Source organism: Symbiobacterium terraclitae (assembly GCF_017874315.1).
GTDB classification, from domain to species: domain Bacteria; phylum Bacillota; class Sulfobacillia; order Symbiobacteriales; family Symbiobacteriaceae; genus Symbiobacterium; species Symbiobacterium terraclitae.
Map to the genome: position 1 here is coordinate 56690 of NZ_JAGGLG010000004.1, position 56359 is coordinate 113048.

Genomic DNA, 56359 nt, shown 5'->3' on the forward strand with positions numbered 1-56359 from the left:
CCCACCTCAACCCGGCACGCCCGCACGGGGGATGCCTTGCTCCCGCTATCGGGGGAGAACCGTCCTCGTCTACTGACCCGGCAGCCGCCGGGCGTTCGGGAGGCAGCTCCGAGGCCTTTGACGCAGGTCTCTCCAGGACGGAACTCGCACCGTGCGTTCCGCTCTCTGTGCCCGAGACGGCCTGCGCCGCGGGGGATGTCCCCCGCCCTCTTCATCACCTTGTGCCGTATGTGAGCAAGATTACGCATCCCGCATCGCGCTGTCAACTGGTCGGAACATGGAACCCCGGGGCGGTTCTCGCCCCGGGGTCGCACCGGCTACTTGGTCGCGTACAGGATGCCGATGGTGCCGGGGCCGCAGTGGCTGCCGATGACCGCGCCGGCCCGGGTCACGATGACCTCCTTCACGTCCGGCAGGATGCGCCGGACCTCCTCGACCATGTAGGGTGCGTCCTCGTGCGGCGCGTCGGGGCTCGTCACGAAGACCCGCTCCGGGCGCACCCTGCCCTTCGCCGCGTCCTCGGCGAACCGCTCCAGCATCCACTCGAGCGCCTTTCTGCGGGCGCCGCGGACCTTGGCTGCGACGATCATGCCGCCGTCGACGACGGAGATCACCGGCCGGATCTTGAGCAGGGTACCGACAAGAGCGGCCACACCGCTGCAGCGGCCACCCTTGTGCAGGTACTCCATGGTGTCGATCACGAACGCCGTGCGCACGCCGGCCTGGTAGGCCTCCAGGTCCGCGAGGATCTCCTCCATCGACTTGCCCGCGCGGACCAGGTCACAGGCGTGGAGCACCTGCAGCCCGATGCCCGTGGAGAGGTTCCGGGAGTCGAAGACCCGTACCTGGCCCTCGGGGAACTCCGATGCCGCGATCTGCGCGTTCTGGAGCGTGGCCGAGAACTTCGCGGAGATGCCGATGAAGAGCGCCTGGCTGCCGTCGGCCGTCGCCTCCGCAAAGGCCTCGCGGAAGGCGGCGGGCCCGGGGCTGGCCGTCTTGGGCAGCTTGTTCCGCTCGGCCACCATCCGAAACAGCCGGTCCGGGTTCATTTCCACCCCGTCCCGGTAGGACTCCTCGTCGAACTGGACCAGGAGGGGCACCACCCGCACGTCGTTGGCAGCCAGCAGCTCGGGGCTCAGATCGGCGGTTGAGTCCGTGATGATGCGAATTCCGGGCATAACCGATGACCTCCGTCACAGGTGCACTCTATCCTGCAGGGTGTTATTGCTTTATATTAGCACATTCAACGAGTCAAGGGACTGTCCTTTTCCGACGGGGACGGTGGCTCGCCCGAGCCTCGGCGCAAGCCGCCGGTCCCCTCCCTCAGCTCGCCCGTGCCTCGGCGGCCGCCGCCTCCTCCCGGGGCCGCAGGTTGAAGTGGCCGTAGATCCCCGCGGCCAGGTAGGCGAGGGCGAAACCCATCATCGTGACGGCCGGCCCGACCCGGTCCGCCAGGACGCCCGCGACCAGGTTCCCGGAGACCATGATCAGGGCGCTGACGGTGTTCCACGTGCCGAACACCCGGCCGCGGATGTGGTCGGGCACCAGTTCGGCCACGGCCACCTGCAGGCCGACGTTGATCGCCCCGCTGCCCAGCCCCATCAGCGTGAGGAAGGCGGTGCTGGGGATGAGGCTGCTGGCCAGCATCGCGCCGGTAGCCGTGAACCAGAAGTAGACGCAGGCGAAGCTGAACAGGTGCCGCCAGTGGACGCGGTGGCCGACGGCGCCGATGGCGAGGGAGCCGAGCATTGCCGCACCGCCGAAGGCCGCCCAGACGAAGCCCAGCTGCTCCGTCGCCACGCCCAGCGTGACGGTGAAGAAGGTGACGAACAGGACGTTCGTTCCCGAGTCGCCCAGGTTGGCGATGCCGAGGCCGATTAGCAGGTGGCGGAGCTGCGGGCTCGCCCGCACCACGGCGGCCGTCTCCCGCAGGTCGGCCGCCAGGCGGGCGAGGGGCGAGGTCCCTCCCGGCTGCGCAGCCGCACCGGCCGGGGCCGCGACCGGCAGCCGCAGGCCCGAGAGCAGCAGGGCCGAGGCGAGGTAGGTCGCGGCGTTGATGGCGAAGATGCCCTGCGGCCCGACGAGCATCAGCACCGCCGCCCCCAGGCCGTTCCCCAGCAGCATGGCAAGCCGCTGGGTCATCACGTTCAGGGACCCGGCCGTGACCAGCTGCTCCTGCTCCACGAGGCTGGGCAGCAGGGCCGAGTTGGCGGGCTGGAAGAATGCAGCCGCCACCGCCGCGGCGAAGACCAGGCCGATCACCGCCGCCGGGTGGCCGGCAAACACCAGCCCGAGCACCAGCGCGGCGCGCACCAGGTCGGCCGCCACCATCACGGCCTTGCGCGGCAGGCGGTCGGCCACCGAACCGGCCAGGGGGCCCAGGACAAGCGCAGGGACCATCTTGCTGGCCATGATCAGCGAGGTGTAGAGGCCCAGATGCGCGGGGTCCTGGCTCAGCAGCTTCACCACGGCGAGGCTGTTGAAGAAGTCGCCGATGTTGGACGTGGCCCCGGCCAGCCAGTGAAGCAGGAAGTTGCGGTTCCGGAACAGGGACAGGTAGCGCTGCACAGCCCGTCACCCCCGGCCAGACCTACGGTTTTGGCTGACCCTATCGTACCGGGGGAGCGGCCTGCCTGAGATCGTACCTGCGGGGCGCAGGGGCATCGTACCTTGGTACGACCGGGCGGCCCCGGCCGGTCTCCGGCTGATTGCCCCCTGCGGCCGTCGACGGGTCGCTGCACCCTGTCGATGGGGGCGCGGGCGGGTGGGCAGACTAGGTACGGGGGGTGTCCTTTCTGGTCAACCTGTTTTCGGCCGGCGGCGCGGCCGGCGCTCTGACCCCGGCGCTCATGGCGGTGCTGGAGCACACCGACCGGGACGTGCTCGCCGGGCTGCTGGACCTGGCGGGGCTGGATGGAGCCGGCGCCGGGGATGCGGAGTTCCGCTACCCTGCCCCCGGGGCGCCCCAGGGCGTGGGCGAGATCGCTCTGGCGCAGGGGCGGCTCTGGCTGGCCGCAGTGGCCCCGGGCGAGGAGCCGCCGGCCGCGGCCGGCGACCTGGCAGGCGACGGGGGCAGGCTCCTGGTCATCAGCGCCGGTGCCCCCGCCGGGGGTGCGTCGCCCGAGGTGCGCTGGCTCTCATGGGAGCGGCTGGACCGCTGGCTCGCCCGGATGGCCGAGCAGTACGACCCCGAGAGCAGGACCGGCTTCCTGCTGCGCCAGTTCCGCGCCTACCTGCCCGAGGCGGGGATCGCCTACTTCACGGGCTTCACGCCAGAGCTGCTGGCGGCAGCCCCGCGGGCGCTGCGCGACCTGGGCGCGTTCTACCGGCAGGCCGAGGAGTTCTTCACGCAGCTCGAGGCCAGCCTTGCGGCGGGCGGCCGGCTGCTGCGCGCGGCGCGCCCGCAGGACCTGCTGGCCGGCTTCTGCTTCCGCGATTACGCCGGCGCCGGGCAGGGGGACGGCGACTTCCTGCGCATCGCCCTGAACCTGGAACCGGCCGAGCTGCAGATCGCCTTCTGGCTTGAACCGGGCGGCGCCGCACACCAGCGACTCCGGGCGGCGCTGCAGGAGGACGGCCCTCTGCCGGCCGCGCTGCGGTCCCTGCGCCCGCAGCCCGTGCTCCGGCTCTGGTCGGCCGCAGACGAGCAGCAGATTCCGGTGGGCGAGGTCGATGCGGCCCGCCTGGGGCGGCTCGACTGGGACGCCTACACTGCTGCAGTGCAGGTGGGCCACCCCTTCGCCGACCTGTCCGGCGAGGGGCTGCTCGAGCGCGTGGCCGGGTGGGTGCAGGACCTGAGGGAGGCCCTGTCTCCGATCCTCACCGAGGTGTTGCACTGAACGAGAAGGGCGCAGGGGCCTGGCTGGCACGCCGGGCCCCTGCGCTTCTGTCACACCTCAAACTACCTTCTGCCGTAGGGGCGCAGCGCCCGGGGCTTGCCGAGAACCTCCGCCAGCAGCACGGCCCGGGCCAGCCCCTCGCGGTCCAGAAGCTGCGCGGCCAGCGGCGACGGAGCCGGCCCGGCCAGGGCAGGGGCCTCCGCGGCGCTGTCGGGGCCTTCCCGCCCAGCCGACGGCGACCGGGCCCCCAGAGGGGCGGACGCCCCGACACCCTCTCGATCATGCCACTCGCTGCTGAAGCCCTCGGACTGCACCCCCTCGGTGCGGATGCCCTCGGTCCCGAAGCCCTCACTCCGCACGCCCTCGGTCCCGAACCGTGCAGCGCGGGATCCCGCTGTGCGGACACCCTCACTGCCGATGCCCGCGGCGCGCGCTCCCCCGGTGCGGGCACCCTCGGTCCCCGGATCATGAACGGGCGGACTGGAAGGCGCGCGGGGCGTCCCCTCAGGCCAGGGGGGCACCTGCCTTCCCTCGGCGGGCCGGTGGCGCCGCCCGCCGGGAGACGCCTCCGGTGCAGGCCGGTCCGCGCGGCCGGGCGTCTGCGGCCAGCCCCGGGTCGCGCGCCCCCGCGCCCGCCGGTCGCCCTGCCCGCGCCGCTGGATCGAGGACCAGACGCCGCTCACCGCCATCAACAGAATAACGACGATCAGATCATCCAGGACGCATCACCTACTTCTGGTCCTCGCCGCCGGACTGCCCGCCCGACTTGCCGCCGCCCAGCGCCTCCCGCATCGCCGTGTCGGCCTGGATGTTCTGCATCTGCAGGTACTCCATCACGCCGATCCGGCCTTCGCGCAGCGCCTGCGCCAGGGCCCGCGGCACCTCGGCCTCCGCCTCGACCACCCTGGCCCGCATGCGCTGGGTCTCGGCCCGCATCTCCTGCTCCTCGGCCACGGCCATCGCGCGCCGCTCCTCGGCCTTGGCCTGCGCCATCACCTTCTCGGCCTCGGCCTGGTCGGCCCGCAGCCGGGCGCCGATGTTGGCGCCGACGTCCACGTCGGCGATGTCGATGGAGACGATCTCGAAGGCGGTGCCCGCGTCCAGGCCCTTGGCCAGGACGGTGCGGGAGATCGAGTCCGGGTTCTCCAACACCTGCTTGTGACTGGCCGCCGAGCCGATGGTGGTCACGATGCCCTCGCCGACGCGGGCGATGATCGTGTCCTCACCGGCGCCGCCGACGAGCCGGTTGATGTCAGCCCGCACCGTCACCCGGGCCTTGGCCTTCAGCTCGATGCCGTCCTGCGCGACGCCGGCCACCACCGGGGTCTCGATGACCTTGGGGTTGACCGACATCTGCACCGCCTCGAGCACGTCGCGCCCGGCCAGGTCGATGGCCGCCGCCCGCTCGAAGACCAGGTCAATGCCGGCCCGCTGGGCGGCGATCAGAGCGTTGACCACCCGGTCGACGTTGCCGCCGGCCAGGTAGTGCGCCTCCAGCTTGTCGATGCTGATCTCCAGCCCGGCCTTCTCCGCCTTGATCAGCGCGTTGACGATGCGATGGGGCGGCACCCGGCGCAGCTTCATGCCGATCATGTAGAAGATGCCGACCCGCACGTCCGCCGCTGCGGCCGAGATCCAGAGACCGACGGGGACGAAGCTGAAGAAGAGCACCAGGAGCAGGATCACGAGAAAGGTCGGGATGATGAAGGCGAACTCAGCCATGGGCATACCTCCTTGCACCTATTCCTGACACCTTGGCACGCAGCCTACTCGATGGACCGCACCACGATGCGGGTACCATCCACCCGGATGACCCGCACCGGCACGCCGGCGGGGACGAACTCGCCCTCCGTCACCACGTCCAGCCGCTGGTCGCCGAAGACGGCCGTACCCGCCGGGCGGAGCACGGTGACGGTTCGCCCCTCCTGCCCCACCAGCCGTGACCGGTCCGGCGACTGGGCGGACCAGTCCTTCGCCGCCTCGGAGAGGGTGAGCATGCGGCCCAGGCCGCGCCGGCTGATGGCCCGGATGGCGGCGAAGAGCACCACTGCGCTGGCGATGGCCGTCCACATCAGGTACCGCCCGGCCAACTCCGGCGACGGGGCGGCCAGGAAGATCGCCGCGCCGAAGGCGGCGATCCCCGAGAGGCCGAAGATGCCGAAACCGGGCGTGAACAGCTCCACCAGCAGCAGCACCAGGCCGCTCACGGCCAGGGCGATCTCCACCCAGCCCGCCGTGCCCACCAGGGCGTTGCCGATGAAGAACAGGGAGAGGCAGACGATCCCGACGGCGGCCGGGCCGGTGAGGCCCGGCTGCGTGAACTCGATGCCGAGGGCGATCACGCCCGCCACCAGCAGCAGAATCGCCACCCAGGGGGTGGTGAGCACCCGGCCCACCTGCTCGGAGAAGGTCCACTGCGGCTCGACCAGCTCGAACTGGTCGATGCCGGCCTTCCGGATGGCGTCGTTCAGGCTCTCGGCGACGCCGTTGGCGTAGCCGGTCTCCACCGCGTGCTGGTAGGTCAGGGTGAGCAGCACGTCCGTCTGACCGGGGATGGGATGGTCCTTGTCAACGAAAGCCCTGGCGATCGCCACGTCGCGCCTGCGGGCCTCCGCCGCCGAGGTGAAGTAGTTGACCACCACCGAGAGCGCCTTGTAGTCGGCGGTCTGGTTCGTGGCGACGGTGCGGGGCTCCGCCGCGCCGATCACCGAGCCGGGGTGCATATAGAGGTACTCGGCCGCGGTGGCGATCAGCGCCCCGGCGGAGATGGCGTCGTTCGCCACGTAGGCGATGGTCTTCTTCCGGGAGGCCAGCAGCCGGTCCTTGATGCGGGCGGCGGCGTCGACGTAGCCGCCCGGCGTGTCCAGCACCACGGCGATCCCGACGGCGGCGGGATCGGCCTCCGCCTCGTCGAAGACGCGGTCGGCGAACTGGGCCAGCCCTACATCGATAACCTGCCCCTGGTCGATCCGGAGTACGTATACCTTCTGGCCGCCGTCTGCCGCCAGGGCAGCCGGCGCCGCGGCCAGGGCCAGGAAGAGGGCCAGGAGCAGGGCGGCGACGGGAAGGCGCGCGAGTCGCTGGCGCATGGGAAGTCACCTCCAGGTCTGCGACCGGGGGGCTCCCCCGCGCCCCGGTCGCTCAGCGTGATGGCTCCACGGGCGGCTCGGCCGGCTCCACCTGCACCAGATTGGTGTGGAAGGAGGCGCCTCCCCCCATGTCGGCCGGCTGGTCCAGCGTCAGCACATTGATGCCGACGCCGTCGGGCATGAAGCGGGACCACCAGATGGTGGGCGAGATCGCCACCCCGGGCTGCGACCAGTCGCCCACCCGGGCCTGCAGCCGCACGGAGCCGCGGTCGTTGAAGACCCTGACCCAGTCGCCCGAGCGGATGGACCGGGCCTCGGCGTCCACGGGGTTCAGGTAGATCGTGGGCGCCCCCTCCCGCTCCATCATGCGGGGCAGGTTGGCGAAGGTGCTGTTCAGGAAGTGGTGCGCCGCCGGGGTGATCAGGGCGATGGGGTAGCGGGCGGCCAGCTCGGGCGAGCCGTCGACGGACTCGGCCGGCGGCGTGTACTCCACCACGGGGTCCAGCCCGGCGGCCGCCAGGGCCTCCGAGTAGAACTCCAGCCTGCCGGACGGGGTGCCGAAGCCGCCCTCGGCGAAGGGCGCCGCCGGCCGGTTGACCTTGATGCTCCGCTCCTCCCTCAGCCGCTCCAGCGTGATCCCCTCGAGGTAGGGGCTGCCGCTGGAGAGCGCCTGGCGGATCAGGTCCTCGTCGCTGTCGCTGAAGCAGGGCTCGGTGAAGCCCATGGCCCGGGCCAGCCGGCGGAAGAGCTCGGTGTTGGGAACCGCCTCCCCGAGGGGCTCGATGACCGGCTCGTTCAGCTGCACGTACAGGTGCCAGTAGGACGTCATCAGGTCCGTGTGCTCGAACTGGGTCGTGGCCGGCAGCACGATGTCCGCCCACTTGCAAGTATCGGTGAAGAGCTGCTCGTGTACCACGGTGAACAGGTCTTCACGGGATAGACCTGCCAGCACCCGCGATTGGTTCGGCGCGACGCTCGCGGGGTTCGAGTTGTAAACCATGATCGCTTTGATGGGCGGGTCCTGCAGCTCGGTGAGCGCCTTGCCCAGCTCGATCATGTTGACGGTGCGCGGGGCCGGCGTCGGCATGAGGTCGGGCCGCTCCAGGGCGTCGGAGTTGAGGCCGTAAGAGCCGGAGTTGGAAAGCAGGAAGCCGCCGCCCCGGTCCCGCCAGTGGCCGGTGAGGCCCGGGATCATGCAGATGGCGCGCACGGTGGAGCCGCCGTTGGTGTGCCGCTGCAGGCCGTAGCCCACCCGCAGCACCGCCGGGCGGCTCTCCCACCAGAGCCGGGCGAGGCGGACGATGTCGTCCGCGGCGATGCCGGTCACGGCCGCGGCGCGCTCCGGCGGCCACTCCGCCACCTTCCGGGCCAGGTGGTCGAAACCGGTGGTGTACCGCTCGATGTAGTCCCGGTCGAGCCAGTCCTCCCGCACCAGCACGTGCATGATCCCCAGCGCCAGGGCCGCGTCGGTGCCCGGGCGGGGCGAGACGTGCCAGTCCGCCTCCCGCGCCGCCTTGTAGCGGTAGGGGTCGATGACGACCAGCGTGGCCCCGCGGCGCCGGGCCTCCTGGATGATCGGCCACTGGTGCGGGTTGGAGGAGATGACGTTGACGCCCCAGACCACGATGAGCTTGGCGTGGACCATATCCTCCGGGTCGGGCCCCATGCGGACGCCCAGCACGGACTTCACCGCCGCCGAGCCCGCGGCCGAGCAGATGGTCCGCTGCAGCCGGGTCGCCCCGACCCGGTGGAAGAAGCGCCGGTCCATGGAGCCGTACTGCAGCGTGCCGATGGTGCCGGCGTAGGAGTAGGGCAGGATCGCCTCCGCCCCGTACTCGGCGATGATAGCCCGGAACCGGGCGGCGATGGTCGTAAGGGCCTCGTCCCAGGAGATGCGCTCGAACTGCCCGGCGCCCTTCGGCCCCACCCGCTTCATCGGGTAGAGTACCCGGTCGGGGCTGTAGACCCGCTCCTCGTAGTGGTTGGTCTTGACGCACAGGTACCCCCGGGTCACCGGGTGGTCCGGGTCGCCCATCACGCGCACGGCCCGCCCGTCCTTCACGTGGACCAGCATCGAGCACGTGTCCCAGCAGTCGTGGGGGCAGACGGCCCGCTTCACCACGACGTCCTCCGACCCGTTCCGGCTCTCAGGCTTGGTTCCCCTCATCGCAGGTCCTCCTCCCCCGTGAAGTCACGAAACACGCAGCGTTGCGGCGAGCCGCCCCGGCCGGACCAGCATGTCCAGCGCCTCGACGGGCGACCGCACGACGACGTCGGCCGCCAGCAGTGCGGCCGTGGCCGCACCCTCGGCCTCCAGCACGCAGATGGAGAGCGCGGCCCGCTCCAGCATCAGCCGGTCGTTGGCCCCGTTGCCCACGGCCACCACCGAGTCCGGGCCCAGCGCCTCCACCAGCGCCCGCTTGGCCGCGGTCTGGTCGCCCGGCCCGATGACCTGCAGGGTCACCGGCAGGCCGGCGGTCTGGGCCCGGGCGCCCCCATAGGTGTCGGCCGTGATCACGTGCACGGCGAGGTGCCCGGCCAGTTCTCGGATCCGCTCCGCCACCCCGGGCAGGAGCACCCCGTCAACGGCCAGGGTGCCGTTGAAGTCCAGCACGAGATGTTCCACCGTGATGGGATCCCGGCCGGGAACCCGCAGTTCGAGCACGCTCCTCGCCTCCTCCGCCCGCGGGATCGAGGCCCGGCACCAGCCCGCCGTGGCCCGCCCGCGGGATCGCTACCGCGGCAGCAGCCCGCCGTGGCCCATGCGCACGAAGTCCTGCTTCGTCAGGATCTCGCCCGCCAGGACCCGGGGCAGCACGTGGTCGAACACGGTCTCCTTCTCGTACATGACGGCGCCGGGCAGGCCCATCACCGGCACGCCTTCGAGGTAGGCCATCATGAACATCGATCCGGGCAGGAAGGGCACGCCGTAGGTGACCACCTGGGCGCCCGCCCGGCGGATCGCCCCGGGGGTCGCATCGTCCGGGTCCACCGACATGCCGCCGGTGCAGAGCACCATTCTGGCGCCTGCGGCGAGCGCCTCGCGGATCTTGGCGGCCGTCCGGTCGGCCTGGTCGTCGCTGTAGGCCTTGTAGACCACCGGGCAGCCGAACCGCTCCAGCTTCTCCTCCACCACCGGGCCGAACTTGTCGGGGATGCGGCCCTTGAACACCTCGCTGCCGGTGACGATCAGCCCCGCCGGCAGCGGCGCCAGCGGCTTCACCTGGATCCACGGGCCCATGGCCTCGGCCCGGGCGATCTGCTCCTCGGCCACGACCAGGGGGGTCACCTTGCAGCCGGCCACGACGGTGCCGGCCTCCACCAGCGTGGCGTCGCGGCGGGTCGCGATGGTGATCTCGCCGATCGCGTTGATCGCCTCCAGGCGGGCGACGTCGACGCGCAGCAGGCCCCGGTGCGCGGCCCTGAGGCTGACCTTGCCCTCCGCGGGCGAGTCCCAGGTGAGCCCCTGGCCGGCCCCGGCCGCGGCCAGCCGCCGGGCCGCCTCCTCCTCGTGGACCATGCCGGGCAGCGGCTCCCACACGTAGAGGTGCTCCTTGCCCATGGCCAGCAGGAGCGAGATGTCGGCAGCCGTGACAACGTGCCCCCGCCGGAAGGCGGGGCCCTTCCCCTCGCCGGGGACGATGCGGGTGAGATCGTGCGCGAGCATGAGGCCGACGGCTTCTTCTGTGGGTACGACGCGCAGTGTGAACATGAAGCTCCTCCAATCAGTTGCGTGGCTGTATCGTGATCGCAGGCGGGGTGCTGACGCAGACGTAGGCGCAGAGGCCGCAGCCGGTGCAGTGCTCCGGGCTGACCACGGGCTTGCCGTCCTCGAGCCGGATGGCCTCGTCCGGGAAGGGGCAGCGCTGGTAGCAGAGGTCGCAGAGGGAGCCCTGGAACGCCCAGCAGTGATCCGGGTCGATGCGTGCGAGGCCCATCTTCACGCTGCGCGGGTCTGCGACCGGAAGCAGCGCTCCCGGCGCGCAGGCCGGCATGCACTTGCCGCAGAGGTCGCAGGCCCTCGTCAGCGGGTCAATGAAGGGCGTGCCGACCGCGGCCCCCGCGGACTCCGGCAGCAGTTGAATGGCGCCGACGGGGCACGCGCGGACGCACTCGCCGCAGCGGGTGCAGGCGAGCAGGAAGGCGGACTCCTCGATGGCACCGGGCGGGCGCAGGTAGCGCTGCCCGCCCGACGCCCGGGTCACCGTCTCCTCCACCGCGCCCTGAACCGTCTCCGCCAGCAGGCGGCCCAGGCTCCTCAGACCCTCGCGGAAGAAGCGGCGCCGGTCATGGTGCCCGTCGGCCTTCATGGGCGGCACATCCTCTCATCACCGAAGTGTCTATTGATCTACTATACCACGAGAGGCAAGCTCCTGCGGTGATGCAAGCGAAACTCCCGGGGCGCCGGCGCCCGGGAGCGCCGTCTGCTGCGCGGCGGGGGAGAAAAACAAGAACCCTGGTGGACGACGTCATCCACCAGGGTACCCCTGTCAGCCAAGTAGTTCCTTGACGATCTGTTGAACCAGCTTTCCATCTGCACGGCCTTTGGTCTGGGCCATCAGGGGGCCCATGACCTTGCCCATGTCCTTGGGGCCCTGGGCACCCACCTGGGCGATGACCTGCCGTGCCAGGTCCCGCACCTCGTCGGCGGAGAGCTGCTCCGGGAGGTATCCCGACAGGACGTCGATCTCGGCTTGCGCCCGCTCGATCAGGTCCTGCCGATTGCTCCGCTGGAAATCAGCTATGGAATCTCTGAGCTGCTTCACCTGCTTGGTGATGATGCCCAGGATCTCGTCGTCGGAGAGGGGGGCCTGCTTCTCGATCTCCGCGTTCTTCACCGCCGCCCGCAGGAACCGGATCGTCTCCAGCCGCACCTTGCCGGACGGACCGGCCTTCAGGGCGGCCTTCATATCCTGAGTGAGACGCTCGTTCAGGTCCATGCGCAGCCAGCTCCTTCAAGACTAGTCCCGATACTTGCGCTTACGAGCAGCCTCGCTCTTCTTCTTGCGCTTGACGCTCGGCTTCTCGTAGTGCTCGCGCCGGCGAACCTCGGCGAGCACCCCGGCCCGCTGCAGCTGACGCTTGAAACGGCGAAGGGCGCTTTCCAGCGACTCGTTCTTGCCGATTTTGACTTCGGACATCCCGGATTTCCCTCCCCTCCGCTGGACCTGGGGGAAAAAGAACACGCTCCGCGATTATACCGCGGGGCAAGGCTTATGTCAAACGCTCAGGCCACCGGCCCGAGCGACCGCCCGCCCAGCACGTGGAGGTGCAGATGGAATACCTGCTGACCGGCGTCCCGGCCGGTGTTGGTGACCACGCGATAGCCCGTCTCAGCCACGCCGGTCTCCGCGGCCACCCGCTGCACGGCCGCGAACAGCCGGGCGAGGAGGTCGGCGTGCTCCGGTCCGATCTCGGCGACGGACGCCAGATGCTGCCGCGGGATGACCAGCACGTGAACCGGGGCGACGGGGTTGATGTCGCGGAAGGCCAGGACGTGCTCGTCCTCGTAGACCTTGCTGGAGGGAATCTCCCCGGCTGCGATCTTGCAGAACAGGCAATCGTGGGCCATCGGTCAATCACTCCATGGTCGGACTGCGCCGCGCAGGCGCACTTGCTTATTGTGATCAATCCCTGTCAAATTATTCTACCCCGACATTGGGAATTCCTCCACACCGGGTTCAGACAGACGTGGCGTTTCGACTCTTGTCGGCGTGCCGCTCCAGCGCCAGCTCGATCAGCCGGTCGCAGAGCTCGCTGTAGCTGATGCCGGAGGCCTCCCAGAGCTTGGGGTACATCGAGATGCGGGTGAAGCCGGGAATCGTGTTCACCTCGTTGATGAAGATCCGGTTGGTGCCCCGCTCCAGGAAAAAGTCGACCCGGGCCATGCCCGCCCCGTCGATGGCCTTGAAGGCCACGATGGCCTGCCGGCGGAACTCCTGCACCAGGTCGTCGGGCAGGTCGGCCGGGATCCGCGTCTGCGACCGGTCGTTGAAGTACTTGTCCTCGTAGTCGTAGAACTCCGCGCCCGGCAGCACTTCTCCCGGCACCGAGGCGATGGGGTCGTCGTTCCCCAGCACCGCCACCTCGATCTCGCGGGCATCGAGGCCCTGCTCGACGATAATGCGCCGGTCGAAGCGCGCCGCCTGCGCGAAAGCGTGGTCAAGGTCCTCCGGCCGCTTGACCTTGCTGATGCCCACCGAGGAGCCGAGGTTGGCCGGTTTCACGAAGAGCGGGTAGCCGGCAAAGGTGGCCTCCACGTCGGCCCTGACGGCCGCCGGGTCCCGCTCCCAGTCCCGGCGCAGGTAGACCTTGTACGGCCCGACGTTGAGGCCGGCCTGCTTGAAGAGCGCCTTGGCCACGCCCTTGTCCATGCCGGTGCTGGAGGCCAGCACGCCGCAGCCGACGTAGGGCACGCCCGCCATCTCCAGCAGCCCCTGGATCGTGCCGTCCTCGCCGTAGGTGCCGTGCAGCACGGGGAAGAAGACCACCCGCTCGGCGGGTTCGAGCGCGGGCGCTTCCCCGGCCAGCGGCACGAGCTCCCCCCGCGTCGGCTCGCCCAGCAGGCCCACGGGGAAGCCGCCGGCCGCGGCGACGCCCTCGGTGAGCGCCCGGAGCGGGTCGCCGGTCATCAGCCAGCGGCCCTCCTTGGTGATGCCGATGGGCACCACCTCGTACTTGCTGCGGTCCAGCGCCTGGAGCACGTTGCGGGCCGACATCAGCGAGACCTCGTGCTCGCCGGAGCGACCGCCGAAAAGCAGGTAGACGCGGGTCTTGGCGTTCATGTAGGCATCTCCTCTTCGCTGTGTAGGATGATCGCTCGTCCCTGCCGGGAGCCCGGCCTCAGGCGCGGCCCCCGCCCTGCGCGGCCGCGGCCTCGGGCGTCAGCGCCGCGCCGCAGTGGGGGCACTGCATGACGGGCGAGGGGCGGCCCAGGCGCTTGCCGCACTCGGGGCAGCGCCAGTCAAGCCAGATGAAGCCAAGGTATGCGCCGCCGATGCCGACGGCCACTGCCGACCGGTACAGGAGCGGCCAGTCCTGCACGCCCATCGCCAGCAGGACGAGCAGGACGGCCATGGTGGCCCAGGTGGCCAGGGTGCGGCGGTTGCGGAGTCTGCGGTAGGCCGCAAAGCGCGTCTCTTGCTGCAAGATAACACCCCCGGTGGTAGCTTCTCCAGCGCGACCGCCGCCTTCCTGCCCCGCGGCCCCCAGGCGTGAAAATCCGCGGACTGACGCATGCTACGGGGGAAACCGCGAGAGAGGGGCTGTGCGCATTGGAGCGGCGATCGGGTTCCACACTCCCCTGGCTGGTTGCGGGCGGGGCCGTGGCCGCGGCATGGCTGGTCTGGCGCCGCATGCAGCAGCCCTACTACCCCGGCGTCGCGCTGCAGGCCGGCCTGGAGATGGTCAGCCGGCGCTACCGGGTGCTCGCCATCGGCCCGCACCCGGGCGACCTGGAGCTGTTCGCCGGGGGCACGCTGCGGCTCCTGTCCCAGAACGGCAGCGCCGTCACCATGGCCGTGCTGTCGCGGGGCGAGCGGGCCACGAACCGCGCCAACATCGGAGAGATCCGCGCCCGCGAGGCCGAGCAGGCGGCGGCGATCCTGCGGGCGGAGCTGATCCAGCTGGACCTGCCCGACGGGCGGATCCGCCCCGGCCCTGACCTGGAGCGGGCGCTGGACGACCTCTGGATCCGCACCCGGCCCGAACTGGTGCTGGCCTTCGACCCCAAGGGGCCGGTGCCCCTGGGGCAGAACCCCGACCATCTCGCCCTGGGGGCGGCGGTACTGGCCAGGGCCCGCAGTTCGATCTCCCGGGGCGAGCGCATCTACTTCTACGCTGCGCGCCACCCCAACGTGCTGGTAGACATCACCGAAGTGATGCAGGAGAAGCTGAACGCCGTCAAGGCGCACCGGAGCCAGCTGCGGGGCCCGGACTGGGCGGTGAGCCTCTTCAACCGGTACGTCTGCCGCCTCCACACGGGGCGGGTGCCCGCGATGTACGCGGAGCCCTTCTACCGGCTGGTCTGAGGAGGTGAGCCCGTTGCCCCGGAAGGTACAGGCCCGCCCCGACCTGACCCTGGCCGTCAAGCGCCGCCTGTTCTCCTGCCTCTACCGGGCGGGCAGCAGCCGGTGGGCGGAGCGGCTGGCTGCCCGCCTCATGGCGCCCGACCACCCGGGCCTCGCCCTGGCGCAGGGCGAGCTGCTGGTCACCACGCCCCGGCGGGTGCTGGCGCTGACGGCCCACCCCGACGACCTGGAGTTCTTCTGCGGCGGCACCCTCCGGCGGATGGCCCTCGCCGGCAGCCGCATCACCGCGGTCGTCTTCTCCGACGGCGAGAAGCGCGGCAACTGGGAGGACCTGGCCGGCGAGCGGCAGGCGGAACAGTGGCTCGCCGCCCGCATCCAGGGGTACGAGACGGTTCAGTTCCTCGGCCTGCCCGACTTCGGACTGGCAGAGGACCCCCGCCTGGAGCGGGCGCTGGCCCGCGCCTGGGACCGCGCGGCCCCGGAGGTGGTCTTCGCCTTCGACCCGAAGGAGCTGGTGCCGGGGATGGCCAACCGCGACCACAAGGCGCTGGGGCGCACGGTGTTGGACGTGGCCCGGTCGCGGGTCTCGGGCGGTGCGCAGGTCTACTTTTACGGCACGCGCAGCCCGGACGTGCTGGTGGACATCACCGCCGTGATGGCCGACAAGCTGCGGGCGGTGAAGGCGCACCGCAGCCAGATGGTCTACCTGGACGAGGCCGAGACCGACGGGGCGGTCCGCCTCATGGGGCGCATCATGGCCGGACGCTCCGGGGCGACCTACGCCGAGGGGCTCTTCCGGCTGATGTGACGTCTGGCGGGGGCCGCGAGTTGCGCTACCCCATCTCGCCGCGGGCGTACAGGATTGCGGCAGCAGCAGCCAGCGGGGCCGTCTCCGTGCGCAGGATCCGCGGCCCCAGCGTGACGGGGATCGCACCGGCGGCCCGGGCCAGCGCCACCTCATCGGCCGTGAGTCCCCCCTCGGGGCCGATGAAGAGCGCGTAGGACAGCGCGTCCGGATGGGCCTCCAGTACCGCCTTCAGCGGCTCCCCGCCCTCCTCCCAGGGGACCAGGGCGAGATCGAACCCGGCGATGCCCGCCACCGCCTCCTTCCACGTCACCGGTGCGGACACGCGGGGCACGGCCCCCCGGCGCGACTGCTCCGCCGCCTCCCGCGCGATGCGCTGCCAGCGCTCGGTGCGGTCGGCGGCCTTCTTCGCGTCCAGCTTCACCACGCTGCGGGCCGCCGCGACGGGGATGAACTCGGCGATGCCCAACTCCGTGCCGTGCTGGATCACGAACTCCATCTTCTCCCCCTTGGCGAGCCCCTGGAAGAGCGCGATGCGGATGCGCGGCTCGCCCGTCGCCGGGCGGCTGCCCACCACGCGCCCGCAGGCCAGCCCGTCCTCCACCGCCTCGAGGACGCAGTCGTAGGCCACGCCCCCGGCGAGGGCGATGAACGGCGTGCCGGGCGCCGCGCGCATCACGCGCAGCAGGTGGTGGGAGTCCGCGCGGGAGAGGACGACGCGCCCGCTCTCCACCCGGTCCAGGAAGAAGCGGGTCGTCACGGCTTCATCGCCAGGATGGCCACCCAGCCGTCCTGCTCCCGGATGCCCACCGGCAGCAGCCAGGCCTCGGTCATCGCCGCGGCCACCGCGTCCCGCTTCTCGGCGATGATCCCCGAGGCCAGGAACCGGCCGCCGGGCTTCAGCCTGGCGTGGACGTCGGGCAGGATCTCCTGGATCACCGAGGCGATGATGTTGGCCACAATCAGGTCTGCCTCTTCCGCCTCCACCTGGTCCAGCGTCGCCCGCCGCACCTCGACGGGCGCCCCGTTGCGCCGGATGTTCTCCTCCGCCACCTGCACCGCCACCGGGTCGATGTCGACCGCGAGCACGGAGCCCGCGCCGAGTCGGTGGGCAGCGATGGCCAGGATGCCGGAGCCCGTGCCCACGTCGATCACGCGGCTGCCGGGCGTGACCAGCCGCTCCAGCCAACGCAGGCAGAGGGCGGTGGTGGCGTGCGTCCCGGTGCCGAAGGCCATGCCCGGATCCAGGTAGAGCGGCAGGTCGCCCGGCTGCAGGTCGTGCTGCTCCCAGGAGGGGATGACCACCAGCCGCTCGCCCAGGCGCAGCGGCTTGAAGTAGGCCTTCCAGTTGTTCGCCCAGTCCTCGTCCTCGACCCAGCGGAAGCGGGCGGGCTCGATGGCGCCCAGGCCCATGCCCCGGAGGCGGTCCAGCGCCGCCTCGAGGCGCAGCCGCTGCTGCTCCAGGTCGTCGGTCTCCGGCAGCCAGCCCGTCACCGTCACCCACTCGGGGTCCCCGGGCACCAGGTCCGTGATCTCCCAGTTGGGCCGGTTCTCCAGCACAGCCAGCGGGTCGTCGACGGCGTAGCCGCTGCCGCTCAGCTCCATCAGCAGGTTGCCCACCGCGTCGGCCGCCGCCCGGCGGCAGCGGATGGTCGTCTCCAGATAACGCAAGATCTGCTCCTCCTCGTTCAGTCCGCCGCCACCTGCCGCACCTCGTCGGGCAGCGCAAGCGGCTCGGACTCGGGGTACGTCCACTCCAGCCTGTACTGGAAGCTCGAGCCCCGCTGTGCCGGGCGCTCCACCAGGATGGAGAAGGCCAGGGGGCGCAGGCTCCGGGTGTCCACCCAGAGCCGGTAGGCCACCTGCTCGTCCGGCCCGGCCGGCGCCACCCGCATCACGGCGGGGTCCAGGTCCAGGGCGAAGACTGCGGCCTCCGCCCCGCCCAGCCGCTCCCGGCCCAGCAGCTCGGCCCCGCGCAGGCCCACCACCAGCGGCGCGGCCAGGTTGTCCGGCTGAAACGCCGCCACCTCGGCCACATCGTCGGCCGTCACCCGGAGCCAGCCCCCGCCGCGCACCTGCCGCACGAAGAGCCCGCCCTCCGCCAGGTAGTATTCGAAGGGCGTGCGGGCGGGGCCGCTGCCCACGTCGCCGGAGAGGTGCAACAGCAGCGGGTCGGCCTGGTACTGGCCCGACAGCCGGGTCGCCGGGAAGAAGCCGTCGGGAGAGGTACCCGTCAGCTCGGCCGTAAAGTCGTAGCGCGCCGCGGCCAGCAGGGCTCTTCCGGCCGCCTCCACCACCTGCTCGGGGGCGAGGCCCCGGGTGCGGTCGGTGAGTGTGTTGAAGGCCCAGGCGCCCAGCGCCGCCAGGAGGACCAGGAGCAGCGCGCCCAGCGCCCGGCGGGCGCGCCGGCGCCGCCTTGCGGCCGCCCACGCCTCGGGCGGCAGTGCAGGATCGAGTACCGGATCACGGCGGACCGACCAGGACACGGCTGCACCTCCAATGTCAACAGGGCCTCCCCCGCGCATGGGGGGAGGCCCGCTCCTTGCGCTAACGGCCACCCAGGGCATCCTTCATCTTCTCGAAGAACCCCTTCTCCTTGTGCTCGGCCATGCCGGAGACCCGCTCGCCGCGGAGGGCGGCCAACTCCATGAGCAGCGCTCGCTCCCGCTCGGAGAGGCGCCCCGGCGTCTTCACCCTGATCACCACGTGCTGGTCTCCCCGGCCCGAGCCCCGCAGGCGCTTGACGCCCTTGCCCTTCAGCCGGATTGTGTCGCCCGGCTGCGTGCCCTCGGGCACCCTGATGACCTCGGGCCCGTCCAGCGTCTGCACCTCGATCTCGGTGCCCAGGGCGGCCTGGATGAAGGAGATCTCGGCCTCGCTGTACAGGTCGTCGCCCTCGCGGCGGAACCGCCGGTCGGGCCTCACCCGCATCACGATATAGAGGTCGCCGGGGGCGCCGCCCCGCTCGCCGGCCTCGCCGTAACCGGGCATGCGCAGGCGCTGCCCGGTGTCCACGCCGCCCGGCACCCTCACCTCGACCCGCTTCGTCTTCTGCACGCGCCCGCGCCCGTGGCAGGCGGGGCAGGGCGACTCGATGATCTTGCCCTCGCCCCGGCAGCGGTCGCAGGTGCTGACGTTGACGAACCGGCCGAAGACGGTGTTCTGGGTAACCTGAATCTGCCCGGTGCCCTTGCACCTGGGGCACGTGACCGGGTTCGTGCCCGGCCGGGCTCCGGAGCCGCCGCAGGTGTCGCAGTCCTCGGTGCGGGGGACGCGCAGCTCCTTGGTGCAGCCGAAGGCGGCCTCTTCCAGGGTCAGCTCCAGCTCGTACTCCAGGTCCGCGCCGCGCACCGGCCCGCGTGCGGTCCGCTGCCGCCCGCCGCCGAAGAACATCTCGAAGATGTCGCCAAAGCCCCCGAAATCGCCCTGCCCGAAGCCGCCGAACCCCTCGAAGGGGTTGCCGCCCATGCCGCCCATCTGCTCCGCGGCGTGGCCAAACTGGTCGTAGCGGGCCCGCTTCTCGGGATCGGAGAGGGTCTGGTAGGCCTCGTTGATCTCCTTGAACTTCTCGGCGGCGTTGGGGTCGTCCTTGTTGGCGTCCGGGTGGTACTTGCGCGCGAGGGTGCGGAAGGCCTTCTTGATCTCGGCCTCGGTGGCGTTCCGGGGTACGCCCAGCACCTCGTAGTAGTCGCGTTTGGCCAGTCGGCCCACCCCCCTACTCCTTAGAAGTTACCACCAGGGCAGCGCCGGGGCAAGTGACAGGAGGGGGGCTCGAGCGGCCCCCCTCCCGAACCGCAGTCCAGTGCGGCCTACTTGTCCTCGTCCTTCACCTTGAAGTCGGCGTCCATGTGCTCGCCGCCGCCGGCCTCCTGGCCGGTCTGGGCGTTGGCGCCGGCCCCGGCGCCCGCCTTCTCGTAGATGGCCGCCGAGAGCTTGTAAACGGCCTCGGTCAGCTTCTCCGTGGCCTGCTTGATCGCCTGGGCGTCGGTGCCCTTGAGGGCCTCCTTCACCGGATCGATGGCGTTCTTCACGGCGTCCAGCAGCGACTGGTCGATGCCCTTGCCCTCGGACTCCTTGAGCATCTTCTCTGCATTGTACACCGCGGCGTCCGCATTGTTGCGGATCTCGGCCTCCTCGCGGCGCCGCTTGTCCTCGGCGGCCATCGCCTCGGCCTCCTTGATGGCCTTCTCGATCTCCTCCTTGGACATGGACGTCTGCGACTGGATGGTGATCTTCTGCTCCTTGCCGGTGCCCAGGTCCTTGGCCGAGACGTGCACGATGCCGTTGACGTCGATGTCGAAGGTGACCTCGATCTTGGGCACGCCGCGCGGCGCCGGCGGGATGCCGTCGAGGATGAACCGGCCCAGGGTCTTGTTGTAGGCGGCCATCTCGCGCTCGCCCTGCAGGACGTGGATCTCCACCTGAGTCTGGCCGTCCGCGGCGGTGGAGAAGATCTGGCTCTTCCGGGTCGGGATGGTGGTGTTCCGCTCGATCAGCTTGGTGAACACGCCGCCCAGGGTCTCAATGCCCAGGGAGAGCGGGGTGACGTCGAGCAGCAGGACGTCCTTCACGTCGCCCTTGATGACGCCGGCCTGGATGGCGGCGCCCATGGCGACGACCTCGTCCGGGTTGATGCCCTTGTACGGCTCCTTACCGAAGAAGCGGCGCACGGCCTCCTGCACGGCCGGGATGCGGGTGGAGCCGCCCACCAGCAGCACCTTGTCGATCTCGCCGGGCTCCACGCCCGCGTCCTTCAGGGCCTGGCGGGTGGGGCCCATCGTGGCCTCCACCAGGTCGGCCGTCAGCTCCTCGAACTTGGCCCGGGTGAGGGTCTCGTCCAGGTGGACCGGCCCCTCGCTGGTCATAGTGATGAAGGGCAGGTTGATGTTGGTGGTCGTCACGGAGGAGAGCTCGACCTTCGCCTTCTCGGCGGCCTCGCGCAGCCGCTGCAGCGCTTGCTTGTCCTTGCGGAGGTCGATGCCATGCTCCCGCTGGAAGCGGTCGGCGACGTAGTTCACGATGCGCTCGTCGAAGTCGTCGCCGCCCAGCTTGTTGTTGCCGGCCGTCGCGATGACCTGGAAAGTGCCGCCGCCGAGCTCGAGGATCGACACGTCGAACGTGCCGCCGCCCAGGTCGAAGACCAGGATCCGCTGGTCGTCGCCCTTGTCGAGGCCGTAGGCCAGCGCCGCCGCGGTCGGCTCGTTGATGATGCGCAGGACCTCGAGGCCGGCGATGGTGCCGGCGTCCTTGGTCGCCTGCCGCTGGGAGTCCGTGAAGTAGGCCGGCACGGTGATGACCGCCTGCGTGATCTTCTCGCCCAGCTTCGCCTCGGCGTCGGCCTTCAGCTTGGCCAGGATCATCGCCGAGATCTCCTGCGGCGTGTATGTCTTGTCGTCGATGCGGACCTTGTAGTCGCTGCCCATGTGCCGCTTGATCGAGATGATCGTGCGGTCGGGGTTGGTGATGGCCTGCCGCTTGGCCACCTTGCCGACCAGCCGCTCGCCGGTCTTGCTGAACGCCACCACCGACGGGGTGGTGCGGTCGCCCTCCGCGTTCTCCAGCACGGTGGGCTCGTTGCCATCCATCACGGCCACGACCGAGTTGGTCGTGCCGAGGTCAATGCCGATCACCTTGGCCATCTGCCGTAAAGCCTCCTTGTTCTGGTCTGCCCGCTAGCTGCGCCTGTTGACCTTGACCAGGCTCGCCCGGATCACCCTGTCGCCCAGCCGGTACCCCTTCTGGAACTCGGCCAGCACCACGCCGTCCTCCTGCTCCGGGTCCTCATCGGTCATCATGGCCTCGTGCAGGTTGGGGTCGAAGGGCTTGCCGACCGCCTCGATCGGGGTGACGCCCTCCTTCTCCAGAACGGCCCGGAACGCGCGCGCCGTGAGCTCGACGCCCTCGCGCAGCCGCTCGTCGCCAGGGGTGGGCGGTGTGGCCAGCGCTCTTTCAAGATTGTCCAGTACGGGCAGAAGGTTCAGGAGCAGCCGCTGGTTCCCGTAGACCGCCACTTCCTCCTTCTCCCGCTGCATGCGGCGCCGGTAGTTCTCAAAGTCGGCGTGCAGCCGGATGAGCCGTTCGGTCAGTTCGGCCACCTTCGCCTCGGCGGCCTGCGCTGCCTGGCTCTCCTGGTCAGCGGAGGCGGCCTCCGGTGCTTCGGCGGCCGGCTGGGCTGTCTCCGTCTGCTCCTGCTCCGGAGCGCCGTCCGGCGGCGGTTCTGGTGGCGTCTGATCCCGGGGGGTGTTCCTGGACTGCTCCTCCATCGATGCCGGTCACCTCTTCTCCTTGTTAGCACTCGGTCGAACCGAGTGCTAACGCATCCACAAATGAACATAGCACCCACCTGTACCCGTGTCAAGCCCCGCACAGGGCGCGGAAAAGCCCGGGGATGCGTTTCCCCGGGCGAATCGCCTCAGCCCCTCCTGGTCGCCTCATTGAGGTAGGCGGAGATGGAGTTCAACACGGAGACCACCCGCGCGTACTCCATGCGCTTGGGGCCGATCACGCCCATCTTGCCGATGATCTCGTCGCCCAGCCGGTAGGTGGCCGTGACGATGGAGCAGTCCGCCAGCTCGCGCACCCGGATCTCCTCGCCGATCTGGACCTCCACCCCGTCGGTCTCCTTCTCGGGCTGCAGCAGGTCGACGACCGACTCTTCGTGCTCCAGGAACGAGAGCAGGCCCTTCAGCCGGTTGACGTCGCGAAACTCGGGCTGGTCCAGCATGTGGGTGGTGCCGCCCAGGTAGAGCCGCCGGCGCTCCCCGGGCTCCATCCGCTGCTCGAGGAAGTAGAGCGCCTGCTCCAGCAGCGAGCCGTACCGGGAGAGTTCCCGCTGCAGCGCCTGGAGCGCCCCCCTGGAGAGCGACTCCACGCGCTGGCCCCGCAGCTGCTCGTTCAGGACCTCGGTCACCTGCTGAAACTCCAGAAGGGTGACCTCGTAGGGCATCTCCAGCACCTTGTTCTCGATCATGCCGCTGTCCGTAATGTAGACCAGCAGCGCCTTGTCACCGCTCAGCGGCACCAGGCGCAGCTCCTTGAAGACGGCCTTCTCGAACTGCGGGCCGGAGATCACCGCGGTGAGGTGGGTGGTATCGGAGAGAAGCCGGGCTGTCTCACGCACCAGGGTGTCGATCTCGTAGATCTTCCGCTCGAACGTGCGCCGGATGCGCTCCCGCTCGGCTTCGGTGATCGAGTACTCGGGCATGAGGCAGTCGACGTAGTAGCGGTAGCCCCGGTCGGACGGGATCCGGCCAGCCGAGGTGTGCGGCTGCTCCAGGTAGCCCAGTTCCTCCAGGTCAGACATCTCGTTGCGGATGGTGGCAGGACTGACTCCGAGGTTGTACTTGCGCGCAATCGTCCGTGATCCGACCGGCTCGGCGGTGGCAACGTAGTCTTCGATGATCGCCTGCAGCACCTTGTTCTTGCGGTCATCAATCACGGGGAGTCACCTCCGCTTGACCCCATAGGCCAAAAAGGCATTGACTGGTTAGCAGTCAACGCCTACGAGTGCTAACGCACCTAGCTTGAAAATAGCATCAGACGCCTCGAAAGTCAAGCCGCCCTAGGGCTCGCAGTGCGCGCAAAACGAGGGCCGGAGGCGCACAGCCCCGGCCCCTCGCCTGCTTGGGTTACTCCCACTCGATCGTGCCCGGGGGCTTTGAGGTCATGTCGTAGACCACCCGGTTGACCTGCGGCACCTCGTTGACGATGCGGTTGGAGATGCGCTCCAGCAGCTCCCACGGGAACCGGTAGAAGTCGGCCGTCATGCCGTCCTCCGAGGTAACTGCCCGCAGGACGATCGGGTAGGCGTAGGTCCGCTCGTCGCCCATCACACCCACGCTGCGCACGTCCGGCAGCACGGCGAACGCCTGCCAGATCTTGTCGTACAGCCCGGCCTTCCGGATCTCCTCGATGTAGATCGCGTCGGCCTCCCGCAGGATCGCCAGCTTGTCCGGCGTGACCTCGCCCAGCACCCGGATGCCCAGCCCCGGGCCCGGGAACGGGTGGCGGCCGACGATCTCCTCGGGCACGCCCAGGGTGCGGCCCACGGCGCGCACCTCATCCTTGAACAGCTCCCGGAAGGGCTCGATCAGCTGGAACTTCATCTCCTTCGGCAGCCCGCCCACGTTGTGGTGCGACTTGATCACCTGCGCGGTCCCGGTGCCCGACTCGATGACGTCTGGGTAGACGGTGCCCTGCACCAGGTAGTCGATCTGCCCCAGCTTGCGCGCCTCGTCCTGGAAGACGTAGATGAACTCGTTGCCGATGATCTTCCGCTTCTGCTCGGGATCGGTGACGCCCTTCAGCTTGCTGAGGAAGCGCTCGGAGGCGTCCACGTGCACCAGCTTGATGCGGAAGCGGTCCCGGAAGGTGCGGACCACCTGCTCCGCCTCGCCCTTGCGCAGCAGGCCGTGGTCGACGAACATGCAGGTCAGCTGGTCGCCGATCGCCTGGTGGACGAGCACCGCGGCCACGGAGGAGTCGACGCCGCCCGACAGGGCGCAGAGCACCTGGCCGTCACCCACCCGCCGGCGGATCGCCTCGACCTGGCTGGCGATGAAGGACTCCGTGGTCCAGTCGCCCTTGCATCCTACAATGTTAAAGAGGTAGTTCTTGATGATCTCCCGGCCCTGCAGCGTGTGCACCACCTCGGGGTGGAACTGCACGCCGTAGAAACGCCGGCCGTCGTCGCCGATGACGGCGACGGGCGTGTTCTCTGTCGAGCCCAGCACCCGGAAGCCCTGCGGCACCCTGACGACCGAGTCGAAGTGGCTCATCCAGACCTGGGTCTCGCCGCCGAGCCCGCGGAACAGCGGGTGCTCGCCGGGCGCCAGGCGGAGAACCGCCTTCCCGTACTCCCCGCGGTCGGGGCGCTCCACCGCGCCGCCCAGCTGCAGCGCCATCAGCTGCATGCCGTAGCAGATGCCGAGGACCGGGATGCCCAGCTCGTACACGGCCGGGTCGATGCGCGGGGCGCCCTCGCCGTAGACCGAAGCCGGCCCGCCGGAGAAGATGATCCCGCTGACGTTCGCCTCCCGGAAGCGGCTCGCCGGTGCGCTCGCAGGCCAGATCTCGCAGTAGACTTGCAGCTCGCGCACGCGGCGTGCGATCAGCTGTGAATACTGACCGCCGAAATCGACGACGACAATCAGATCACTATGGCGACTCATCCTGCCTCTCCTTCCGCAGCGCGGCGCACCTTACGACTCGTAGATCTCTGGCTTGAGGATGCAGATCTCGCGCAGGTTGCGGTACTTCTCCCGGAAATCGAGCCCCATCCCGACCACGAAGAAGTCGGGCACCTCGAAGCCACGGTAGTCCACGGTGACGGGAACCTTGCGGCGCGAGGGCTTGTCCAGCAGGGCGGCCACCTTGAGGGAAGCCGGGCCGCGCTGGGACAGGTAGTCCTTCAGGAACTTGATCGTCAGTCCGGTATCGACGATGTCCTCGACGATCAGCACATGCCGCCCCTCGAGGGTATAATCGAGGTCGAGCAGCACGCGGTGCACGCCGGTGGACTTCGTCGCAGCGCCGTAGGACGAGATGCGCATGAAGTCCAGCTCGGCCGGGATCGTGATCGCGCGGAACAGGTCGGAGCAGAACAGGGCAGCGCCCTTCAAGATGCCAACCACAACCAGGTCCTTGCCGGCGAAGTCGGCCGAGATCTGCGCGCCCAGCTCCGCGATCTTGGCCTTGATCTCCGCCTCCGAGATCAGTACACGTTCCACATCCTGCTGCACCGTTCCGGTCTCCTCTCCTGCCCTGAATTCGCCTGTTTTGGCAACAGTCTACCCATCCTGTCCGGAGGCGTCAAGGCCGCATCGGACCATATAAAAAGGGTTCGCCGCGCACGGCGGCGAACCCCTCGGGCGGCCTGTTGAACTCGAATCAGGCGAAGACCGTCTGGGCGGTCCGGCGGTGTGCGAAGAGCCGGCCGGATTCGTAGTCGTCCCAGAACGCCAGCAGACCGTCTGCGATGACTTCCGCCATGCCCACGGTCTGATCGAGGCCGGCGAACCAGATCATGAACGGGAAGTTGGCCGTACCGCCCATGATGTGCATCTGGCCCACCCGGGGCAGGCTCTTGCCCATGGCGGCACCGGGGCGCAGGGGCCCCCGGTTCAGCGTGATGCGGCCGGGGCGGCCCACCGCGGCGTCCACCGCGATGAGGTAGGGCAGCTTCTCCCGCCGCAGGGCGCCGGCCCAGGCCTCGAAGAGCCGGCCCCGCAGGTTGGTGGCGTGCACGGGGTTCTCCAGGTCGCCGACGTACTCCCCGGTGAAGCCCTTCCGCTTCAGGAACCAGCCGATGAACGGCCCCAGGGAGTCGCCGGTGGAGCTCGTGGCGCCCACCAGGAAGAAGACGGGCAGATACCGCTCCGGCTGCAGGAGCGAGCGGAACTGCAGGCCGAGCGCGGTCGCCAGCTGTTTCGCAGCCGTCGGTTCCCGGAAATGCACGTCCAGCACCGGTGAAGGCACGCCGTCGCGGGGCACCGGGCACTCCTCCTCTGTTCTGGTAATTCCGACTATAACAGGAGTTACCCGCACTGTCAATCGTTGGATATGGGGGATGGCATATGGATTTTCCCCTGCGCGTTCTCCAGCCGTTCCTCGGCGCCCGCATCGTGAAGACCGGCCTGGCTGTCTTCCTGACGCTCGTCCTGCTGCACCGGCTGGGCTCCAGCTACGCGACCTTCGGCGCTGTCGCCGCGGTGCTCGCCGTCCAGCCCGCCATCAGCAAGGCGCGGGAGACGTTCCGGCAGCAGCTGCTGGGCAACGCGGTGGCCGGCCTCGTGGCCACGCTGCTGGGCATGTGGCTGCCGGTGACCCCGCTCACGATGGCCCTCGGGGCGATCCTCGCCCTCGGCCTGCTGGTGCGCTTCCGCCTGACGGAGGCAGCGGGGCTGGCGGTCGTCGTCGTCCTCTTCGTGATGGACAGGCCCGAGCACGACTTCCTGCTGTACACGCTGGAACGCATGGGCATCATCGTGGTCGGCATGGCGGTGGGGTTCGTGGTCAACCGGCTGATCCGCCCGCCTGACGTGCTGGGGCGCGCCCGGGCCGAAATCGCCTCCGGGGAGCGGGCGGTCGACCAGTTCATGGAGCGGCTGCTGCTCAGCCTGGGCGCCCCGCAGGAGTACCAGAAGGAACAGATCAAGCGGGATGCGGCCAGGGCGCAGGAGCACCTGGCAGCCGCCCGGGCCGCGCTCGACCTGGGCGAATCCGATGTCCCGCCGGCGCAGGCGGCGGTGCTCAGGCAGGCGAACAGTTCACTGTTCGTCTTCGTCGAGGCGATCATGGACGTCCACAAGCTGGTGCTGGAGGCCGGCGGCCTGCCGCACGGTCCGGAGCGGGAACTGCTGACGGCGGTTCTCCGGTCGCTGCAGCGGTACCGGGCCTCCGTGCTGGGCCAGGCGCTGCACGGCGCCGCCGCCGACCCGGACGCCGCGCGCAGCTTCCATTCCGCCCTGGCCGCGTTCGGTCAACGGGTGGAGCGGCTGGTCGACCTGCGCGATCGCCGCGACTTCGGCCTGCAGTTGCATCTCGTACTGGCCGAGATCCGTCATATGGGATGGCGCGTCGACTCGCTGGCGCGCCTCTGCGGACAGGGATGACGGCAGGGGCCGCGAGGCACGGTCCTGCCGTCGTGATCCGCCCACCGGGCTACTGCACGAGGCCGTAGCCGGGATAGAAGCCGTAGGGGATGCCCACCATGCCGGGTGGGTACTGCTTGGCGAACCCCCCGCCCGGGGTCGGGCCCCAGCCGGGCATCTTGCCCTTGCCGAAGGGCATCCAGCCCTTGCCGAAGGGCTTGCCGCCCTTGCCGTAGAGCATGTCGCCCATGCCCGGGGACATGTCGCCCTTGCCGTAGGGCATGTCGTCCTTGCCGAAGGGCATCCAGCCCATGCCGGGCATCTTGCCCTTACCGGAGGGCATCCAGTCCATGCCGGGCATGCCGCCCTTGCCGAAGGGCATCCAGCCCATGCCGGGGCCCATTCCGCCCATGCCGGAGGGCATCCAGCCCATGCCGGGGCCCATTCCGCCCATGCCGGAGGGCATCCAGCCCATGCCGGGGCCCATTCCGCCCATGCCTGAGCCCATACCGGAGCCCATGCCGCCCATGCCGGAAGGCGTGCCGCACATGCCGCATTGCATGCCGCCGCCCTGATTCATGTCACCCGTTCCGCCCCGGGTGCCAGAGCCGCCTGCCCCGGGGGAAGAGGGGAATCCTACGGGTCCGTAAAACATCGACTTCACCCCCGTTCCTCAGGGTATGAGCCGGCGGCGCGAACAGTGCCGCACGGGCACGCCCGCAGGGCAGAGGCCTGTCCGGGTGGTAATACTGAAGGAGTTGTTCACACGCATGGCCGCCGTCACGCGCGACTTCACCGTCTCCACGTTTGTCGTCCACGAACAGAAGGTGCTGCTCCTCTGGCATCGCAAGCTGGCGATGTGGCTTCCCCCGGGCGGACACATCGAGCCCGGCGAACTGCCCGACGAGGCCGCCGTCCGCGAGGTGCGGGAGGAGGCCGGCCTCGAGGTCGTCCTCACCTCGCCGCCCGGGCTGCCCCCGGTTCCCGGCCCGCGCCAGCTGGCCCGGCCGGAGGGCATTCAGCTCGAGGAGATCGAGCCCGGCCACGAGCACATCGACCTCATCTACTTCGCCCGCCCGGCGGACCCGGCGGCGGTCAGGCCGGTGGCCAACGACGAGGTGGAGCGGGTGGGCTGGTACGGCCGCCCCGACCTGGACCGGATCCCGCTGACACCCGAGGTGCGCACCTGGGTGGAGAGGGCCCTGGCGGCCGCCGCAGAACGGGAGTGAACGCCGATGCGCAGAGTGCTCGTCCTGCTGGTTGCGCTGCTCGCGCTGACGGCCGGATGCGGGGGGGAGCTGACCACGGCAGAGGCCGCTGCGGCCAGCGCACAGCGGTTCATGGCGTCCCTCTCGGCGGGCGACTTCGCCGGGGTGTGGGGCGCGCTGACCAGCGAGGCCCGGGAGCGGATGGGGAGCAGCGCCGTGGCCGCGTACCTGCGTGAGACCGAGGTGGAGTACGACCGCGTCGGCGACGCGGTGGAGGTGGAGCCGGGGTTGATGCGCGTGCCCGTCGCCGGCCTGACGGTGACGGACCCCGGACGCACCGTGAAGTGGCCGGAGGCCTGGCTGACGCTCCGGCAGGAGGGCGATGGCTGGCTCGTGGCCTGGGCCGATCCCCTCTTCGACGCCGCCCTGAGCGCCTACCACAACACCGAGTACGTGGAGCAGCTGGATCTGGCCCGCGCCATCGTCGCCATCGACCCGTACCACTACCGGGGCCACCTGGAGATGCACTACGCCTTCCGCGGCCTCGGCCGGCTCCGGCAGGCCGAGCACGCGCTGCAGCTGGCGCAGGAGCGGGCGACGGCGGCGCAGAAGCCTGACGTGCTGGCCGCGTGGGCCCGCTTCAAGCTCGCGATCGGCGCGCCGGCCGACGCCCTGGGCTACGCCCAACAGGCGCTGGACCTCGCCAAGCCGTACTACCCCGGAACGTACTCCCCCGCCTGGTGGGCGGAGACCCTGGTGCTGAGCGGGCAGGCTGCCCTGGCGCTGGGGGACGGGGAGACTGCGGCCCTCTACGCGGAGGCGGCCGCCGCCGCAGACCCGAAAAATGCGGCGCTGGCCCTGTTCCGGCAGCAGTTGCCCGCATTGCCCGCGAATGAGCCATAGTACGAGGTGAGGGCCAGATGGACCCAAAGCTGCAGGCCTGCGGTGTGATCCTGGCCGGAGGCCGCTCGACCCGGATGGGCAGCAACAAGGCGCTCCTCGAGCTGGAGGGGGAACCGCTGGTGAGCCGCCTCGCACGCCGGTTCACTGGCTGGTTCGAGCAGGTCGTGATCGTCACGAACACCCCCGACGAGTACGCCTTCCTCCAGTTGCCGATGGTCGGCGACCGGATCCCCGGCCTGGGCCCGCTGGGCGGGCTCGAGGCCGGCCTGCGCGCGAGCCGGTTCGAGCACGCCTTCTTCTGCGCCGTGGACATGCCCTTCGTGGACGAGGCCCTGGTCCGCTTCATGGTGGGCGAGGCCCGGGGGTACGACATCGTCGTCCCCGCGGTGGACGGCGAGTTCGAGCCGATGCACGCCGTCTACGGCAAGGGCTGCCTTCCGTTCATCACCCGGAACCTGGATTCCCGGCGGCTGCGGCTGGTCTCCATCTTCGACGAGGTGCGCGTCCGGGTCGTCGAGGGCGAGGAACTGCTCCGCTTCGGCGACCCCGCTCGGCTCTTCTTCAACTGCAACACGCCGGCTGATTGGGAACAGGCCCGCCTGCGGGCGCGACAGGAAGGCTGATCCGCTATGCACAAGTCCAGGTCGCTTCTGATCTCCATGCTCTCGCTCGGGCTGCTGGCCGGTGCCTCACTCCTGCTGCCCCTCTACTTTCCGGGCATCGGGCAGCCGCTTCCGCCGCCCTTGACCAGTCTGGCAATCGCCGCGATCATCGGCCTCCTGGTGTGGCTGGCCCAGCCCTGGCGCGTGGCCATCCGCGGTGCGCGCGGCGACATCTCGATCTCCATGGCCATCGACGTGGCGGCCATGCTCCTGTACCACCCCTTCATCGCCGCGCTCGGTTCGGCGGTGGGCACCGCCAGCCACCACTTGTTCGGCCTGCCCTTCATCCGGCCGCGGACGTGGGAGAACCGGGTGGCCAGGGCCGCGGTACGCGGCGTGGTCACCTTCGCCGCCGTGGCCCTGGGCGGCTGGGCGGCGGAGATGCTCAGGCCGGCACCGGGGGACATCGTGTTCAGCCAGGACTGGCTGGCCATCTTCGTCGGCATCTCGATCCGGCTGCTCATCCGTATCGTGGGCTACCCACTGGGCATGGCGGCGCTGCGGAGGGACCCCGTCTGGGAGAGCCTGCGCAGGGAGTGGGAGCGCCTGCCACTCGTCCCCTTCCTCCTGACCACCACGCTGGGCGGGACGGCCGCGCTGATCTTCCAGTACCAGCCGCCGGCGATCGTGCTGCTGTTCGGCCCGCTGGCCGCCACCTGGGCGCTGTCACAGGAGTTCCGCCGGCTGAACGAGCTGCTGGACACGCTGGAGGACAAGGTCCAGGACCGGACGGCCCGCCTGGAGGAGACGGTCACCGCGCTGGAGCGGCGGCTGGCGGAGTCGGAGGCCCTGCACGCCGTGGACGAGGCGATCAGCACGGCGATCCACCCGGACGAGGTGCTCGCCGTCATCGCCCGGGAGTCGGTGCGGGTGACGGGCGGGTCGTCGGCGCTGGTGACGCTGCTGACGGCCGACAACCGCCAGTTCGTGCGGGCGACCAGCGGCGAGGGCATGGAGAAGTACATCGGGCTCGAACTGCCCATGCAGGGCAACCTGACGAGCCTGGTGCTGCAGACGGGCCTGCCCCACGTCTCGCGCAATCCGGAGCGGGACCCGCGCCTCAACCAAGACCTGGTGCGGGCGGGGCGGTGGCGGGACGTGATCGAGGCGCCGATCCGCACCAAGGACCGGACCCTGGGCGTGCTGGTTGTGGCCAGCCAGCAGCCGGACCGATTCGACGAACAGCACCTGCGGCTGCTGACGCTGCTCGCCAACCAGGCCGGCCGCCTGATCGAGAACTCCGAGCTGCACGCCAAGGCGCGGGAGGTCGCCGTGCTCGAGGAGCGCAACCGGCTGGCCCGCGAACTGCACGACTCGGTGACCCAGGTGCTGTTCGGCCTGACGCTGAACCTGGAGTCGGCGGCCAGCGTGCTCTCCCGCAACCCCGAGAAGGCGGCCTCGCTGGTGACCCGCTCGCAGGAGATGGCCGCCGAGGCGCTGGCCGAGATGCGGTCGCTGATCTTCGAGCTGCGGCCGGCGGCCCTCCAGGAGAAGGGGCTGGCGATGGCCCTCAGCAACCACGTCAACCTCTTCCGCCGCCGGCACGGCATCGACGTCTCGCTGACGCTGGAGGGCGACGAGCGGCTCCCGCCCGAGGTGGAGTTCGCCCTGTACCGGGTGGCGCAGGAGGCGCTGAACAACGTGGCCAAGCACGCCAGGGCGCAGCATGTGCGGGTGCGGCTGCAGCTTCAGCCCGACGAGGCCCGGCTGGAAGTGTGCGATGATGGCATCGGATTTGATCCGAACGCTGGCACGCGGGGCGGTTCGTTCGGTATGATCGGGATGAGGGAGCGGTTGAGCGAAGTAAAGGGTTTCCTTGAGGTCGAGTCTGCGCCAGGCCAGGGAACCTGCATCCGGGGCCGCATTCCCCTAGCTGCCGGAGGTGACGCCCGATGAACCCCATTCGAGTTCTGATCTGCGATGACCACTTCATGGTGCGACAGGGGCTCGCGACCTACTTCGGGCTGCAGGACGACTTCGAGGTCGTCGGCGAGGCCGCGGACGGCCGGAAGGCGGTCGAGATGGTGCGCCAGCTGAAGCCCGACGTCGTGCTGATGGACCTGATGATGCCCGAACTCGACGGCCTGAGCGCCCTGCGGGAGCTGAAGGGAACCGGGGCACGGGTAATCATCCTCACCTCGTTCCTGGATCTGGAGAAGGCGATGTCGTGCATCGAGGAGGGCGCGCTGGGGTTCCTGACGAAGGACATCGAGCCCGCCGACCTGGTCGATGCCATCCGCGCCGTCCACCGGGGCGAGCCGCGCCTGCACCCCGAGGTGATGAAGCGGCTGATGGTGCGGACGGCGCAGCCCCATCAGCCCCGCCGCCGGGAACTGCTCACCCCGCGGGAACTGGACGTGCTGCGCGCCCTGGCCCACGGCCTGACCAACCGCGAGATCGCCGAGAAGCTGGTGATCAGCGAGACCACGGTGAAGACGCACATCTCGTCGATCCTGAGCAAGCTGCAGCTGACCGACCGTACACAGGCGGCGCTGTGGGCGGTGCGGGAGAAGCTCGTGGACGAATAGTCCTCCTTCCCAGGGAGGAGATCCGCTTCATCCTCCCGCAGGCTATGAAAACCCACCCCCGGCAGGATGTGTAAGAACAGGGAACGGGGTATGCTCTAGACGTGGTCAGTCAATATCCCCTTCCCCCATGTGAGAGACCCGGGACGCCGTGCGGGAGGCGTCCCGGGTCTCTTTCTAAGTGGGGAGGGGGCTCTCGCCCCCTCCCCACCCCCTCCCCGCGCTAATGGTTACCTGGTCGGCCCCGTCGCAGGCGGATAAACCGCCCGCTCCGGGTAGGCAGGTCGGGGACATGCGCTTTACGTTTTCGATAGAACCGCAGCCGCCCTCCCCACCCCCGCCCCGCGCTAATTGTTACCTGGTCGGCCCCGTCGCGGGCAGATAAACCGCCCGCTCCGGGTAGGCGGGTTGGTGCCATGCGGCTGACGCTTCAGGGGGCGGAGCCCCCCTCCCTCCCCTCCCCCTGGCAGTTGTTACGCTTCTGGCACGGTGCCGGCCGGCCAAGCCGGCCGGACACCGTGAAGCGGGGTCAGGGGCATGCGGTTAGAACGGCAGACCGCCAGGGCGATGCCCGGGTGCAGGCCAGGTGTATCAACCGCATCATCCGCATGCCGTCAGCCACCAGTGCTGTCGTCTTCTACGAAAAGCCCATGGTCCTCGGCGAGAGGGCTCTTGCGGCTTTTGTCCTGGAAGTATGGAGGCAGGTGAATGGGAAGTGGGTGCTCATCCGGGAGACGGTCGAGCACCTGTAACTGCCCACTGGGGTATCGGGCGCCGGCCGCCGCGGCTAGGTTCGACGAGTTTCCACGTCCGTTCACGACCAGGTGGGAACATGTCGCTGTCAGCGGCCGGCCCCTACTACTTTAACAGTCTTCTCCAGACAGGCGCCCCTTGCGGCCGCGCGGCGGCCGCAGGGGGCGTCTCCTCGACTGTTCCTCCATTTTGCGTGCGTCCCGCGCCGGTTCGCGGTGCAGCCCCGATCGCCCGTACCAGGCAGGGCGAGATCCTGAACCTGCGGCTGACGACCAACGCACTCCTCATCGTCCAGGCCGACCGCGTGGTGGCCGTTCCCTACGGCCCCCGCCCGTGAACACTCGTCGCTGAAGACCGCTCACCATCGGGTGGGCGGTTTTTCTGTGGCCCCGCAGACGGCTGCATATTCCGATAGACACAACAAATCAGTCTACGCTTGCATTTTTCGCTAACTCCGTATTAGCATTGTAGCGCGTCATAGTCCGGTCGGAGAGGTGGCGGTAGCTGTACATGATTAAGATGGAAAAAGTCAATAAACATTTCGGTCCCCTCCACGTGCTGGTCGACGTCGACCTCACCGTCAAGCCCGGCGAGAAGCTCGTCGTCATCGGTCCTTCCGGCTCCGGGAAGTCCACCCTCATCCGCTGCATGAACCTCCTGGAGCGGCCCTCCAGCGGCCGGGTCGTCGTGGACGGCGTCGACATCACGGCACCGGGCGCCCCGCTCACCAAGGTGCGGCAGTCGGTGGCGATGGTGTTCCAGCAGTTCAACCTCTATCCGCACAAGACCGTGCTGGAGAACGTCACCATGGCGCCGATCCTGGTGAAGGGCGTGCCCAAGGAGGCGGCCGAGGCATCCGGCCTGGCGTACCTGGAGCGGGTAGGGCTCAAGCACAAGGCCGGCGCCTACCCCTCCCAGCTGTCGGGCGGACAGCAGCAGCGGGTGGCCATCGCCCGCGCCCTCAACATGCACCCGAAGATCATGCTGTTCGACGAGCCCACCTCCGCCCTGGACCCGGAGATGGTCCAGGAGGTGCTGGACGTGATGGTCGGCCTCTCCCAGGAGGGGATCACCATGGTGGTGGTGACCCACGAGATGGGGTTCGCGCGCGAGGTCGCCGACCGGGTCATCTTCATGGACAGCGGGCAGATCCTCGAGGAGGGTCCGCCCGAGCACTTCTTCGAGGCGCCGACCCACGAGCGGACTAAGCTGTTCCTCAGCCGCATTCTGCGCTGAGACAGATAGAACAAAGACAGAGGGGAGTATCGGGATGAAGCGCAAGTGGGGTGTTGTGCTCGCAGCGATTCTCTGCGCAGCCGTTCTCGCGGGCTGCGGGGGGGTATCCAAGGCACCGGCCGGCGGCGGTTCCGGGGACGGTGCCTCCAGCCTCCCGGCGCAGGTCCAGAAGATCAAGGACGCCGGCGTCCTGAGGGTGGGCGTGAAGGAGGACGTGCCGAAGTTCGGCTACCTGGACCCCGCCAAGAACGTCCATGAGGGCATGGAGATCGACCTCGCGAAGCGCATCGCGAAGGAGATCTTCGGCGACGAGAGCAAGGTGCAGTTCACCGGCGTCAACGCCAAGACCCGCGGTCCTGCCCTGGACAACGGCGAGATCGACATGGTGATCGCGACGTTCACGATCACCGAGGAGCGGAAGAAGAGCTGGAACTTCTCCGACCCGTACTTCACCGACAACGTGGGCTTCCTCGTCCTGGCCAACAGCGGGATCACGTCCTGGAAGGACCTCGACGGCAAGACCATCGGCGTGGCGCAGTCCGCCTCCACCCGGGCGGCGCTGACCGAGCAGGCGGAGAAGGATGGCATCACCGTCAACTTCATGGAGTTCGCCACCTACCCGGAGATCAAGGCGGCGCTTGACTCCGGCCGGATCGACGCCTTCTCGGTGGACCAGTCGATCCTCTGGGGCTACAAGGACGACAAGAACGTGATGCTGCCCGACAAGTTCGCACCTCAGGATTACGGCATCGCGACCAAGAAGTCCAACACCGAGCTGGCCGAGTTCGTCAACAACATCATCAAGGAGATGAAGGCCTCCGGTGAGATGGACCAGCTGTACGAGAAGTGGGGGCTGAAGTAGCCAGTGGATCGCTTTGCCGCATTCAAGTGGCAGGCGCTCTTTCGAGACTGGCACATCCTCCTCGAGGGTCTGGGCCGGACCGCCTCCACGGCGGGGCTGGCCCTCCTCCTCGCTCTGGCGCTGGGCGTGCTGTTCGGTGTCCTCGCCACCGCCCCTTGGAGGAGCGGCCGGGCTGTGAGCCGCCTGTATGTAAACCTGATCCAGAACACGCCGCTCGTGACCCAGGTGTTCTTCCTCTACTACCTCCTGCCCCACTTTGACATCATGCTGCCCACCCCCGTGGTGGGCGTGCTGGGACTCGGCGTCTACCACGGCGCCTACGTGACCGAAGTGGTGCGGGCCGGCATTCAGGCGATTCACAGGGGGCAGCTGGAGGCCGCACTGTCGCAGGGCTTCTCCTACGTGCAGGCCATGCGCTACGTCATCCTGCCCCAGGCGGCGCAGATCGTGCTGCCGCCCATGACCAACCAAGCCGTGGCGCTGATCAAGAACTCGTCCATCCTGGCCATGATCTCCGGCGGGGACCTCATGTTCCAGGCTGACTCCTGGTCGGCCTCCACCGGCTACTACGGCCCGGCCTACCTCACGGTCTGGGCGATCTACTTCGCCATCTGCTTCCCGCTGGCCCAGCTGGCCCGGCGGTGGGAGGAGCGGGTGCGGCTCAGCCGCGGCGGGGAGGTGACAGCCGCATGATGGAGGAGCTCGCGGTCCTCGCCCAGTGGCACAACGTCCGGTTCATGGCCGAGGGCCTCCTGATCACCCTGCGCATCAGCTTCTTCACCATCGTCTTCTCCTTCATCCTCGGAACTCTGCTCGGCGTGATGCGGTACAGCGGCCACCGGCTGCTGGCGTCGCTTGCGGCCGTCTACATCGAGAGCTTCCGCGCCTCGCCGCTCATCCTCCTCATCCTCCTCTTCCGCTTCACCATGCCGCTGAAGCCCGTCAACTCCGGCACGCTGGCGATGACGCTCTTCACCGCGGCCATCGTGGGCGAGATCGTACGGGGCGGCCTGAACTCGGTGGACAAGGGGCAGTGGGAGGCCGCCCGGTCGCAGGGGTTCACCTGGTGGCAGACGATGCGTCACATCGTGCTGCCCCAGGCGCTGCGCAAGATGATCCCGCCGCTGACGGGCCAGTTCATCACGGTGGTGAAGGACACCTCGTACGTGTGGGTGGTCGGCGTGCAGGAGCTGACCGGCAAGGGCGTCATCATCCTGGGCCAGCACGGCTCCACAGTCCAGTTCTTCGCCATCTTCGGCATGATCGGCCTGATCTACTACATCCTCTGTCTGGGCCTGAACCGGCTGGGGCTCTGGCAGGAGCGGCGCATGTCGTGGCTGACCATGTAGACTCGCGAAAACGGCTGCACACGGGGTGCAGCCGTTTTCCTGTCGGCCTGGTCGGAGTGGGCCCAGGCGGAGCTGCCTACTGCAGGGAGACGTCGTCGATAAAGAAGCTGGTGGGCAGGATCGCGTCATTCGTTGCGCTGAACTCCAGGCGCACCGTCTGGCCGGCGTAGGCGGACAGGTTGATGGTGTCTTGCACCCACTGGTTCCGGGTGTCGCGGTTGCTGTGCGTGGCCACCGTGGCCAGGAGCGTGCCGTTCTGGCTGTAGAGGCGGACCCGCAGGTAGTCGTAGGCGATGGCGCTGCCCTCCTGGGACGACATGTACCACCAGAAGGTCAGGGTGCCGTTCTGCGGAACGGTCACCACCTGGCTGATGGCGTCGGTGCCGTTGTTGTAACCGCCCAGCCAGGCACTGTAGCTGCCGGTGCGGGGCAGGGTGGTGTCGATCAGCTGGTAGCCGCCCGAGGAGCTCTGGGCCCACGGGGCGGTGCCGTTCTCAAACCCGCCGTTCTGCAGTGCGGGACTGCCCGGGTTGCCGGGGTTGCTGCTGTAGGTGACCGCCCGGTAGGCGTTGATGCGGCCGCACGTCCAGTAGGTGCCGGTGCCGGAGATCATGTCTGCCGTCGAGCAGATGCGCTGCCAGATCTGACTGTTGCTCAGCCCCTGGGAGGCCAGAATGCCGGCCAGGCCGGAGACGAGCGGCGTGGCCATCGAGGTGCCGTTGAGGTTGGCGTAGCCGCCGCCCAGCCACGTGGACATGATGCTTTGGCCAGGGGCCGCCACGTCCACCCAGGAGCCATAGTTAGAGAAAGACGCACGGGCATCAGAGGAGGTGGAGGCGGCGACGGCCATGCAACTGGAATAGTAGGCGGGGTAGGTCGGGCTGCTGCTGTTGTCGTTGCCTGCGGCGCAGGCCAGGAATGCGCCCCGGTTCCATGCGTAGTCGATGGCGTTCCGCAGCGTCGTGGTGCCCGCGGAACTACCGAGGCTCAGGTTGATCACCTGTGCGCCGTGGTCAGCGGCCCAGGTGATGCCGTGGGCCACGTTGGCCAGGCTGCCGTTGCCCGAGCGGTCCAGCACGCGCACCGGCATAATCCTGCAGTGGGGGCAGCCGCCAGCAATGCCGATGCCGTTGTTGGTCAAGCCCGCCGCGATACCCGCCACGTGGGTGCCGTGGCCGTTCTCGTCGTCGGGGTCGTCATCGTTGTCGACGAAGTCCCAGCCGGGGACAAGCTTGGCGGAAAGGTCGGGGTGGTTGCGCTGCACGCCCGTGTCCACGATCGCGATCACCACGTTGGAGCTGCCCCGCGTGTGGTCCCAGGCCGCGGGGAGTTGGATCTTCTGGGGGCCCCACTGCTGCGAGAAGTAGGGGTCGTTGGGCGTCCAGTTCGCGGTGAAGATGTAGTTGGGTTCGACGTAGGTGACGTTAGGGTTCATCTTCAGCGTCCTGATGATCTCCTCGGCAGCCTTGGGGTCGCGCCTGGCGGACAGGGCCGGGAACTCTAGCACCTCCACGTCCAGGGCCGCCACCCGGTCCACCACCTTCGCGCCCAGCTCAGTGGCGATGGCCTCCCGCTGGGCGGCGGCCAGGCCCGGCTTGAACTGGACGAGGAACTGGCCGGGGACCGCCGGAACCGTCAGGTCTGCTCGCACCTGGTCCTTCGGCGAGACCGCCTCGGCATGAGCCAGAGCAGGAGTGCGGGCCGAGGCCGCGAGCACGGTGCACAGGGCCGTAAGCCAGACTGCAACACGCTTCATGCGTCCTCCTCCTTCCCTGATCTGCAGGCGCTCAGGCCTGCCCCGCGGCTGTGCGGTGAGGCCATGGTAAGGCCGGCGGGGAGGAAGGACAAGGGTGGGGCGGCGCTACTCGCCAGGGGCTGAACTGCCGGGCCGGCCGGCGTCCTGGTCGGAGGCCGCACCCGCGCGCGAACGGCTGCACGCGGGGCGTGCAGCCGTTCTCTGGTGTGTAAGGCAGGGCAGCGGGGGCCCTGTTCCTTCCGGCCTACTGCAGGGCGACGTCATCGATGAAGAAGCTGGTCGGCAGCAGCCAGTCGTTGGTGGCGCTGAACTCCAGGCGCACCGTCTGGCCGGCGTAGGCGGACAGGTTGATGGAGTCCTGCACCCACTGGTTCCGGGTGTCCCGGTTGCTGTGGGTCGCCAGCGTGGCCAGCAGGCTGCCGCTCTGGCTGTAGAGACGGACCCTCAGGTAGTCGTAGGCGGTGGAGCTCCCCTCGCTGGAGGTCATGTACCACCAGTAGGTCAGGGTGCCGTTCTGCGGAACGGTCACCACCTGGCTGATGGCGTCGGTGCCGAAGTTGTAGCCGCCCAGCCAGGCGCTGTAGTTGCCGGTGCGGGGCAGGGTGCTGTCGATCAGCTGGTAGCCGCCCGAGGAGCTCTGCGCCCAGGGGGCGGTGCCGTTCTCGAAGCCGCCGTTCTGGATCCGGTTCTCGCCGGGCTCGCCAGGGTCGCCGGGATCTCCGGGATCGCCGGGGTCACCCGGGTCTCCGGGGTCGCCGTTGCACTGGACCGCCCGGTAGGCGTTGATCCTGCCCCCCGTCCAGTAGGTGCCCGTGCCCGGAATGGCATCGGCCGACGCCATGATGCACTCCCAGATCTCCGCGTTGCTCAGGCCCTGGGAGGCCAGAAGGCCCGCCAGGCCGGCGACGTGCGGCGTGGCCATCGAGGTGCCGCTGATGGTGTTGTAGCCGCTGTTGATCCACGTGGAGTAGATGTTGGAGCCGGGCGCAGCCACCTCGACCCAGCTGCCGTAGTTGGAGAAGGAGGAGCGGGTATCGGAGCTGGTGGTGGAGGCGACGGCGAAGCAGTTGGCGTAGTACGCCGGGTACGACGGTGCGCTGGTGTTCTCGTTGCCGGCGGCGCAGGCCAGGAACACGCCCTTGTTCCATGCGTAGTTGACGGCGTTCTGCAGCGTCGTGGCGCCGGTGGAGGCGCCCAGGCTCAGGTTGATCACGTGTGCGCCGTTGTCAGCCGCCCAGATGATGCCGTTGGCCACGGCGGCCAGGGTGCCGCTGCCGGAGTTGTTCAGCACCCGAACGGGCATGATCTTGCACTCGGGGCAGAGGCCGGCGCCGCCGGTGCCGTTGTTGGTCTCGGCCGCCGCGGTGCCCGCGACGTGGGTGCCATGGCCGTTGCCGTCGTCGGGGGCGTTGTCGTTGCTGACGAAGTCCCAGCCGGGGACGATCTTGGCGTCAAGGTCCGGGTGGTTGCGCTGAACGCCCGTGTCCACGATGGCGATGATCGTGTCGGCGCTGCCCCGGGTGATGTCCCAGGCCTCGTAGGCGTCGATCCGGTCCCAGGCCCACTGCTGGCTGAGGCCCGGGTCGTTGGGCGTCCAGTCGACGGTGAAGATGTAGTTGGGTTCCGCGTACACGACGTTGGGGTTCATCTTCAGGGCCTTGAGGGTCGCCTCTGCGGCCTTCAGGTCGGCCTTGGCGGACAGGGCCGGGAACTCCAGCACCTCCACGTCCAGGGCCGCCACGCGGTCCACCACCTTCGCCCCCACCTGACTGGCGATGGCCGCCCGCTGGGCCGCCGCGAGGCCCGGTTTGAACTGGACGAGGAACTGACCGGGAACCGCCGGGGCCGTCAGGTCCGCTCGCACCTGGTCCTTCGGCGAGACTGCCTGAGCCTGAGCCAGAACCGGGGTCTGCGCCGAGGCAGCGAGCACGGTGCACAGGGCCGTGAGCCAGATCGCAACTCGCTTCATGGGTCCTCCTCCTTTCCGTTCTGCAGGCCGGTGGAGCCTGCCCCGCGTTGGTGCGGTGTGGCCATGGTAAGGCCAACCAGGAGGAAGGACAAGGGAGTGCTGGCGCTTTTCGCCAAGGGCTGAACGTGTAGCTATTAACATGCAGGATGCGAAGCGAAACGCGCGAACATAAGGAAACATATGTTCTTTTCAAAGGGGCGAGGGTGGGTGCATCCGGAACTGGCCGCACTCTACCAGGAGGACCAGAGGGACCGCATGAACTTGCCGGCCGACCCGCAGGGCCTGCAGGCGATGGCCGAGCGCGACCGCCGGCGCCGGGCGAGGGCAGCGGCGCTGGTCGCCGAGGGCGCGCTGACGACCGCCCAGGACTACTTCCACGCCGCCATGCTGCTGCAGCACGGCGACGGCCCGGACGATTTCCGCCGGGCGCACGAGCTGGCCCTGCGGGCGGTGGAGCTGGGCCATCCCGAGCAGAAACGAGCCAGGTGGCTGGCCGCGGCCTCCCTGGACTTGGCTGACCGCCCAGGGGAAGCCCCAGAAGTACGGCACGCAGTTCTTCAAGGACAGCCAGGGCTGGCGGCTGCTGCCCTACGACCCGGAGACCACGGACGAGGAGCGGGCGGAGTGGGGCGTGCCGCCGCTGGCGGAGACCCTGCGCCGGGTGGAGGAGGAGCTTAGCCCACGCGCGCCGCGAGGATCCCCGCCGCCAGCGCCAGCTGCTTCTCCACCTCGGCGGGGGCAGTGCCCCCCTGCGAGGTGCGCAGGTTGACGCAGGTCTCGGGGGCGATGGCCTGGTAGATGTCCTCCTCGAACAGGTCCGAGAACGCCTTGAACTCCGCCATGGTGCAGTCGGCCAGGAACTTGCCCCGCTCGATGCAGTAGAGCACCGCCCGGCCCACCACCTCGTGGGCCTCGCGGAAGGGCATGCCCTTCTTCGCCAGGTAGTCGGCCATGTCGGTGGCGTTGGAGAAGTCCTGCCGCACCGCCTGGGCCATCCGCTCCCGGTTGAACTTCACCGTGGCCAGCATGCCCGTCATCACCGTCAGGCAGGCCTTCAGGGTGTCCACGGCGTCAAAGAGCCGCTCCTTGTCCTCCTGCAGGTCGCTGTGATACGTGAGGGGGATCCCCTTCAGCACCGTCAGCAGGGCCATCAGGTCGCCGTAGACCCGGCCCGTCTTGCCCCGCACGAGCTCGGCGACGTCGGGGTTCTTCTTCTGCGGCATGATGGACGAGCCGGTGGCGTAGGCGTCGTCCATCTCCACGAAGCCGAACTCGGTGGAGGACCAGTTGACCAGCTCCTCCGCCAGCCTGGAGAGGTGCATCTGGCAGATGGCCGCGGCCGCCACGAACTCGATGATGAAGTCCCGGTCGCTCACCGCGTCCATCGAGTTGGGGTAGACGCCGGCGAAGCCCAGCTCCGCCGCCGTGAACTCCCGGTCGATGGGGAAGGTCGTGCCAGCCATCGCCCCTGCGCCCAGCGGCGAGAGGTCAGCGCGCTTGCGGGCGTCGGCGAGGCGGCCGTAGTCCCGCTCCAGCATCCAGAAGTAGGCCATGAGGTGGTGCGAGAGCAGAACCGGCTGCGCCCGCTGCAGGTGGGTGTATCCCGGCATGATGACGCCCATCTGCTCCCGGGCCCGGTCCAGGAGGGTTCCCTGCAGGTCGCTGATCAGCCGCTGCACCGCGTCGATTTCGTCCTTCACCCACAGGTGCACGTCCGTGACCACCTGGTCGTTCCGGCTGCGGGCCGTGTGCAGCCGTCCCCCCGCCGGGCCGATCTTCTCGATCAGCCGCTTCTCGATGTTCAGATGGATGTCCTCGTACTCCTGGCGGAAGGGGAACTGGCCCGCCTCGATCTCGGCCTCGATCTCCCGCAGCCCCCGTTCGATGAGGTCCGCGTCCTCCGCCGGGATGATCCCCTGCTTCGCCAGCATCCGGGCGTGCGCGATCGAGCCCCGGATGTCCTGCCTGTAGAGCCGGCGGTCGAAGGACAGCGAGGAGGTGAACCCCTCGGCGGTCTTGTCGGCTGACTTGGTGAAGCGCCCTCCCCAGAGCTTGGTCATGGCACGCGGCCTCCTCGCAATCCGAAGTCTGCATGATTATACTACTTGCCGCATAATCATTCAACCTACCGGTGCGGAAAACCCGGTCGGACACCGCTCGGTCCGGCCGGGTTCGCGTTCGCATCGATGGCTACCGGGACGCGGTGACGGTAAACCCGCCCTGCCGCTCGACGACCAGCCGCCGGGCGCCGGCCACGCCGGAGGCATCCCGTACGGGCGTGCCGTCCAGGGCGAGGTCGCCCGCGAAGCCGTGGAGCAGCAGCTCCACCCGCCGCCACGTGGGCGTGTAGCCGCCCTCGGGCAGGCTCACGGTCACCCGGTCCGGCTGCACCGTGATCCGGGTACGGGCGAAGACGCCCCGCTGGTAGCCGTAGCCCTCGCCCTCGTCCTCGTACAGCGTGAAGTCGCCCTCGCCGGCGTAGACGTGCAGCGTCAGCGTCTCCATCGGCACGGCGCCGGTGTGGCTCATCTCGGGCCCCATGGGCAGCGCCGCGCCGGCCCGCACATAGAGCGGGATCACGTCCAGCGGCGCCTCAGCCACGACGTACCGGCCGCCCGCGAGGCGCTCCCCGGTCCAGAAGTCGTACCAGGCGCCCGCAGGCAGGTAGACCAGCCGCCGGGTGACCCCGGGCTGGTAGACCGGCGCCGCCAGGAGATCACGGCCGATCAGCACCTGGTCCGAGATGTGCCACGTCTCCGGGTCCTCCTGGTGCTCCAGCACCAGCGGCCGCATGGCGGGCAGCCCGGTGCGGGCGGCCTCCTCCATCAGCGTGTAGACATACGGCAGCAGCCGGTAGCGCAGCCGGATGTACTTGCGGCAGATCGCCTCGACCTCGGGGCCGAAGGACCACGGCTCCTGGTCCCGGGTGCCCCAGGCGGTGTGCATCCGGAAGAAGGGCGTCAGGGCACCGATGGCGATCCAGCGGGCAACCAGCTCGCCGTTGGGGTTGGCGTTGAAGCCGCCGACATCGGTGCCGACGAAGGGGACGCCGGAGAGCCCCATGCCCGCGCACATGGTCATGTGGGCCAGGATGTGCTCCCACCAGGAGTGGTTGTCGCCCATCCAGACGGCGGCGTACCGCTGGATTCCCGCGTAGCCCGACCGGGTGAGGATGAAGGGCCGCAGGCCGGGACGGTGCCGCTTCCACCCCTCGTACGTGGCCCGGGCCATATTGAAGCCATAGAGGTTGTGCACCGCCGCGTGAGGGACGCGCTCCCCGGACTCGCCCTGGAGGGCGTCGTGGGGAAGGGTCTTCTCGCCCGCGGCGTTGCCCAGCCAGTTGGCCGGCTCGTTCATGTCGTTCCACACGCCGGCGACGCCCTTGTCGTAGTACGCCTCCCGGTAGAGGTCGCCCCACCAGGCGCGCACCGACGCCCGCTGGAAGTCGGGGAAGACGGACGCGCCGGGCCAGACCTCGCCCACCGTCAGCGAGCCGTCCGGCTGGGTGATGAAATACCCCTTCTCCACGCCCTCGCGGTAGACCGCGTACTGCTCGTCCTGCTTCACGCCGGGGTCGACGATGGTGACCACCCGGAAGCCGTCGCGGCCCAGGTCGGCCACGAGCCCCTCAGGATCGGGGAAGCGCTCCCGGTCCCACGTGAAGACCCGGTAGCCGTCCATGTAGTCGATGTCCAGCCAGATGGCGTCGCAGGGGATCTCCCGCTCCCGGAAGTTGCGGGCGACCTCCCGCACCTTCGCCTCGGGGAAGTAGGACCAGCGGCACTGATGGAAGCCCAGCGACCAGAGCGGGGGCAGCTCCATCCGCCCGGTGAGCTCGGCGTAGCGCCGCACGATGTCGGCCATGCGCGGGCCCGCGAACACGTAGGCGTCCAGAACCGGGCTGAACACCTCGACCGTGTACGCGTCGGCGGGGTCGAGGGAGCCCATGTCGAAGACGGAGCGCGCCCCACAGTCCACGAACAGCCCGTGGGCCCGACCGTCCCGCAGCGCCAGGAAGAAGGGGATCGACTGGTAGAGCGGATCGGCGGAGGGGGTGTGGTTGCCCTCGTCGGTGGCCCACATCTCCAGGCGCCGGCCCCGCTTGTCCAGGTAGCCGGTCTTCTCGCCGAAGCCGTAGTAGTGCTCGTCGGGGGGCATTGCGCGCCGCAGCACCACGCGGTCGGGCGCGGCCAGGATCGCCTCGTCCTGCGCGAAGAGACGGTCGCCCTCGTACCACGAGAGCCGCAGGGGGGCGAGGGCGATCTCGACGCGCACGCGGCCGGCGGCCAGCGTGAGGCCGCCCGCATGCTCGGTCACCTGCGGTGCGACGGGCTCCCGGTCCCAGACGACGGCGCCGGTCGACGGCGCCGTCGCGCCATCCGAGGCCACGCGCAGCCGGATCAGGTCGCCGGCCAGCGGCGTGAGCGTCAGCGTGGCGCCGCGAAACCGGAGGACCAGGTCGTGTGCGGTGGTGTGCCAGTCCGTTACGCGTTCCAGTTGCGACATGTGCAGATCCTCCTCAACCTTTTCAGGTCCATTCGCCGTAGTTGCGCAGCCCGAGCCCGCGCTCCAGCTTGGACTGCCCGGAAGGGATCAGGTGACCGCCGGCCAGCTGCTGCAGGTCAGCCTCCAGGGCGCGCAGTACCGCCACGTCCGGCATGTCCGGCGCGGCTTCGATCTCGATGTCGTAATACGGCTCGGGGGCGAGGCCGGGGTAGGTCACCCGGTCCAGGGCGAGGGTGGCGACCGCGCCGACGCTGCGCTCCAGCCGCTCGGTATGTACGTCCAGCACGGGCAGCAGGGGGCCGGCGGGCCGCCCTGAGGCAAAGGCGGCGAAGGGCACGCGCACGGGTCCGATCAGCAGGCGGATCCGGGCCAGCAGCGCCGTGAGGCGGTCCGGGTCCAGCGGGACCTCGTACTCGGCCCGGGCGGCCAGAGCCCCCTGCCGCCCCGTGGTCTCCTTCAGGGTGACCAGCGCCCGGCCGTTCTCGTGCCGCAGCCGGAGACAGGAAGCGGCCGCGGCCAGGGCGCCCTTATCGGTGTCGAAGTAGGTGTCCCTCAGCTGGATGCTGCGGACAGGCCCCAACTCGTACCCGGCCAGTCTCTCCTCCTCCGCCAGGCGCGCGAAGAGCGCGGCCGGGCCGCCAGGGACGGTGGGAGGTACGTGCAGCTTGATCTCGACTTCCACACTCGTCACCTTCCTGCGTGGGGCCTACGGGCAGGCTGCCCTTCCCGATCCGGGATCTGCCTGTACCTCAACCCCCTCCAGACGCCAACTCTGCCAGGGACCGCCGCGCAGCGGGGCAAGCGGCCCCTCCGGCGGCTGACAACCGCGCCCCAGCCACGCCCGCAGGATCGGATAGTTCGCAGGGGCGGTCTGGATCACGGTCCAGCGGTGGCCGCAGGTGCATGCACCTGAGACCACGGCCCAACGGCCACCATTGTCCAACGTCTGGTAAAGCTCCTCGTTCGTCCGCCCACACCGCCGGCAGACGGTGACAGCCAATGTTGCCATTCAGGTCATGTCCTTCTGCAGTGAATTCGACAGCAGATTCGGAGGATAACCTGTGAATACCTTGTGAACACCCTGTGGGCATTCACATTCTCGGCCAGCGCTTCCTGCCCCCGCGCCGAACCGGCCTACACAAACGCCTCCCAGACCACGTTCCCCAGCCGCAGCCCCCGGTCCGTCAGCCGCAGGTGCCCCTCGCTCCACTCGAGCAGTCCCTGCTCCCGGAGCCGGTCCACCGCCGGGCCGTACACCTCGCAGATGCCGACGCCGAACCGGTCCCGGAACCGTGCGTCGCTGATCCCCTCCAGCAGCCGGAGCCCCATGAACATCGTCTCCGCCATCTCCGCGCGCCGGTCGATGGCCTCCCCGGCCTCCACGGGGAGCTCGCCCCGCTCCAGGGCGCGCCGGTAGGCGCCGGGGTGCTTCACGTTCCAGAACCGGTACTGCTGGCCGGGACGGCCGGGCGCCGTGATCACCTCTCCGAGGCCCTGCACCCGGGAGGCGCTGAGGCCCGGCCGGGGAGCCCCCAGGTTGCCCAGGGGCGCGGCCAGCCGCAGGAAGGAGTGGGCGCCGCAGCCGAGCCCCAGGTAGTGCTCGTTCCGCCAGTAGATCAGGTTGTGCCGGCAGCGGAAGCCGGGGCGGGCGTAGTTGGAGACCTCGTACTGCGCGAACCCGGCCGCCTCCAGCCGCGCCTTCCCCGCGCGGAACATCTCCTCCTCCGCCTCCTCGGGCGGCAGGTTCAGCCGGCCCGCCTGCCACTCCCGGTGGAAGGGGGTGCCCTCCTCCACGATCAGGCTGTAGGCGCTGATGTGCGTGGGTCCCAGGGAGAGCGCCCACTCGACGGTGTCGCGGAAGTCGCCGGCCGTCTGCCCCGGCAGGCCGTACATCAGGTCGAGGTTGATGTTGCCGAAGCCGGCCCGCCGGGCCGCCGCGACCGCCTCCTCCACATCCGCCGCCGTGTGGATGCGCCCCAGGCGCCTGAGCAGGTGCGCCTGCCGGGCCTGCGCGCCGAAGGAGATGCGGGTCGCCCCCGCGGCGCGGGCCAGGTGCAGCTTCTCCCCCTCCAGGTCCACCGTGCCGGGGTTGGCCTCCACCGTCACCTCGGCGTCAGGCGCAAGGTGAAATCGCCGGCGGATCGCCGTCAGCACGCGGGCGAGCTGCGTCCCCTCGAGCAGCGTCGGCGTGCCGCCGCCCACGAAGACGGTGGCCACCTGCTCCCCGGCCAGCTCGGGCCGCGCCGCCCAGAGGTCCATCTCGGCCAGGAGCGCGTCGACGTACCGCGCCTGCTCCTCCCGGTCGGAGCCCGCGTGGCTGTTGAAATCGCAGTAGCCGCACTTGTGCTGGCAGTACGGGATGTGCACGTAGAGCCCGATGGGCACGGCCATGCCCCCTCAATACAGCGGCCGGGCCCTGTGGAGCCCGGCCGGCGGAGCTAGTCGTCGTCGGAATCGGTGGAGAGCACCGCCATGAACGCCTCCTGCGGAATCTCGACGGAGCCGACCGCCTTCATCCGCTTCTTGCCCTCCTTCTGCTTCTCCAGCAGCTTGCGCTTGCGGGTGACGTCGCCGCCGTAGCACTTGGCCAGCACGTCCTTGCGGAGGGGGGCGATGTTCTCGCGCGCCAGGATCTTGTTGCCGATGGCCGCCTGGATCGGCACCTCGAACAGCTGCCGCGGGATCAGCTTGCGCAGGCGGGTCACCAGCGACCGACCCAGCTTCTGCGCCTTGTCGCGGTGGACGATGCACGAGAGCGCATCAACGGGATCGCCGTTGAGCAGGATGTCCATCTTCACCATGTCCGCCTGCTCGTATCCCGTCACCTCGTAGTCGAAGCTGGCGTAGCCCCGGGAGCGGGTCTTCAGCTGGTCGAAGAAGTCGTACATGATCTCGGACAGCGGCAGCTTGTAGTGCAGGTTGACCCGCTTCTCGTTCAGGTACTCCATGTTGATGAAGGTTCCCCGCCGGTCCTGGCAGAGCTCCATCAGCGGGCCGACGTACTCGGAGGGGGTGATGATCGAGGCCTTGACGACGGGCTCCTCCACGCTCTCGATCATGGTCTGGTCGGGCCAGTCGGCCGGGTTCTCGATCATCACCTGCCCGCCGCCCGTCAGGTTGATGCGGTAGACCACGTTGGGGGCGGTGGTGATCAGGTTCAGGTCAAACTCCCGCTCCAGCCGCTCCTGGATCACGTCCATGTGCAGGAGGCCCAGGAAGCCGCAGCGGAAGCCGAAGCCCAGCGCCTCCGACGTCTCCGGCTCGAAGGAGAGCGAGGCGTCGTTGAGCTGCAGCTTCTCCAGGGCGTCGCGCAGGCGGCCGTAGTCGTTGGACTCCACGGGATAGAGGCCCGTGAAGACCATGGGCGTGGCCTTGCGGTAGCCCGGCAGGGGCTCGCGGGCCGGGTTGTCGGCCCGGGTGATGGTATCGCCCACCCGGACGTTCTTGACCTCCCGGATGGCGGCGGCCAGGGCCCCCACCTCGCCCGCCCGCAGCTCGTCCACGGGGGTGAGCCCGGGGCGGAAGACATAGAGGTCGTCGACGATGAACTCCTTGCCGGTGGCCATGAACCTGATGCGGTCGCCCTTCCGGACCGTGCCGTCGAATACCCGGAAGTAGGTCACGACGCCCTTGTACGAGTCATAGAAGGAGTCGTAGATGAGGGCGCGCAGCGGCGCCCGCTCGTCGCCCTGCGGCGGCGGGACGAAGTTGACCACGGCCTCGAGGATCTCCTTCATCCCGATGCCCGTCTTGGCCGACGCCATGATGGCGATCGAGGTATCGAGGCCGATGACCTCCTCGATCTCCCGCTTCACCTTCTCCGGCTCGGCTGAGGGCAGGTCGATCTTGTTGATCACCGGGATGATCTCGAGGTCGTGCTCCAGGGCCATATAGACATTGGCGAGCGTCTGCGCCTCGATGCCCTGCGAGGCGTCCACCACCAGCAGGGCGCCCTCGCAGGCCGCCAGCGCACGGGAGACCTCGTAGGTGAAGTCGACGTGCCCTGGCGTGTCGATGAGGTTGAGGACGTAGTGCTCGCCATCGTCGGCCGTGTAGTCCATGCGCACGGACTGCGCCTTGATGGTGATGCCCCGCTCCCGCTCCAGGTCCATGGTGTCCAGGACCTGATCCTCCATCTCCCGCTTGGTCAGCACCCCGGTGAACTCGATCAGGCGGTCGGCCAGGGTGGACTTGCCGTGGTCGATGTGGGCGATGATGCAGAAGTTGCGGATGTGCTTCTGGTCGACCATTCTCTCCTCTTTCTGCCCCCCAGAACAGGCTTCAGAGTATTATATCACCACCTGTGCGAGGGGCACAACGCCTGGGGGCGCGGGGCGGCCTGCGCCGCCGTGCTTCAGGGTGAACCCGGGTACTCGCCGGCCCGAAGCAGTTCTACGAGGGCCTCGGCCACGTGGTCCACGGCCCGCGCCGCCTCGTCGAACGTGTTCAGGGCGTTGCCGATCTCCAGCAGGATCGCCCCGGGGAGCAGGTCCTGGTTGTACCGGGCCTGCGGGGTCAGCGTGGGCAGGGTGATGCCGGGGTTGGCTTCCTCCATCTTCGCCATCAGCGCCTCGCAGAAGGCCAGGTTCTCCTGCCAGTGGGTCAGGTCGTCGCGGGCGCCGATCACGCAGCGGACCCTGGCCACCGGCAGCCCGTCGATGTACGTCGTGGCGTCCAGGTCCATGTTGCCGTCCCGGTGCAGGTCGAGCAGCACCTTCACCGTGGGCGCCTCCCGCAGAATCTGCTGGGCGGTGGCCCGGGAGGACTGGTAGGCGTAGTCGTAGCCCAGCTCCTGGTGCCGGAACGGGGCGTGGACCGTGGTCACGCCCAGGTCCCTCAGCCGGTGAGCCAGGATCTCGCCGATGTCGACGATGGTCGGCTTGCTGTGGTCGTAGGACGCGATCTGGATCAGGTCCTGGTCGGTGCTGACGGCCAGGTCGGGGAACTCCGAGATGTATGCCTCGTAGTCGTGCGTGTGGTAGATGCCCACCAGCGGCAACCCCCCGTTGACCACGGGAGGCCGCCGCGCCGGCTCAGGCGCGCGCTGCGCCGGCACCGGCGGGGGCTCCTCGGGTCCGGGGCTCTCGCCCGACGGGATGGCCGGCCCCGGCGACACGGGTCGCACGGGCTCTGCCTGCAGCCGCAGGAACGGCAGGGCGGCCTGGAACAGCGTCTGCGGGCGCTGCTGGCCCTGGCCTGTCCACAAGAAGCGCAAGTCGCGCCGCTCCTCCGTCGCGGGCATACCGGACACGGCGAGGACGGGCAGGGCCGTTCGCAGCATCCGCTGCGCCGCGGGCAGCCCGGGGCGGAAGAACTGCAGCCAGAGGGGCGGCGGCTCCTTCTCCGCCCCGTGCGCCCCGGAGGAGGCCGTGGACTCGGACATCGCCGGCACGGTGCCGGCGACCGGGGGCTGACGGTTCACCAGCAGGCCGATCATGGCCGTGATCACCAGCACGTAGGCGACCAGGAGCGGCCTCGCCGTCCACAGGTTGCGGTCGATGGGACTCACCTCGCCTGCTCTCAATGGGCCTACCCATGTCTACGGACAGGCTGCCTGCATTATGACAAGCGAGGGACAAGCAAGAGCCCCCGGCCCGGGACGGGTCGGGGGCGCCAGCCGCAGTATCTACTTCACGTCCAGGATCTCGAACTTGATGTTCCCGATGGGCGCCTCGACTTCCACGACCTCGCCCTTGGTCCTGCCCATGATGGCCCGGCCGACGGGGGACTCGTTGGAGATCTTGTTCTTGCCCGGGTCCGCCTCCACGGTGCCCACGATGGTGTACTCCACCACGTCCCCGTACTCCAGGTCCTTCAGCACCACCGTGGAGCCGAGCCTCACGGTGCCCGCCGCAGCGCCGGCCTCCTCCTCGTCGAGCACCACCGCGTTGCGGAGCATGTTCTCCAGCATCGTGATGCGCCCCTCGACAAATGCCTGCTCGTTGCGGGCATCGTCGTACTCGGAGTTCTCGGAGAGGTCGCCGTACGAACGGGCCTCCTTCAGCCGCTCCGCCACCTCTTTCCGCTTGACGTTGCGCAGGTAGTCCAGCTCCTCCTGGAGCTTCTGCAGACCTTCCGGCGACAACACAACGGGCTTGTTATCTTCCATCTGCCATTCTCCTCACGATACACCAGATTGCCGCCCCTCCGGACGACCGGGGCAAAAAAGAAGACCCAAGCAGACCTTTTGCCCGCTGGTATCGGGTGCTATTGTACCTCCGGCGTGGACCAGAATCAAGCGATTTATCTGTTCTAGCTGTTCTAGTCGACAGGACGGCCGGACAGCCTTCCCTTGAGCCGGAACTCCAGCGCCTCCACAGCCTCGCCGTAGTAGGTGACCGGCTTCTGGTCCGGCACGAACAGGGTCGCCTGCCATCCGCCGAAGAAGCCAGAGACGACGAAGTGATACCCGGGCCCCCTCACGGTGACTGACTCGGCATCGTCAGGTCCGGGCTCGACCGTGCAGTTCATCCGCCGCGCCAGTTCCGTGGCAACCTCCTGCAGATTCATCGGAAGCGGGTCCCTCCCCCCTGGGCAGACAGAATCATGGCAATAGCGTACCACAGCAAGGCAGCCCGGTACAGGTGCGGGCCGCGACCGCTACTTCTCCGGGTTGAGGCGGAAGGCGCCCAGGCGGGGCCACCACTCCTCGGGCTCGAGCCCGAGCCGCCAGACGGCGATCCCCTTCAGATTATACTGGTAGGCGAGGCGGAGTTTCGCATCCAGGCTCCGCTCGTCAGGAAACCAGGCGATGCGCGGTCCCTCGTCCGACTCGAACACTACCTTATTCTCCCCAACGACCGGATCCCACTGCACCTCTCCGCCGAAGTCGGCGGCGCGCTGGGCCATGCGGCCGGGGCCGTAGGCCGCGTTGGTCTCCGTCCCCATCTCCGGGTCCAGCGACCACTCGTAGCCGTAAAGCGGCACGCCCAGCACGATCTTCTGCGACGGCATGACCCCCACGGCGTAGCGGACCACCCGCTCCACCCAGCCGAGGGAGGCGACGGGGCCGGGCTCGCCGCCAATCCAGTGCTCGTCGTAGGCCATGATGTAGAACTGGTCGACGATCTGGCCGACGGCCTCGTAGTCCGTTGCGCCGCCCCAGCCCGTCGTGGTGTCGGACGTCTTGGCGGCGGCGGCCACCGAGAGCGTGAGCCCCAGCGGCTCAAGCCGCCCCTTCAGCCGCCGGAGAAACTCGGTGTAGGCCTCGCGGTCCTCGGCGGGGATGTTCTCGAAGTCGATCTGGATCCCCGCCACGCCCAGCCGGTCGGCCTCGGCCAGCATGGCGCTGATCGCCCGCTCCTGCACCCGCGGGTCGGTGAGGATCCGGTGCGCCAGGTCGGGGTCGAAGCCGGCGTCGCTGAAGTTGCCGAACAGCAGGACGCGCTTCTGCTGGCCGGTGACGCCGCGGATCAGCTCGGGGTCCTTCCCGACGGCGTTGCCCTCCCAGTCGAACCCGTAGCCGAAGATCACCACCTGGTCCATGTGCGGCGCGTTCAGCCGCACGGACTCCAGCGAATCGGCGTCGTAATCCACATAGTACCCGGTGATCCAGAATCCATCCCCCGGCGCCGAGGTGTCCAGCGGCCGGTTCAGGTATGCCCGCAGCCACAGCGGGTCGAAGGGGGAGTGCGGGGCCGTTCGCTGCCCCAGGACGAACCCGCCCACGCCGGTGGCCACGCCGACCAGTACGGTCGCGAGCAGCAGGCCGCCGGTGCGCTGTCGGGGCCTGGGGGGCGGCGTCGCGATCTGTTTCCCGGCCTCCGGAATTGACAATCGGCATCACCCCAGCGCATTTCGGCCCGCGGAGCGAACCATGGGCCGTTCGCTGTTAGGACGACGCCAACCCGGGAAAGGTTCGGGCATGGAATGAGCCCCCCTGCAGACTGGCAAGGGGGGCTGCCCGCGGGAACAGGCCTGATCAGCGCAGTTGCGTGGGGACGAAGGCGTCGGCGAGCCCGATGATGAACGCGGCGATCAGCGCACCCCACCAGGTGACGCCCAACCACCCTGGGAAGAGCCAGCCGGTCAGGTAGATGATCACCGCAGCGGAGATAAACCCTGCCACTCCCCGTCCGGCGGGCGACGCCCCCCGACCCAGCAGCGCCTGTGCAACCCAGCCGAGGGCAGCGATGACCAGCGAGGAGAAGAGCGCTCCCCAGAAGCCGTTCACCTGAAAGCCCGGCGTCAGCCAGCTCACCACCATCAGCACCAGCGCCGATATGACGAAGCGCACAATTGCACCCAGCACAGCCCGGTTCACCTCCTTTTCCCTGCCCAGTAGTCTGGGCACGCGACAAATCGGTTATTCACGGCGGGATCTCCCTTGCGTACCAGTAAGTCGCGTGGTAGAATACCCACGTTGGAGGTGAGGAATTGGCTAACACGAAGTCTGCGAAGAAGCGTGCCCTGATCGCCGCGAAGCGTACGCTGCGCAATAAGATGGTCAAGTCCAGCCTCCGGACGGCAATTCGCAAGTACCGGGAGGCTGTTGGCACTGAGAACGCGCAGGCCCTGCTGAACCAGGCCTTCTCCGCGCTCGACCGGGCCGCCACGAAGGGTGTCATCCACAAGAACACCGCCGCCCGCAAGAAGGCGCGTCTCGCCAAGAAGCTGGCCGCGGTAGCCAACGGCTGAACGATCAGACGTACACACGCGCAAGAGGCCCCAACCGCATCTGCTGCGGTTGGGGCTCCTTCGTTTCCGCGCCTCACTCGCCCATGAGCTCGACGACCACGGTCTCCAGCGTCAGCCGCGGGTCGAACCCGGACTTCATCGCCAGGTCGGCCTCCAGCAGCCGCTCCAGCGCCCGGTGAACCTGGCTCCGCGGCACGGCCCGCGCGTGGTCCGCCAGCTTGCCGTACGCGTACGGGTGCATGTGCGCCTGCGCGGCCGCGTCGCGCCGGTTGAGTCCGCGGTCCTCCAGCGCCTTGACCAGGAGCACCTGCCGGAAGCGGTTGGTGATGGCGACGAGCAGCTGGAGCGGGTGGTCCACCTGGCGCAGCAGCCTGTCGAGCAGGGCGATCGCCCGCGCGCGGTCCCTGTGCAGCACCGCGTCGGTCAGGCGGAAGATCTCCGTCTCGGCCATGTTGGCCACCATGCGCTCCACGTCGCGCGCCTGGATCTCTCGGGCCTTGCCCGCGTAGAGCACGAGCTTCTCCAGTTCGCCGTCCAGCAGCCGCAGGTCGGTGCCGACGCGCTCGACCAGCAGGCCGGCCGCCCGCGTGTTCAGGTGCTTCCCCCGGGACTGGGCGCGGTTCTGGACCCACATCACCGCGTCCTCGGGCTTGAGCGGCCGGCACTCCACGACCGCCCCGGCTGCGGCGAGCGCCTTCGTCACCTTCCGCCGGGCATCCACGGCGCCGGCGGTGAAGAGCAGGACGGTGGAGGGCACGGGCGCCTTCAGGTAGTGCAGCAGCGCGCCGTCGCCGCCGCCCGACGGCTCCGCCTCGTCGGGCGACCCCTCTCCGACCCCGGGAGGCGCCTCCTTCTCGGCGCCGCCCTTCCGGCGCGGCACGATCGCCGGGCAGTCCTTCACCACGACGAGGCGGCGCTCGGCAAAGAAGGGCTGCGTCTCCGCCAGGCTCAGGGCCTGGGCGATCTGGTCCGGGCCGGGCTCCAGCACGTGGTAATTGAAGTCCGCCGACTCGGGCCGCACCACGGCAGCGCGCAGGGCGCGGTGCACCTCCTCGATGAGGAACGGCTCGCCCCCGTGAACGAGGTAGACCGGCCGGATCCGGCCCTGGCCGATCTCGGTCAGCGCTTCATGGTAATGCAACGCACCGCCACTCCCTCAGCATCGTCTGACTGCAGGGATTCGGGATCGCGCGCCGCCCTCCCTGCAGGAGCACCATGGCCGCGGATGGAATCTATGAGCACCTGCTGTCCACAAGGAGGCGATCGCGTGCGGCGCGGTCCAGCCGTACTGCTGCTCATCGTCCTGCTCCTCGGTGCGGCCTACGGCGCCTGGCGCGCCGCGGTCGAGGGCGCCGCCCTGCTGTCCGGCTTCCGGCCGGCCACCGCCGTCGCCGAGCGGCCGGCTGCCGGCTCTGCCCCGCTGGCCGACCGGGTCGTGCTCTTCATCATTGACGGCCTCCGCATCGAGGATGCGCACCGGCTGCCGGCGGTGGACTGGCTGCGCCGCCGGGGCGCAGGCTACCGGTTGGCGTCCACGGGGTTCGGCGGACGGGCGCCGCTGTTGGCCAGCCTGCTGACCGGCGCGCCGCCGACGCACCACGGCCTGCTGGCCGGCGACGCCGAGGCGTCGCCGGCCACCGACGACCTGCTGCAGGCCGCCGCCCGCGGCCAGGTGCCGGCTGGCAGGGCCCGGGGGCTCGCCGACCCGGAGCTGGCTGAACTGCTGGGTCCCGGGGGACCCCGGCTGGTGATCGTCGAGGCCGGGGAGCTGGCGGGCGGACGGACCGAGGCCGCGCTGGCCGGGCTCGATGCGCGCCTGGTCGCCCTGTTCGACCTGATCGACTGGCGGGACACCGCCGTGGTCCTGCTCGGCACCGCTGACGCCGCCGCCGGCGTGCCCTCGCCGCTTCCGCTCGTGCTGGCCGGCAGCGGCGTGCTCGCCGGGGCGGGAGGCGACGCCAGCCTCTACGACTTCGCCCCGACGGTGGCCGCACTGACCGGCCTGCCGACGCCGGTGGCGGCGCAGGGCAGGCCCATCCTCAGCGCCCTGGCCGTCGAGGGCCGCCCGCTGGACGCGGTGATGCAGGTCCACCTGGAGTCCCGGCGCGCCTGGGCGGCCGCAGCCGCGGCCGCATACGGCGCCCCGGCGGAGGTGCCGCCGGCACCCGCCACCGCCATCGAGGCCGAGGACTACCTGGCGACCCTGGAGCGGCTCGTCTCGGACGCCCGCGAGGCCTGGCTCACGGCGGGCGCCAAGGCGCGGCTGCCCTACCTGGGGCCCGGGCTCCTGATCCTCCTGCTCTACCTGCTGTTGCTCTACCGGAGCCGCCCGGGCGGCGCGGCCTTCCGGGCGCACCTGGTCTACGCCGCCCTCTTCACCCTCCTCTTCCTCGCCCTGGGTGGCGGCCACATCGTCCGGGGATCGCTGGCGGGCCGCTCGTGGGCGGAGTGGGCCTACCTGTTCGGCGCCGCCTCCGCCGTTGCGTCGCTGCTTGCCGCGGTCACGGCCGGCTTCGTCCTGTCGCGGCGGGAGTACCGCCAGTCCCGCTACCTCGCGGCCGGGGGGCTCCACGCGGCCCTGGGCCTCGTCGCCCTGAACGCCCTGCCCGCGGGCGCCCTCGTCCTCCTGACCGGGTGGT

The 56359-nt window shown here is 69.5% G+C and carries 55 protein-coding genes (1 of these 55 only partly in view); 17 read left to right on the forward strand and 38 right to left on the reverse strand.

Annotated elements, in window-relative coordinates; genetic code table 11:
• Positions 1-317 precede the first annotated feature (317 nt).
• Positions 318-1178, reverse strand: a complete 861-nt coding sequence (locus tag J2Z79_RS03560) for a DegV family protein (RefSeq protein WP_209465483.1) — start codon at positions 1176-1178, stop codon at positions 318-320.
• 145 nt (positions 1179-1323) lie between these two features.
• Entirely contained in the window at positions 1324-2568 is a 1245-nt protein-coding gene (locus J2Z79_RS03565) for an MFS transporter (RefSeq protein ID WP_209465484.1), read from the reverse strand.
• A 218-nt stretch (positions 2569-2786) separates the two neighbouring features.
• Between J2Z79_RS03565 and J2Z79_RS03570 the strand changes: the two genes are divergently transcribed.
• Positions 2787-3839, forward strand: a complete 1053-nt coding sequence (locus J2Z79_RS03570; protein ID WP_209465485.1) for a hypothetical protein — start codon at positions 2787-2789, stop codon at positions 3837-3839.
• Positions 3840-3901: 62 nt separating this feature from the next.
• Here the strand turns inward: J2Z79_RS03570 and J2Z79_RS03575 are convergent, their stop codons facing one another.
• The 12 genes from J2Z79_RS03575 to J2Z79_RS03630 form a co-directional block, all read right to left on the reverse strand.
• On the reverse strand, positions 3902-4198 hold the full coding sequence (locus J2Z79_RS03575; protein WP_209465486.1) for a hypothetical protein: 297 nt from the start codon (positions 4196-4198) through the stop codon (positions 3902-3904).
• 370 nt (positions 4199-4568) lie between these two features.
• Positions 4569-5561, reverse strand: coding sequence for a flotillin-like protein FloA (gene floA, locus J2Z79_RS03580; RefSeq protein WP_209465487.1), 993 nt, complete (start codon positions 5559-5561; stop codon positions 4569-4571).
• Positions 5562-5605: 44 nt separating this feature from the next.
• Positions 5606-6928 (reverse strand): NfeD family protein, encoded by a 1323-nt coding sequence (locus J2Z79_RS03585; RefSeq protein ID WP_209465488.1) that lies wholly within the window; start codon positions 6926-6928, stop codon positions 5606-5608.
• Positions 6929-6980: 52 nt separating this feature from the next.
• The gene (locus J2Z79_RS03590) at positions 6981-9095 is read right to left on the reverse strand and encodes a molybdopterin-containing oxidoreductase family protein (protein ID WP_209465489.1); all 2115 of its coding nucleotides are present in this window, start codon (positions 9093-9095) and stop codon (positions 6981-6983) included.
• A gap of 24 nt (positions 9096-9119) precedes the next feature.
• Positions 9120-9593, reverse strand: coding sequence for an HAD family hydrolase (locus tag J2Z79_RS03595; protein ID WP_209465490.1), 474 nt, complete (start codon positions 9591-9593; stop codon positions 9120-9122).
• Positions 9594-9662: 69 nt separating this feature from the next.
• Positions 9663-10640, reverse strand: a complete 978-nt coding sequence (locus J2Z79_RS03600; protein ID WP_209465491.1) for a molybdopterin-binding protein — start codon at positions 10638-10640, stop codon at positions 9663-9665.
• A gap of 13 nt (positions 10641-10653) precedes the next feature.
• Positions 10654-11238: a 4Fe-4S dicluster domain-containing protein gene (locus J2Z79_RS03605; protein ID WP_209465492.1), complete on the reverse strand. Its 585-nt coding sequence runs from the start codon at positions 11236-11238 to the stop codon at positions 10654-10656.
• A gap of 180 nt (positions 11239-11418) precedes the next feature.
• Positions 11419-11868: a GatB/YqeY domain-containing protein gene (locus tag J2Z79_RS03610; RefSeq protein WP_209465493.1), complete on the reverse strand. Its 450-nt coding sequence runs from the start codon at positions 11866-11868 to the stop codon at positions 11419-11421.
• A 21-nt stretch (positions 11869-11889) separates the two neighbouring features.
• Positions 11890-12069 carry a 30S ribosomal protein S21 gene (gene rpsU, locus J2Z79_RS03615; RefSeq protein ID WP_209465494.1) on the reverse strand — a complete coding sequence of 60 codons (180 nt, stop codon included), beginning with the start codon at positions 12067-12069 and terminating at the stop codon, positions 11890-11892.
• Positions 12070-12155: 86 nt separating this feature from the next.
• Positions 12156-12500, reverse strand: coding sequence for a histidine triad nucleotide-binding protein (locus J2Z79_RS03620; protein ID WP_209465495.1), 345 nt, complete (start codon positions 12498-12500; stop codon positions 12156-12158).
• A gap of 109 nt (positions 12501-12609) precedes the next feature.
• A complete protein-coding gene (locus J2Z79_RS03625; RefSeq protein ID WP_209465496.1) occupies positions 12610-13713 on the reverse strand; it encodes a D-alanine--D-alanine ligase family protein in 1104 nt (367 codons plus the stop codon).
• Positions 13714-13771: 58 nt separating this feature from the next.
• Positions 13772-14077: a hypothetical protein gene (locus tag J2Z79_RS03630; protein ID WP_209465497.1), complete on the reverse strand. Its 306-nt coding sequence runs from the start codon at positions 14075-14077 to the stop codon at positions 13772-13774.
• 125 nt (positions 14078-14202) lie between these two features.
• Here J2Z79_RS03630 and J2Z79_RS03635 point away from each other — a divergent pair, with 125 nt between their 5' ends.
• Positions 14203-14958: a PIG-L deacetylase family protein gene (locus tag J2Z79_RS03635; RefSeq protein WP_209465498.1), complete on the forward strand. Its 756-nt coding sequence runs from the start codon at positions 14203-14205 to the stop codon at positions 14956-14958.
• Between the two features lie 13 nt (positions 14959-14971).
• Positions 14972-15766 (forward strand): PIG-L deacetylase family protein, encoded by a 795-nt coding sequence (locus tag J2Z79_RS03640; RefSeq protein ID WP_209465499.1) that lies wholly within the window; start codon positions 14972-14974, stop codon positions 15764-15766.
• Between the two features lie 25 nt (positions 15767-15791).
• Here J2Z79_RS03640 and J2Z79_RS03645 read toward each other — a convergent pair whose 3' ends face one another.
• The 10 genes from J2Z79_RS03645 to J2Z79_RS03690 all read right to left on the reverse strand — a co-directional run bounded on the left by J2Z79_RS03645 (position 15792) and on the right by J2Z79_RS03690 (position 26254).
• Positions 15792-16523 (reverse strand): RsmE family RNA methyltransferase, encoded by a 732-nt coding sequence (locus J2Z79_RS03645; RefSeq protein WP_209465500.1) that lies wholly within the window; start codon positions 16521-16523, stop codon positions 15792-15794.
• Positions 16520-17434 carry a 50S ribosomal protein L11 methyltransferase gene (prmA, locus tag J2Z79_RS03650; RefSeq protein WP_209465501.1) on the reverse strand — a complete coding sequence of 305 codons (915 nt, stop codon included), beginning with the start codon at positions 17432-17434 and terminating at the stop codon, positions 16520-16522. Before prmA ends, J2Z79_RS03645 begins: the two co-directional genes overlap by 4 nt.
• 17 nt (positions 17435-17451) lie before the next feature.
• A complete protein-coding gene (locus J2Z79_RS03655) occupies positions 17452-18249 on the reverse strand; it encodes a hypothetical protein (RefSeq protein ID WP_209465502.1) in 798 nt (265 codons plus the stop codon).
• Between the two features lie 61 nt (positions 18250-18310).
• A complete protein-coding gene (gene dnaJ / locus J2Z79_RS03660) occupies positions 18311-19465 on the reverse strand; it encodes a molecular chaperone DnaJ (RefSeq protein ID WP_209465584.1) in 1155 nt (384 codons plus the stop codon).
• Positions 19466-19572: 107 nt separating this feature from the next.
• Complete coding sequence (dnaK, locus tag J2Z79_RS03665; RefSeq protein WP_209465503.1) at positions 19573-21402, reverse strand: molecular chaperone DnaK; 1830 nt, start codon at positions 21400-21402, stop codon at positions 19573-19575.
• 33 nt (positions 21403-21435) lie between these two features.
• Entirely contained in the window at positions 21436-22026 is a 591-nt protein-coding gene (gene grpE / locus J2Z79_RS03670) for a nucleotide exchange factor GrpE (protein ID WP_209465504.1), read from the reverse strand.
• A 149-nt stretch (positions 22027-22175) separates the two neighbouring features.
• On the reverse strand, positions 22176-23201 hold the full coding sequence (gene hrcA / locus J2Z79_RS03675) for a heat-inducible transcriptional repressor HrcA (RefSeq protein ID WP_209465505.1): 1026 nt from the start codon (positions 23199-23201) through the stop codon (positions 22176-22178).
• 190 nt (positions 23202-23391) lie between these two features.
• Positions 23392-24933 (reverse strand): glutamine-hydrolyzing GMP synthase, encoded by a 1542-nt coding sequence (gene guaA / locus J2Z79_RS03680; RefSeq protein WP_209465506.1) that lies wholly within the window; start codon positions 24931-24933, stop codon positions 23392-23394.
• Between the two features lie 30 nt (positions 24934-24963).
• Positions 24964-25503 (reverse strand): hypoxanthine phosphoribosyltransferase, encoded by a 540-nt coding sequence (hpt, locus tag J2Z79_RS03685; protein ID WP_209465507.1) that lies wholly within the window; start codon positions 25501-25503, stop codon positions 24964-24966.
• A gap of 148 nt (positions 25504-25651) precedes the next feature.
• Entirely contained in the window at positions 25652-26254 is a 603-nt protein-coding gene (locus J2Z79_RS03690) for a DUF1256 domain-containing protein (protein WP_209465508.1), read from the reverse strand.
• An 83-nt stretch (positions 26255-26337) separates the two neighbouring features.
• On the opposite strand from J2Z79_RS03690, the gene J2Z79_RS03695 reads away from it, so the two are divergent.
• The gene (locus tag J2Z79_RS03695; protein ID WP_209465509.1) at positions 26338-27375 is read left to right on the forward strand and encodes an FUSC family protein; all 1038 of its coding nucleotides are present in this window, start codon (positions 26338-26340) and stop codon (positions 27373-27375) included.
• A gap of 49 nt (positions 27376-27424) precedes the next feature.
• Here the strand turns inward: J2Z79_RS03695 and J2Z79_RS03700 are convergent, their stop codons facing one another.
• Positions 27425-27934, reverse strand: a complete 510-nt coding sequence (locus J2Z79_RS03700) for a hypothetical protein (protein WP_209465510.1) — start codon at positions 27932-27934, stop codon at positions 27425-27427.
• Positions 27935-28124: 190 nt separating this feature from the next.
• Here J2Z79_RS03700 and J2Z79_RS03705 point away from each other — a divergent pair, with 190 nt between their 5' ends.
• From J2Z79_RS03705 to J2Z79_RS03750, 10 genes are all read left to right on the forward strand, one after another.
• Positions 28125-28583 carry an NUDIX hydrolase gene (locus tag J2Z79_RS03705; RefSeq protein ID WP_245302051.1) on the forward strand — a complete coding sequence of 153 codons (459 nt, stop codon included), beginning with the start codon at positions 28125-28127 and terminating at the stop codon, positions 28581-28583.
• Between the two features lie 6 nt (positions 28584-28589).
• The gene (locus tag J2Z79_RS03710; RefSeq protein WP_209465512.1) at positions 28590-29465 is read left to right on the forward strand and encodes a hypothetical protein; all 876 of its coding nucleotides are present in this window, start codon (positions 28590-28592) and stop codon (positions 29463-29465) included.
• A gap of 17 nt (positions 29466-29482) precedes the next feature.
• Positions 29483-30088 (forward strand): molybdenum cofactor guanylyltransferase, encoded by a 606-nt coding sequence (gene mobA / locus J2Z79_RS03715; protein WP_209465513.1) that lies wholly within the window; start codon positions 29483-29485, stop codon positions 30086-30088.
• Positions 30089-30094: 6 nt separating this feature from the next.
• The gene (locus J2Z79_RS03720) at positions 30095-32023 is read left to right on the forward strand and encodes a GAF domain-containing sensor histidine kinase (protein WP_209465514.1); all 1929 of its coding nucleotides are present in this window, start codon (positions 30095-30097) and stop codon (positions 32021-32023) included.
• A complete protein-coding gene (locus J2Z79_RS03725) occupies positions 32020-32655 on the forward strand; it encodes a response regulator (protein ID WP_209465515.1) in 636 nt (211 codons plus the stop codon). The genes J2Z79_RS03720 and J2Z79_RS03725 overlap by 4 nt, the downstream gene beginning before the upstream one ends.
• Positions 32656-33484: 829 nt before the next feature.
• Positions 33485-33742: a hypothetical protein gene (locus tag J2Z79_RS03730; RefSeq protein WP_209465516.1), complete on the forward strand. Its 258-nt coding sequence runs from the start codon at positions 33485-33487 to the stop codon at positions 33740-33742.
• 173 nt (positions 33743-33915) lie between these two features.
• Positions 33916-34641 (forward strand): amino acid ABC transporter ATP-binding protein, encoded by a 726-nt coding sequence (locus J2Z79_RS03735; protein ID WP_209465517.1) that lies wholly within the window; start codon positions 33916-33918, stop codon positions 34639-34641.
• A 34-nt stretch (positions 34642-34675) separates the two neighbouring features.
• A complete protein-coding gene (locus J2Z79_RS03740) occupies positions 34676-35503 on the forward strand; it encodes a transporter substrate-binding domain-containing protein (protein WP_209465518.1) in 828 nt (275 codons plus the stop codon).
• A 3-nt stretch (positions 35504-35506) separates the two neighbouring features.
• A complete protein-coding gene (locus tag J2Z79_RS03745) occupies positions 35507-36196 on the forward strand; it encodes an amino acid ABC transporter permease (protein ID WP_209465519.1) in 690 nt (229 codons plus the stop codon).
• Positions 36193-36852, forward strand: coding sequence for an amino acid ABC transporter permease (locus J2Z79_RS03750; protein ID WP_209465520.1), 660 nt, complete (start codon positions 36193-36195; stop codon positions 36850-36852). The genes J2Z79_RS03745 and J2Z79_RS03750 overlap by 4 nt, the downstream gene beginning before the upstream one ends.
• Before the next feature lie 76 nt (positions 36853-36928).
• Here the strand turns inward: J2Z79_RS03750 and J2Z79_RS03755 are convergent, their stop codons facing one another.
• Positions 36929-38608 (reverse strand): S8 family serine peptidase, encoded by a 1680-nt coding sequence (locus J2Z79_RS03755; RefSeq protein WP_209465521.1) that lies wholly within the window; start codon positions 38606-38608, stop codon positions 36929-36931.
• A gap of 244 nt (positions 38609-38852) precedes the next feature.
• Positions 38853-40577: a S8 family serine peptidase gene (locus tag J2Z79_RS03760; protein ID WP_209465522.1), complete on the reverse strand. Its 1725-nt coding sequence runs from the start codon at positions 40575-40577 to the stop codon at positions 38853-38855.
• Positions 40578-40784: 207 nt separating this feature from the next.
• Here J2Z79_RS03760 and J2Z79_RS03765 point away from each other — a divergent pair, with 207 nt between their 5' ends.
• Complete coding sequence (locus J2Z79_RS03765; RefSeq protein WP_209465523.1) at positions 40785-41255, forward strand: hypothetical protein; 471 nt, start codon at positions 40785-40787, stop codon at positions 41253-41255.
• Here J2Z79_RS03765 and argH read toward each other — a convergent pair.
• The 10 genes from argH to J2Z79_RS03815 all read right to left on the reverse strand — a co-directional run bounded on the left by argH (position 41252) and on the right by J2Z79_RS03815 (position 53334).
• On the reverse strand, positions 41252-42637 hold the full coding sequence (gene argH / locus J2Z79_RS03770) for an argininosuccinate lyase (RefSeq protein WP_209465524.1): 1386 nt from the start codon (positions 42635-42637) through the stop codon (positions 41252-41254). The two genes, J2Z79_RS03765 and argH, sit on opposite strands and share 4 nt — an antisense overlap.
• 130 nt (positions 42638-42767) lie before the next feature.
• Positions 42768-45083, reverse strand: a complete 2316-nt coding sequence (locus tag J2Z79_RS03775) for a glycoside hydrolase family 31 protein (protein WP_209465525.1) — start codon at positions 45081-45083, stop codon at positions 42768-42770.
• Positions 45084-45105: 22 nt separating this feature from the next.
• Positions 45106-45765: a CYTH domain-containing protein gene (locus tag J2Z79_RS03780; protein ID WP_209465526.1), complete on the reverse strand. Its 660-nt coding sequence runs from the start codon at positions 45763-45765 to the stop codon at positions 45106-45108.
• Between the two features lie 452 nt (positions 45766-46217).
• Positions 46218-47474 (reverse strand): radical SAM family heme chaperone HemW, encoded by a 1257-nt coding sequence (hemW, locus tag J2Z79_RS03785; protein WP_209465527.1) that lies wholly within the window; start codon positions 47472-47474, stop codon positions 46218-46220.
• Positions 47475-47521: 47 nt separating this feature from the next.
• A complete protein-coding gene (lepA, locus tag J2Z79_RS03790; RefSeq protein WP_209465528.1) occupies positions 47522-49333 on the reverse strand; it encodes a translation elongation factor 4 in 1812 nt (603 codons plus the stop codon).
• Between the two features lie 104 nt (positions 49334-49437).
• Complete coding sequence (locus J2Z79_RS03795) at positions 49438-50592, reverse strand: stage II sporulation protein P (RefSeq protein ID WP_209465529.1); 1155 nt, start codon at positions 50590-50592, stop codon at positions 49438-49440.
• 117 nt (positions 50593-50709) lie between these two features.
• Positions 50710-51192, reverse strand: a complete 483-nt coding sequence (greA, locus tag J2Z79_RS03800) for a transcription elongation factor GreA (RefSeq protein WP_209465530.1) — start codon at positions 51190-51192, stop codon at positions 50710-50712.
• Positions 51193-51344: 152 nt separating this feature from the next.
• Positions 51345-51593 (reverse strand): hypothetical protein, encoded by a 249-nt coding sequence (locus J2Z79_RS03805; RefSeq protein ID WP_209465531.1) that lies wholly within the window; start codon positions 51591-51593, stop codon positions 51345-51347.
• Between the two features lie 90 nt (positions 51594-51683).
• Positions 51684-52859, reverse strand: a complete 1176-nt coding sequence (locus J2Z79_RS03810) for a glycosyl hydrolase family 18 protein (protein WP_209465532.1) — start codon at positions 52857-52859, stop codon at positions 51684-51686.
• A gap of 145 nt (positions 52860-53004) precedes the next feature.
• Positions 53005-53334 (reverse strand): phage holin family protein, encoded by a 330-nt coding sequence (locus J2Z79_RS03815; RefSeq protein WP_209465533.1) that lies wholly within the window; start codon positions 53332-53334, stop codon positions 53005-53007.
• Positions 53335-53459: 125 nt separating this feature from the next.
• On the opposite strand from J2Z79_RS03815, the gene rpsT reads away from it, so the two are divergent.
• On the forward strand, positions 53460-53720 hold the full coding sequence (rpsT, locus tag J2Z79_RS03820; protein ID WP_209465534.1) for a 30S ribosomal protein S20: 261 nt from the start codon (positions 53460-53462) through the stop codon (positions 53718-53720).
• A 73-nt stretch (positions 53721-53793) separates the two neighbouring features.
• Here rpsT and holA read toward each other — a convergent pair whose 3' ends face one another.
• On the reverse strand, positions 53794-54861 hold the full coding sequence (holA, locus tag J2Z79_RS03825) for a DNA polymerase III subunit delta (protein ID WP_209465535.1): 1068 nt from the start codon (positions 54859-54861) through the stop codon (positions 53794-53796).
• 126 nt (positions 54862-54987) lie between these two features.
• On the opposite strand from holA, the gene J2Z79_RS03830 reads away from it, so the two are divergent.
• A protein-coding gene (locus J2Z79_RS03830; RefSeq protein ID WP_209465536.1) for a hypothetical protein crosses the window boundary here: on the forward strand, positions 54988-56359 show its 5' portion. 248 nt of this gene lie beyond the right edge of the window; 1372 of the gene's 1620 nt are visible here — the first part of the coding sequence; it begins with the start codon at positions 54988-54990; its stop codon lies off the right edge, out of view.

Excerpts from the sequence above, each read along its gene's own strand:
- J2Z79_RS03605 (WP_209465492.1), bottom strand. The coding sequence starts at position 11,238 with ATGAAGGCCGACGGGCACCATGACCGGCGCCGCTTCTTCCGCGAGGGT.
- J2Z79_RS03585 (WP_209465488.1), bottom strand. The coding sequence starts at position 6,928 with ATGCGCCAGCGACTCGCGCGCCTTCCCGTCGCCGCCCTGCTCCTGGCC.
- argH (WP_209465524.1), bottom strand. The coding sequence starts at position 42,637 with ATGACCAAGCTCTGGGGAGGGCGCTTCACCAAGTCAGCCGACAAGACC.
- J2Z79_RS03600 (WP_209465491.1), bottom strand. The coding sequence starts at position 10,640 with ATGTTCACACTGCGCGTCGTACCCACAGAAGAAGCCGTCGGCCTCATG.
- J2Z79_RS03560 (WP_209465483.1), bottom strand. The coding sequence starts at position 1,178 with ATGCCCGGAATTCGCATCATCACGGACTCAACCGCCGATCTGAGCCCC.
- J2Z79_RS03625 (WP_209465496.1), bottom strand. The coding sequence starts at position 13,713 with ATGAACGCCAAGACCCGCGTCTACCTGCTTTTCGGCGGTCGCTCCGGC.
- floA (WP_209465487.1), bottom strand. The coding sequence starts at position 5,561 with ATGGCTGAGTTCGCCTTCATCATCCCGACCTTTCTCGTGATCCTGCTC.
- guaA (WP_209465506.1), bottom strand. The coding sequence starts at position 24,933 with ATGAGTCGCCATAGTGATCTGATTGTCGTCGTCGATTTCGGCGGTCAG.
- rpsU (WP_209465494.1), bottom strand. The coding sequence starts at position 12,069 with ATGTCCGAAGTCAAAATCGGCAAGAACGAGTCGCTGGAAAGCGCCCTT.
- J2Z79_RS03740 (WP_209465518.1), top strand. The coding sequence starts at position 34,676 with ATGAAGCGCAAGTGGGGTGTTGTGCTCGCAGCGATTCTCTGCGCAGCC.
- J2Z79_RS03700 (WP_209465510.1), bottom strand. The coding sequence starts at position 27,934 with ATGAATCAGGGCGGCGGCATGCAATGCGGCATGTGCGGCACGCCTTCC.
- grpE (WP_209465504.1), bottom strand. The coding sequence starts at position 22,026 with ATGGAGGAGCAGTCCAGGAACACCCCCCGGGATCAGACGCCACCAGAA.
- greA (WP_209465530.1), bottom strand. The coding sequence starts at position 51,192 with ATGGAAGATAACAAGCCCGTTGTGTTGTCGCCGGAAGGTCTGCAGAAG.
- J2Z79_RS03705 (WP_245302051.1), top strand. The coding sequence starts at position 28,125 with ATGGCCGCCGTCACGCGCGACTTCACCGTCTCCACGTTTGTCGTCCAC.
- hemW (WP_209465527.1), bottom strand. The coding sequence starts at position 47,474 with ATGGCCGTGCCCATCGGGCTCTACGTGCACATCCCGTACTGCCAGCAC.
- J2Z79_RS03725 (WP_209465515.1), top strand. The coding sequence starts at position 32,020 with ATGAACCCCATTCGAGTTCTGATCTGCGATGACCACTTCATGGTGCGA.
- J2Z79_RS03735 (WP_209465517.1), top strand. The coding sequence starts at position 33,916 with ATGATTAAGATGGAAAAAGTCAATAAACATTTCGGTCCCCTCCACGTG.
- J2Z79_RS03695 (WP_209465509.1), top strand. The coding sequence starts at position 26,338 with ATGGATTTTCCCCTGCGCGTTCTCCAGCCGTTCCTCGGCGCCCGCATC.
- J2Z79_RS03610 (WP_209465493.1), bottom strand. The coding sequence starts at position 11,868 with ATGGACCTGAACGAGCGTCTCACTCAGGATATGAAGGCCGCCCTGAAG.
- J2Z79_RS03720 (WP_209465514.1), top strand. The coding sequence starts at position 30,095 with ATGCACAAGTCCAGGTCGCTTCTGATCTCCATGCTCTCGCTCGGGCTG.
- lepA (WP_209465528.1), bottom strand. The coding sequence starts at position 49,333 with ATGGTCGACCAGAAGCACATCCGCAACTTCTGCATCATCGCCCACATC.
- J2Z79_RS03730 (WP_209465516.1), top strand. The coding sequence starts at position 33,485 with ATGTCGCTGTCAGCGGCCGGCCCCTACTACTTTAACAGTCTTCTCCAG.
- mobA (WP_209465513.1), top strand. The coding sequence starts at position 29,483 with ATGGACCCAAAGCTGCAGGCCTGCGGTGTGATCCTGGCCGGAGGCCGC.
- J2Z79_RS03775 (WP_209465525.1), bottom strand. The coding sequence starts at position 45,083 with ATGTCGCAACTGGAACGCGTAACGGACTGGCACACCACCGCACACGAC.
- dnaK (WP_209465503.1), bottom strand. The coding sequence starts at position 21,402 with ATGGCCAAGGTGATCGGCATTGACCTCGGCACGACCAACTCGGTCGTG.
- J2Z79_RS03760 (WP_209465522.1), bottom strand. The coding sequence starts at position 40,577 with ATGAAGCGAGTTGCGATCTGGCTCACGGCCCTGTGCACCGTGCTCGCT.
- J2Z79_RS03755 (WP_209465521.1), bottom strand. The coding sequence starts at position 38,608 with ATGAAGCGTGTTGCAGTCTGGCTTACGGCCCTGTGCACCGTGCTCGCG.
- J2Z79_RS03710 (WP_209465512.1), top strand. The coding sequence starts at position 28,590 with ATGCGCAGAGTGCTCGTCCTGCTGGTTGCGCTGCTCGCGCTGACGGCC.
- J2Z79_RS03805 (WP_209465531.1), bottom strand. The coding sequence starts at position 51,593 with ATGAATCTGCAGGAGGTTGCCACGGAACTGGCGCGGCGGATGAACTGC.
- J2Z79_RS03750 (WP_209465520.1), top strand. The coding sequence starts at position 36,193 with ATGATGGAGGAGCTCGCGGTCCTCGCCCAGTGGCACAACGTCCGGTTC.
- J2Z79_RS03590 (WP_209465489.1), bottom strand. The coding sequence starts at position 9,095 with ATGAGGGGAACCAAGCCTGAGAGCCGGAACGGGTCGGAGGACGTCGTG.
- J2Z79_RS03620 (WP_209465495.1), bottom strand. The coding sequence starts at position 12,500 with ATGGCCCACGATTGCCTGTTCTGCAAGATCGCAGCCGGGGAGATTCCC.